General features: G+C 59.7%; 72 protein-coding genes (2 of these 72 running past the window's edge). 59 read left to right on the top strand and 13 right to left on the bottom strand.

The window, feature by feature from the left end; genetic code table 11:
- From HV796_RS11120 to HV796_RS11170, 11 genes are all read left to right on the top strand, one after another.
- Positions 1-155: the end of a hypothetical protein gene (locus tag HV796_RS11120; protein WP_175226530.1), read on the top strand. Its footprint begins 670 nt before the window's first position; the window shows 155 of its 825 coding nt (coding positions 671-825); the start codon falls outside the window, past its left edge; its stop codon occupies positions 153-155.
- Between the two features lie 69 nt (positions 156-224).
- The gene (locus HV796_RS11125; RefSeq protein ID WP_175226531.1) at positions 225-437 is read left to right on the top strand and encodes a hypothetical protein; all 213 of its coding nucleotides are present in this window, start codon (positions 225-227) and stop codon (positions 435-437) included.
- A 338-nt stretch (positions 438-775) separates the two neighbouring features.
- Positions 776-1,123 carry a hypothetical protein gene (locus HV796_RS11130; RefSeq protein WP_175226532.1) on the top strand — a complete coding sequence of 116 codons (348 nt, stop codon included), beginning with the start codon at positions 776-778 and terminating at the stop codon, positions 1,121-1,123.
- Between the two features lie 424 nt (positions 1,124-1,547).
- Complete coding sequence (locus HV796_RS11135) at positions 1,548-2,186, top strand: hypothetical protein (RefSeq protein WP_175226533.1); 639 nt, start codon at positions 1,548-1,550, stop codon at positions 2,184-2,186.
- 275 nt (positions 2,187-2,461) lie between these two features.
- Positions 2,462-3,124, top strand: coding sequence for a hypothetical protein (locus HV796_RS11140; protein ID WP_175226534.1), 663 nt, complete (start codon positions 2,462-2,464; stop codon positions 3,122-3,124).
- Between the two features lie 217 nt (positions 3,125-3,341).
- Positions 3,342-3,860 carry a hypothetical protein gene (locus HV796_RS11145; RefSeq protein ID WP_175226535.1) on the top strand — a complete coding sequence of 173 codons (519 nt, stop codon included), beginning with the start codon at positions 3,342-3,344 and terminating at the stop codon, positions 3,858-3,860.
- A gap of 12 nt (positions 3,861-3,872) precedes the next feature.
- The gene (locus HV796_RS11150) at positions 3,873-4,265 is read left to right on the top strand and encodes a hypothetical protein (RefSeq protein WP_175226536.1); all 393 of its coding nucleotides are present in this window, start codon (positions 3,873-3,875) and stop codon (positions 4,263-4,265) included.
- Entirely contained in the window at positions 4,262-4,750 is a 489-nt protein-coding gene (locus HV796_RS11155; protein WP_175226537.1) for a hypothetical protein, read from the top strand. The genes HV796_RS11150 and HV796_RS11155 overlap by 4 nt, the downstream gene beginning before the upstream one ends.
- A 117-nt stretch (positions 4,751-4,867) precedes the next feature.
- Positions 4,868-6,304, top strand: coding sequence for a hypothetical protein (locus HV796_RS11160; protein ID WP_175226538.1), 1,437 nt, complete (start codon positions 4,868-4,870; stop codon positions 6,302-6,304).
- Between the two features lie 330 nt (positions 6,305-6,634).
- Entirely contained in the window at positions 6,635-6,844 is a 210-nt protein-coding gene (locus tag HV796_RS11165; protein ID WP_175226539.1) for a hypothetical protein, read from the top strand.
- Positions 6,831-7,046 (top strand): hypothetical protein, encoded by a 216-nt coding sequence (locus tag HV796_RS11170; RefSeq protein ID WP_175226540.1) that lies wholly within the window; start codon positions 6,831-6,833, stop codon positions 7,044-7,046. The genes HV796_RS11165 and HV796_RS11170 overlap by 14 nt, the downstream gene beginning before the upstream one ends.
- 491 nt (positions 7,047-7,537) lie before the next feature.
- Here the strand turns inward: HV796_RS11170 and cas12c are convergent, their stop codons facing one another.
- Complete coding sequence (gene cas12c / locus HV796_RS11175) at positions 7,538-11,317, bottom strand: type V CRISPR-associated protein Cas12c (RefSeq protein WP_175226541.1); 3,780 nt, start codon at positions 11,315-11,317, stop codon at positions 7,538-7,540.
- Between the two features lie 63 nt (positions 11,318-11,380).
- Positions 11,381-12,415 (bottom strand): CRISPR-associated endonuclease Cas1, encoded by a 1,035-nt coding sequence (locus HV796_RS11180; protein WP_175226542.1) that lies wholly within the window; start codon positions 12,413-12,415, stop codon positions 11,381-11,383.
- A gap of 818 nt (positions 12,416-13,233) precedes the next feature.
- On the opposite strand from HV796_RS11180, the gene HV796_RS11185 reads away from it, so the two are divergent.
- The 11 genes from HV796_RS11185 to HV796_RS11235 all read left to right on the top strand — a co-directional run bounded on the left by HV796_RS11185 (position 13,234) and on the right by HV796_RS11235 (position 19,617).
- Positions 13,234-13,626: a hypothetical protein gene (locus HV796_RS11185; RefSeq protein ID WP_175226543.1), complete on the top strand. Its 393-nt coding sequence runs from the start codon at positions 13,234-13,236 to the stop codon at positions 13,624-13,626.
- 79 nt (positions 13,627-13,705) lie between these two features.
- Entirely contained in the window at positions 13,706-14,338 is a 633-nt protein-coding gene (locus tag HV796_RS11190; protein ID WP_175226544.1) for a hypothetical protein, read from the top strand.
- On the top strand, positions 14,338-14,976 hold the full coding sequence (locus HV796_RS11195) for an RES family NAD+ phosphorylase (RefSeq protein WP_175226545.1): 639 nt from the start codon (positions 14,338-14,340) through the stop codon (positions 14,974-14,976). Before HV796_RS11190 ends, HV796_RS11195 begins: the two co-directional genes overlap by 1 nt.
- Before the next feature lie 187 nt (positions 14,977-15,163).
- Entirely contained in the window at positions 15,164-15,493 is a 330-nt protein-coding gene (locus HV796_RS11200; protein ID WP_175226546.1) for a hypothetical protein, read from the top strand.
- An 85-nt stretch (positions 15,494-15,578) separates the two neighbouring features.
- Positions 15,579-15,770, top strand: a complete 192-nt coding sequence (locus HV796_RS11205; RefSeq protein ID WP_175226547.1) for a hypothetical protein — start codon at positions 15,579-15,581, stop codon at positions 15,768-15,770.
- A gap of 316 nt (positions 15,771-16,086) precedes the next feature.
- On the top strand, positions 16,087-17,193 hold the full coding sequence (locus HV796_RS11210; protein WP_175226548.1) for a hypothetical protein: 1,107 nt from the start codon (positions 16,087-16,089) through the stop codon (positions 17,191-17,193).
- A gap of 36 nt (positions 17,194-17,229) precedes the next feature.
- Positions 17,230-17,511: a hypothetical protein gene (locus HV796_RS11215; protein WP_175226549.1), complete on the top strand. Its 282-nt coding sequence runs from the start codon at positions 17,230-17,232 to the stop codon at positions 17,509-17,511.
- A 65-nt stretch (positions 17,512-17,576) separates the two neighbouring features.
- A complete protein-coding gene (locus HV796_RS11220) occupies positions 17,577-18,071 on the top strand; it encodes a hypothetical protein (RefSeq protein WP_175226550.1) in 495 nt (164 codons plus the stop codon).
- Positions 18,072-18,125: 54 nt separating this feature from the next.
- Positions 18,126-18,632, top strand: a complete 507-nt coding sequence (locus HV796_RS11225) for a hypothetical protein (protein WP_175226551.1) — start codon at positions 18,126-18,128, stop codon at positions 18,630-18,632.
- A gap of 117 nt (positions 18,633-18,749) precedes the next feature.
- A complete protein-coding gene (locus HV796_RS11230) occupies positions 18,750-19,286 on the top strand; it encodes a rhomboid family intramembrane serine protease (protein ID WP_246355805.1) in 537 nt (178 codons plus the stop codon).
- A 40-nt stretch (positions 19,287-19,326) separates the two neighbouring features.
- The gene (locus HV796_RS11235; protein ID WP_175226553.1) at positions 19,327-19,617 is read left to right on the top strand and encodes a DUF6166 domain-containing protein; all 291 of its coding nucleotides are present in this window, start codon (positions 19,327-19,329) and stop codon (positions 19,615-19,617) included.
- A 63-nt stretch (positions 19,618-19,680) separates the two neighbouring features.
- Here HV796_RS11235 and HV796_RS11240 read toward each other — a convergent pair whose 3' ends face one another.
- On the bottom strand, positions 19,681-20,127 hold the full coding sequence (locus tag HV796_RS11240; protein ID WP_175226554.1) for a hypothetical protein: 447 nt from the start codon (positions 20,125-20,127) through the stop codon (positions 19,681-19,683).
- A gap of 237 nt (positions 20,128-20,364) precedes the next feature.
- On the opposite strand from HV796_RS11240, the gene HV796_RS11245 reads away from it, so the two are divergent.
- The 14 genes from HV796_RS11245 (at position 20,365) to HV796_RS11310 (ending at position 26,872) form a co-directional block, all read left to right on the top strand.
- Entirely contained in the window at positions 20,365-20,646 is a 282-nt protein-coding gene (locus HV796_RS11245; RefSeq protein WP_175226555.1) for a hypothetical protein, read from the top strand.
- Between the two features lie 7 nt (positions 20,647-20,653).
- Positions 20,654-20,944, top strand: a complete 291-nt coding sequence (locus HV796_RS11250) for a hypothetical protein (protein WP_175226556.1) — start codon at positions 20,654-20,656, stop codon at positions 20,942-20,944.
- Positions 20,945-20,946: 2 nt separating this feature from the next.
- Positions 20,947-21,138 carry a hypothetical protein gene (locus HV796_RS11255; RefSeq protein ID WP_175226557.1) on the top strand — a complete coding sequence of 64 codons (192 nt, stop codon included), beginning with the start codon at positions 20,947-20,949 and terminating at the stop codon, positions 21,136-21,138.
- The gene (locus tag HV796_RS11260) at positions 21,135-21,443 is read left to right on the top strand and encodes a hypothetical protein (RefSeq protein WP_175226558.1); all 309 of its coding nucleotides are present in this window, start codon (positions 21,135-21,137) and stop codon (positions 21,441-21,443) included. The genes HV796_RS11255 and HV796_RS11260 overlap by 4 nt, the downstream gene beginning before the upstream one ends.
- Complete coding sequence (locus HV796_RS11265; RefSeq protein ID WP_175226559.1) at positions 21,440-21,631, top strand: hypothetical protein; 192 nt, start codon at positions 21,440-21,442, stop codon at positions 21,629-21,631. Before HV796_RS11260 ends, HV796_RS11265 begins: the two co-directional genes overlap by 4 nt.
- Before the next feature lie 46 nt (positions 21,632-21,677).
- Entirely contained in the window at positions 21,678-21,881 is a 204-nt protein-coding gene (locus HV796_RS11270) for a hypothetical protein (RefSeq protein ID WP_175226560.1), read from the top strand.
- Positions 21,882-22,428: 547 nt separating this feature from the next.
- Entirely contained in the window at positions 22,429-22,872 is a 444-nt protein-coding gene (locus HV796_RS11275) for a hypothetical protein (protein ID WP_175226561.1), read from the top strand.
- A 65-nt stretch (positions 22,873-22,937) separates the two neighbouring features.
- Positions 22,938-23,465 carry a hypothetical protein gene (locus HV796_RS11280; protein WP_175226562.1) on the top strand — a complete coding sequence of 176 codons (528 nt, stop codon included), beginning with the start codon at positions 22,938-22,940 and terminating at the stop codon, positions 23,463-23,465.
- Between the two features lie 142 nt (positions 23,466-23,607).
- A complete protein-coding gene (locus tag HV796_RS11285) occupies positions 23,608-24,048 on the top strand; it encodes a hypothetical protein (protein ID WP_175226563.1) in 441 nt (146 codons plus the stop codon).
- 15 nt (positions 24,049-24,063) lie between these two features.
- Entirely contained in the window at positions 24,064-24,210 is a 147-nt protein-coding gene (locus tag HV796_RS11290; protein WP_175226564.1) for a hypothetical protein, read from the top strand.
- A gap of 11 nt (positions 24,211-24,221) precedes the next feature.
- A complete protein-coding gene (locus HV796_RS11295) occupies positions 24,222-24,497 on the top strand; it encodes a hypothetical protein (protein WP_175226565.1) in 276 nt (91 codons plus the stop codon).
- A 118-nt stretch (positions 24,498-24,615) separates the two neighbouring features.
- Positions 24,616-25,431, top strand: a complete 816-nt coding sequence (locus tag HV796_RS11300; RefSeq protein ID WP_175226566.1) for a class I SAM-dependent methyltransferase — start codon at positions 24,616-24,618, stop codon at positions 25,429-25,431.
- A 54-nt stretch (positions 25,432-25,485) separates the two neighbouring features.
- Positions 25,486-26,463, top strand: a complete 978-nt coding sequence (locus HV796_RS11305; RefSeq protein ID WP_175226567.1) for a hypothetical protein — start codon at positions 25,486-25,488, stop codon at positions 26,461-26,463.
- Between the two features lie 25 nt (positions 26,464-26,488).
- On the top strand, positions 26,489-26,872 hold the full coding sequence (locus HV796_RS11310; protein WP_175226568.1) for a hypothetical protein: 384 nt from the start codon (positions 26,489-26,491) through the stop codon (positions 26,870-26,872).
- 428 nt (positions 26,873-27,300) lie between these two features.
- Here the strand turns inward: HV796_RS11310 and HV796_RS11315 are convergent, their stop codons facing one another.
- Together HV796_RS11315 and HV796_RS11320 are read right to left on the bottom strand one after the other, a co-directional pair.
- Positions 27,301-27,837, bottom strand: coding sequence for a hypothetical protein (locus HV796_RS11315; protein WP_175226569.1), 537 nt, complete (start codon positions 27,835-27,837; stop codon positions 27,301-27,303).
- Between the two features lie 37 nt (positions 27,838-27,874).
- On the bottom strand, positions 27,875-28,390 hold the full coding sequence (locus tag HV796_RS11320) for a hypothetical protein (protein WP_175226570.1): 516 nt from the start codon (positions 28,388-28,390) through the stop codon (positions 27,875-27,877).
- 375 nt (positions 28,391-28,765) lie between these two features.
- Between HV796_RS11320 and HV796_RS11325 the strand changes: the two genes are divergently transcribed.
- The 6 genes from HV796_RS11325 to HV796_RS45655 all read left to right on the top strand — a co-directional run bounded on the left by HV796_RS11325 (position 28,766) and on the right by HV796_RS45655 (position 32,612).
- Positions 28,766-29,023: a hypothetical protein gene (locus HV796_RS11325; protein WP_175226571.1), complete on the top strand. Its 258-nt coding sequence runs from the start codon at positions 28,766-28,768 to the stop codon at positions 29,021-29,023.
- 561 nt (positions 29,024-29,584) lie between these two features.
- The gene (locus HV796_RS11330; protein WP_175226572.1) at positions 29,585-29,857 is read left to right on the top strand and encodes a hypothetical protein; all 273 of its coding nucleotides are present in this window, start codon (positions 29,585-29,587) and stop codon (positions 29,855-29,857) included.
- 174 nt (positions 29,858-30,031) lie between these two features.
- On the top strand, positions 30,032-31,051 hold the full coding sequence (locus tag HV796_RS11335; protein ID WP_175226573.1) for a M55 family metallopeptidase: 1,020 nt from the start codon (positions 30,032-30,034) through the stop codon (positions 31,049-31,051).
- A 168-nt stretch (positions 31,052-31,219) separates the two neighbouring features.
- A complete protein-coding gene (locus HV796_RS11340; RefSeq protein WP_217477884.1) occupies positions 31,220-31,858 on the top strand; it encodes a hypothetical protein in 639 nt (212 codons plus the stop codon).
- Between the two features lie 80 nt (positions 31,859-31,938).
- On the top strand, positions 31,939-32,172 hold the full coding sequence (locus HV796_RS11345; protein WP_175226575.1) for a hypothetical protein: 234 nt from the start codon (positions 31,939-31,941) through the stop codon (positions 32,170-32,172).
- Positions 32,173-32,195: 23 nt separating this feature from the next.
- Positions 32,196-32,612: a DUF1653 domain-containing protein gene (locus tag HV796_RS45655; protein ID WP_175226576.1), complete on the top strand. Its 417-nt coding sequence runs from the start codon at positions 32,196-32,198 to the stop codon at positions 32,610-32,612.
- A 142-nt stretch (positions 32,613-32,754) separates the two neighbouring features.
- Here HV796_RS45655 and HV796_RS11355 read toward each other — a convergent pair whose 3' ends face one another.
- Both HV796_RS11355 and HV796_RS11360 read right to left on the bottom strand, forming a co-directional pair.
- Positions 32,755-33,471 carry a hypothetical protein gene (locus tag HV796_RS11355; protein WP_175226577.1) on the bottom strand — a complete coding sequence of 239 codons (717 nt, stop codon included), beginning with the start codon at positions 33,469-33,471 and terminating at the stop codon, positions 32,755-32,757.
- A gap of 159 nt (positions 33,472-33,630) precedes the next feature.
- On the bottom strand, positions 33,631-34,623 hold the full coding sequence (locus tag HV796_RS11360; RefSeq protein WP_175226578.1) for a hypothetical protein: 993 nt from the start codon (positions 34,621-34,623) through the stop codon (positions 33,631-33,633).
- A 318-nt stretch (positions 34,624-34,941) separates the two neighbouring features.
- Between HV796_RS11360 and HV796_RS11365 the strand changes: the two genes are divergently transcribed.
- The 3 genes from HV796_RS11365 (at position 34,942) to HV796_RS11375 (ending at position 36,766) form a co-directional block, all read left to right on the top strand.
- Positions 34,942-35,514 carry a hypothetical protein gene (locus HV796_RS11365; protein ID WP_175226579.1) on the top strand — a complete coding sequence of 191 codons (573 nt, stop codon included), beginning with the start codon at positions 34,942-34,944 and terminating at the stop codon, positions 35,512-35,514.
- Between the two features lie 56 nt (positions 35,515-35,570).
- Positions 35,571-36,170 (top strand): nucleotide exchange factor GrpE, encoded by a 600-nt coding sequence (locus HV796_RS11370; RefSeq protein ID WP_175226580.1) that lies wholly within the window; start codon positions 35,571-35,573, stop codon positions 36,168-36,170.
- A gap of 182 nt (positions 36,171-36,352) precedes the next feature.
- Positions 36,353-36,766, top strand: coding sequence for a hypothetical protein (locus tag HV796_RS11375; RefSeq protein WP_175226581.1), 414 nt, complete (start codon positions 36,353-36,355; stop codon positions 36,764-36,766).
- A gap of 253 nt (positions 36,767-37,019) precedes the next feature.
- On the opposite strand, the gene HV796_RS11380 is transcribed toward HV796_RS11375, so the two are convergent.
- Complete coding sequence (locus tag HV796_RS11380; protein WP_175226582.1) at positions 37,020-37,910, bottom strand: hypothetical protein; 891 nt, start codon at positions 37,908-37,910, stop codon at positions 37,020-37,022.
- Between the two features lie 373 nt (positions 37,911-38,283).
- Here HV796_RS11380 and HV796_RS11385 point away from each other — a divergent pair, with 373 nt between their 5' ends.
- A complete protein-coding gene (locus HV796_RS11385) occupies positions 38,284-38,985 on the top strand; it encodes a competence protein CoiA (RefSeq protein WP_175226583.1) in 702 nt (233 codons plus the stop codon).
- A 100-nt stretch (positions 38,986-39,085) separates the two neighbouring features.
- Here HV796_RS11385 and HV796_RS11390 read toward each other — a convergent pair whose 3' ends face one another.
- The gene (locus HV796_RS11390) at positions 39,086-39,847 is read right to left on the bottom strand and encodes an NYN domain-containing protein (protein WP_175226584.1); all 762 of its coding nucleotides are present in this window, start codon (positions 39,845-39,847) and stop codon (positions 39,086-39,088) included.
- Positions 39,848-40,177: 330 nt separating this feature from the next.
- Positions 40,178-41,077, bottom strand: a complete 900-nt coding sequence (locus HV796_RS11395) for a Mom family adenine methylcarbamoylation protein (protein WP_175226585.1) — start codon at positions 41,075-41,077, stop codon at positions 40,178-40,180.
- A 782-nt stretch (positions 41,078-41,859) separates the two neighbouring features.
- On the opposite strand from HV796_RS11395, the gene HV796_RS11400 reads away from it, so the two are divergent.
- The 10 genes from HV796_RS11400 (at position 41,860) to HV796_RS11445 (ending at position 48,259) form a co-directional block, all read left to right on the top strand.
- On the top strand, positions 41,860-42,330 hold the full coding sequence (locus tag HV796_RS11400; protein ID WP_175226586.1) for a hypothetical protein: 471 nt from the start codon (positions 41,860-41,862) through the stop codon (positions 42,328-42,330).
- A 735-nt stretch (positions 42,331-43,065) separates the two neighbouring features.
- Positions 43,066-43,227 (top strand): DUF6726 family protein, encoded by a 162-nt coding sequence (locus tag HV796_RS45660; RefSeq protein ID WP_343052882.1) that lies wholly within the window; start codon positions 43,066-43,068, stop codon positions 43,225-43,227.
- Positions 43,228-43,406: 179 nt separating this feature from the next.
- Positions 43,407-43,640 carry a hypothetical protein gene (locus HV796_RS11405; RefSeq protein WP_175226587.1) on the top strand — a complete coding sequence of 78 codons (234 nt, stop codon included), beginning with the start codon at positions 43,407-43,409 and terminating at the stop codon, positions 43,638-43,640.
- A 4-nt stretch (positions 43,641-43,644) separates the two neighbouring features.
- A complete protein-coding gene (locus tag HV796_RS11410; protein ID WP_175226588.1) occupies positions 43,645-44,058 on the top strand; it encodes a hypothetical protein in 414 nt (137 codons plus the stop codon).
- 110 nt (positions 44,059-44,168) lie between these two features.
- Positions 44,169-45,542 (top strand): DNA repair protein RadA, encoded by a 1,374-nt coding sequence (radA, locus tag HV796_RS11415; RefSeq protein ID WP_175226589.1) that lies wholly within the window; start codon positions 44,169-44,171, stop codon positions 45,540-45,542.
- Between the two features lie 147 nt (positions 45,543-45,689).
- Positions 45,690-45,890 carry a hypothetical protein gene (locus HV796_RS11420; RefSeq protein WP_175226590.1) on the top strand — a complete coding sequence of 67 codons (201 nt, stop codon included), beginning with the start codon at positions 45,690-45,692 and terminating at the stop codon, positions 45,888-45,890.
- 586 nt (positions 45,891-46,476) lie between these two features.
- Complete coding sequence (locus HV796_RS11425) at positions 46,477-46,824, top strand: hypothetical protein (RefSeq protein ID WP_175226591.1); 348 nt, start codon at positions 46,477-46,479, stop codon at positions 46,822-46,824.
- Between the two features lie 377 nt (positions 46,825-47,201).
- Complete coding sequence (locus tag HV796_RS11430; protein ID WP_175226592.1) at positions 47,202-47,450, top strand: hypothetical protein; 249 nt, start codon at positions 47,202-47,204, stop codon at positions 47,448-47,450.
- Positions 47,451-47,484: 34 nt separating this feature from the next.
- Positions 47,485-47,715, top strand: coding sequence for a hypothetical protein (locus HV796_RS11435; RefSeq protein ID WP_175226593.1), 231 nt, complete (start codon positions 47,485-47,487; stop codon positions 47,713-47,715).
- A gap of 307 nt (positions 47,716-48,022) precedes the next feature.
- Positions 48,023-48,259 carry a hypothetical protein gene (locus HV796_RS11445; RefSeq protein ID WP_175226595.1) on the top strand — a complete coding sequence of 79 codons (237 nt, stop codon included), beginning with the start codon at positions 48,023-48,025 and terminating at the stop codon, positions 48,257-48,259.
- A 9-nt stretch (positions 48,260-48,268) separates the two neighbouring features.
- Here HV796_RS11445 and HV796_RS45805 read toward each other — a convergent pair whose 3' ends face one another.
- The 3 genes from HV796_RS45805 to HV796_RS11460 form a co-directional block, all read right to left on the bottom strand.
- Positions 48,269-48,352: a ParE family toxin-like protein gene (locus HV796_RS45805; protein WP_425497092.1), complete on the bottom strand. Its 84-nt coding sequence runs from the start codon at positions 48,350-48,352 to the stop codon at positions 48,269-48,271.
- A gap of 544 nt (positions 48,353-48,896) precedes the next feature.
- Positions 48,897-49,562: a GNAT family N-acetyltransferase gene (locus HV796_RS11455; RefSeq protein WP_175226597.1), complete on the bottom strand. Its 666-nt coding sequence runs from the start codon at positions 49,560-49,562 to the stop codon at positions 48,897-48,899.
- Positions 49,563-49,696: 134 nt separating this feature from the next.
- Positions 49,697-50,194 carry a hypothetical protein gene (locus HV796_RS11460; protein ID WP_175226598.1) on the bottom strand — a complete coding sequence of 166 codons (498 nt, stop codon included), beginning with the start codon at positions 50,192-50,194 and terminating at the stop codon, positions 49,697-49,699.
- Positions 50,195-50,998: 804 nt separating this feature from the next.
- Here HV796_RS11460 and HV796_RS11465 point away from each other — a divergent pair.
- The 3 genes from HV796_RS11465 to HV796_RS11475 all read left to right on the top strand — a co-directional run.
- Positions 50,999-51,703, top strand: coding sequence for a hypothetical protein (locus tag HV796_RS11465; RefSeq protein ID WP_175226599.1), 705 nt, complete (start codon positions 50,999-51,001; stop codon positions 51,701-51,703).
- Between the two features lie 233 nt (positions 51,704-51,936).
- Complete coding sequence (locus tag HV796_RS11470) at positions 51,937-52,461, top strand: hypothetical protein (RefSeq protein WP_175226600.1); 525 nt, start codon at positions 51,937-51,939, stop codon at positions 52,459-52,461.
- Positions 52,462-52,663: 202 nt separating this feature from the next.
- Positions 52,664-53,818, top strand: partial view of a site-specific DNA-methyltransferase gene (locus tag HV796_RS11475; protein WP_175226601.1) — the 5' portion only. The gene runs 102 nt beyond the window's last position; the window shows 1,155 of its 1,257 coding nt (coding positions 1-1,155); its start codon is at positions 52,664-52,666; its stop codon lies beyond the right edge, outside the window.

Here is a 53,818-nt window from a genome sequence, read left to right on the forward strand (position 1 = left end):
CGCTCGACATGCTGGGACGCGGGGTTTCGGGTGATGCGCGTTATCGAAACAGCATCGTCCAGTCGATCCTGTCGGTTGCGCGGAGCTACCAGGACGAGGAATTGGCAGCCGCGTGTGAACGCGAGATCGAGCGTAGCTGCCTCGCGGGGAGGTGATGCGATGAAACAGGCAATGACGGGCGCCGGAGTCGGGCTGAACAGAAGTGATGTCAGAGGGCAGAAGACATGGGCATTTTCGAAAGGGCCGCGCTTTTGCCGCTAACCGCAAGCGAGCTGAGCCAGGCAAGACAGATCATCGCTTTAGATGGCGTGTGCATCGCTCACATCCAGCGGCAAATGGCGATCGGCTGGAACAGGGCGGCCGACCTCGCCGAAGCGATCGTTGGAAGGGACGCCTTGCCGGAGGTCGCGAGGAACCGCTACGATCGGCGGCGGTAGTGAAACACTGGAGGTGGTGGACCTGCTCCCGCCGCGAGAGGTTCGGCGTTACTACGGCGACGGCGCTCGGTACACGGATCACAAGATGTCCTGGCGGAATGGGAGGCGCGGCTGAGCCGTCCTCCCGGAGGCGGCGTTGACCTCGCGTGTCGCATCGACGCACTGGGGCCTTGTCGAGACTTCCCGAAACACGCACGATACGCACGTTCGGTCACGAAACTCAGTTCGGTTTGGTCCGGGCTTCCATGTCGCCCGCGGAAAATCGTTTCACCGGATCGCGTGGAATTCTTCCATCTTGAATTATCACGACAACGCTTAGCAAACTTACGGGACAACGTATGCCTCAGGTAGCCGCTCTCAATGCCCTTGTTAATCAGGCGCCCTTCAATCAGCTGATCGGCGGTGTCTACACGACGATCTGGATCCGGAGCGGGGGTGAATCGTATACCGCCTCCGGTCGACGAAAGTCCGATGGCGCTGTCGTTCCGCTGCCCGGGGTGGCAGGCGCAGTCCTCGTGTCCGAGCTCGACGCAATCCTTCGTGGGACCCAAAGCGTCGATGTCGAAGTGAACGGCGCGGCCTACGGCTTCACGCGGATAGGCACCGTCGGCAGCATTGAATACGCCGTCACTGAACATGCGCTCATTCCGCAGAGCGTGCGCGGGACACCGACGGTCGTTATCTGATTGACCCAGGGGCCACGAGCCCCGTTGCATTCATTCGTCGGACGGGCTGGACGCGAGACTGGCGAGCCAGCAACCGAACGGGCCCACTGGTGAGAACAGTTCTCGCAGCCAGCTAGAAACCCTCTTAGTCCGGTATTTCATGACGGAAAGTCCCTCGTCGAGTCGTGACCGCGCACCCCCGCGGAATTCATCCTCCTTGCTGTTCAAGCGGTAAGAGTCCCCGCCGATCCAATGACCTCGGCGGGCGCGCCTATTCCGCAAGACTACTTCCACCTCGTGCGGCACATGGTATTGGCAGCGAAGTGTCGAAATCGGTGGCGTGCGATCGCAGACAACACACGGTTGGAATTCGGGATGCTGCTGACAGTCTCGAGGCGTACGAGCTGATCTTGAACTGAATCGATTCCGCTGTATTGTGATTTCCATGAAGCCCCGGACGGCCCAGCGACAACGAGAAACAGGCGTTGATGTTGAGAGCGGCCGGCGTACCGTGCAGATCATGTCTCGGGCCCGGCGCTGGCAACGGGTCCACAGAGTTACTTCCCAATCCTCCTCTTTGTTGGCCATGGTTCAGGCTGAAGATCAGAAAACGCTGGAGTACATCGAAGAGCATTTCGGAACGGATGAAGCGCTTGGCGTGTTCTTTCGTGGTGAGCGCGGAGAGCGCTACTCGCTTGAAGAAAGTGAGTCCATGTTCGCCCGCTTGGGAGACAAGTGTCCCGATATGTATTCAGTCTTTCCGGACGAGACATCGGCGATCACCTGTACGAATTACGCCGTACAGGTTGCGCGGAAGCTGAAAGGCCGCACGCGCATCTTCGGATTTGCGAACACTGACAATCCGGCGTCGCGTGTCGCGCGTGAGGAGATCCATCCGGGTGGACATGATTTTGCGGTCGTTGACGATCGCTATCTCGTTGACCCATGGATAAGGCTTGTCGCGTGCGCGTCGCAGCAGATGTGCTTCGACCTGCAGGACTCGAAAGACGCGGCGTTGGCGCTCGACATCTACGGTTCCCGAGCGTGCTGGCGACATATGGTCGAAGCCGAAGCCAACGTGTGAGTGCTGGCGGATCGTTTCCAGAAGATAGGACACGCGCCGCCACTCTGAGCGGCTAGCGCGCGTCGTCGATCGCTAATCATTCGGCGTGGCCGGCTTTCAAGCGCCGCTAACTTCCTGACAGGAAATTGCGGTATATTCAAAGTTCTCGTTGACGGCAGCTGGGCCGACATCCAGCCGGCGGGACACACCGCGATTCAATCGCACGATAGTGCACATCTAACCCAGCGGGGCAATTCCCGCCGGGAACCTGCTTCGCGAACTTCAGGAGCAGGTCTATGAACATTTACATCGAACCGGTCCAGCCTCACTCGGGCCGAGCTGCAAGTCGGGTTGAGCGGGTGCAGACGTACCCCCGCAGGTCCCTGCGAGACGCTTTGCTCGCGTCGACCCGGAAAGTCAGTTTCGGGGCGTATGTCGGGGAGTGGCCAGACCCGATTGCTCAGGTGATTCTCCAGTCGCGAGATTTTGGGGCGCTGGCGGATCGCATCCGTGAAATCGGAATCGACACGTTGGCACCTTTGAGCGGCGGCGCGTCGTCGGTCGTCTTGAAGGCCGGTGAAAACAAGGTGCTGCGTTTGGGCACTGGTGAGCTCACCAGTCGGCCAGACATTCCGGAAGTGTTGCAGCCTCTGGAGGCCGGTACGGTTGGATACCTCCGGTATGAGCTGACGGAACTCGCGGATACCGCATCCGTTTCGGATGCGGATGCATTGCGGATGCGCGAGGTGTTACGCACGAAAGGCTTTGAGTGGGGAGATATGGGAGTGGACAACATCGGCCGTATTCACGGTCGGGTCGTTGTGTTCGATCCGGGCGGAATCACCGCCATTGCGAACCGTCCCTGCGACAGTGATCCGAACGGAGCTAGGGAGTCGAATACGGAAATTCTCGCCCGGCTCAGATCTCAAACGGGCAGGAACTGCCTGGTCATGGATTGATCCCGGATGTTCCGTTTCACCTTCACTTTCCAACCTGCGACTCTGATTGCCGTTCCCTTCAAGGGAGCGGCATTTTTTTTGCCTGAATCGTGCCGCAGGATAGAATCACATCACGACTTCCTGTCAGGAAGTATATCGATGCGGATCAACCCAGGTAGATCTGCCCGCGCGCGATGGCTGCTACTGCCATCTTGATTTGACCGGGCCGGCGGGTATCGTGGACTTCAGCTCCGGGCACCGCAAGTGCCGCAAGGCCGCCAAACTCATTGAGAAGAGGACGATGGATACGAGCGTAAAGAACGCGCCGCAGCGCATATACCTGAATCTCGGTGACATGCCGCCCGGGGAGCTCGAATTCGCGAGCCTCCATGAAGTCTCGTGGTGCGTAGATAAGCAGAATGACAACGACATCGAATACGTGCACGCCGCGCTTGCCCGTTCCATCGTAGGGGAGTCTGGGGAGTGCGCGGTGGTCGTCGCTCGCCAGGGCTTTGACCGGCCCCGGGTCGAAGGCGCGGGCCAGAAAGCGCGGAAGGCACTGTCGCCGGCTGGTCCGCTGGAGCGTCCGCTCGACGTTGTCATGGCTGAGATCTCGATTGTGCGGCCGATGGTCGACCAGTTCATTGAGGCTCGCCGCGGCGGCATAAGCGCTATCAGCTATGCGGATCTGCTGGCATTCGCTTCAACGGTCCATCGCGAGACGCTGTCCGGGGTTCGCCGGCAGCCCGAATCCTGAGGAGAGCGCCGTATGGTGACCATCGTTTTCGATCAGGCGGGCGACTTCGAAGCGTGTCGTGCCGCCGAGAAGTGGTGCGGCGAGCGCGGAATTTCCGTTGGAGAAATGCAGGGCCCCGCACCGCGCGGTCTGCTCGTGGGCGACTACTGCATCTCCAAGTGGCGCAACCTGACCGACACCGAGAAGAGTGCCCTCAGCGGGCGCATGACGGGCGATATGCGCAACGGCCCGGTGACGATCACGCTCGACGGTGATACAGCGGAGGATCCGAAGCCGACCGGGAGCAAGAGGAGGCGGCATTCCCGCAGCACGAAGGGCAATCGCGCTCGAGAAGGGAACCAGTCGAGCATTGCGCGAGCGGCGATGACGGCTGCCAGCGCGCTGGCCTCAGGAGGCGAATCGTGAACCTTCGCATCCTGAAAAAGCTATCGAAGCGCGCGGCGCCGCTCCTGCCTCTACTCGGGGATAACCGCGAGCAGTTCCAGGCGGATGACTCGTGCAACTCCTACACCAGCGTCGGCGGCCACGACTTCAAGCATTGGGACCGGATGAGCGTCGGTCACGGCAAACGGGATCGCGCTTCATTCAAATACAAGCCCAGGCACGGGCGCAACTGGATCGTGATGAGTGAGCCCTGGCAGCCATGGCCGGGAACGGTGATGGTCGGCGAGACCGTCGGCTACTACGAGCCCGAGTGGGAAGAACAAACGGCGTGGGAAGCGCTTCAGCGCGCGGTGGTCGAGCATTTTACGGACTGGAACGAGGATGGGCCGATCGCGCTCCGCACGTTCGATACCCCGGGTGACTACTTCCGCGTCGCGCACGAAATCATCGCCGCGGCTGCGGGGCACGGGAACATCGGGCGACGGCTAAACGACAGCAAGCGGTAGCCGCCCCGGTCGGCGCCGGCACATCTGCGGCGCGTGAGCTGGCCTTGATTTAAGGGGCCTCCCCGGTATGGTGGTCCATGAAACCCCGGACTGTCCGGGTCAACACGAATCGAAGACATGAACGCGATCGACATTTCCAATGTTGCACAGGTACTGAAGCATCTCGACTGGACGGGCGTCCCGGCCGGAAACCAGGTAGCAATCCAGCAGGCGATAACGGCGCTGGAGCATGCGTCGTTGCAATTCCCGGGCGAGGCTATCGGCTATGTGACACCGGAAGTGGCGGCTGGATCGAAAGACTGGGAGACGGCGACGCTTTCCGATGCGCCCGAGCAGATGAACACGGAGCCCGTGTATGCAGCACCCGTCACCGCAGCTGCAGCGATCGCAATCGCACGGTCCTGCGCATACGCAAAGGGCCTCAACGCAGGTCTGCACGCATGCCTGAAGAAGGCCAGCGAGTACGAATCGAGGGACTGGGCGGGCGATGCAAGCGGTGCCCGCGCCTGTATGCACGAGATCGAGCTCCTGATGCGGGCGATGCCGACCGAGCAGGATGCGACCGTGTCGCTCACCGAACTCGCGCAACGCGTCATTGAATACGGCGATGCGCGTAAGGACGGCGACACGGCTGCCGTCGGAGCGACATTCGGCGCTCTCCTTTCCGTACTTCCAGGCTCTGGCGTCATGCGGGACGCTGGCGGGCGGGTGGTGAGCGCAGAAGTCGATGCTTTGCGCGATCTCGTCGGTCGCATCCTGCGCTCCGCATCCCGTCAGGAACCTCTGACGATTAACGTCGACGACGCGAGCGCGCTCGAGCGTTGCGTGAGGCTGCTCGCAGAACCTGTCACCGAACCGGAGTTCACCGACTGGGGGCGGGCGGCACTGCTCTGGGTGCTTTACCATAATCTCGACAGCCGCAACCCGATCGGCCGTGCCATCCGGTTCGCGCTTGGCATGGGTGCCTCGCAGTCGCTCAATGCAACCCAGGTCGGCGAAGCACTCCGCTGGGCGCGATCGACGGGTACACCGGCGGCCCGCGCGGCGCACACTGGTGAGCAGGCATTGCCCGCGCAGACTGGCGTGCCGCCGGCTTCGTCGGAACGCAAGGTGACCTTGTGGGATGCATTCGAGATGGGCTTCGCGTTCCGCAGCGCATTGCTCGGCCACGTTCTGGACGGACGTGATGTGGGACGGTTGACGACGTGCGATTTCTGGCCTGAACCGATGCTCGATATGCATGAAGGTGCCGATCTACATCTCGGGCTGAGCGTAGGTGAGGCCGTGGCGAAGCTGAAGGCCGAAGTACGTCGCCGCCTAAATGCGCTTGACGCGGATGCGGGCAGGATTGTCACGCCGCACCGATACACAGTGCTGCAAGGCTGGACCATTCATCCGTTCTCCGCTGGCTGGATGATTGCCGAGCCGGGTGGTCGCACGCACGTTGCCCATGACTTGCCGACAAGCGACGAGACAGAGCGGGTACTCGCGCGCATGTGCGCGTTCCTTGCTAGACCGTCGACCGCGAAAGCCGCCGCATCTCGGACCGATTGAGCATTGAATCGCCAAGCACACGAGGGTACGGGCTGGATTGCGCCTATTCCACACTGGAGACTGAAGATGGCCGTTAGGAAAAGCGTAACGGCTCGACACACCGGCCCGCTGAAAGATATCGGAGAGGATGGTCCGGGCAAGGTAGCCGTGTTCTACGCGAGCGCGAGCGACAGCTTGAGGTCGTATCTCGGGATCTTGAAATTACATCGGCATGCCGACTGTCATGCGTTGTTGGGGCGTAACCCTCACAAGTTCGTCATGAGGGACTGGCGGGACGAAGTGCCGGACTCTGGTCGTTGCAAGGTGTGCTGGAAATAGAGGAGAAGGATCGTGGACTCGAAAGCGCTCGTGGAAGCCTTGCTGGACGAAGCCTTCCGGATTCTTCAGCACGACACCGGTGAGCATGACCCGGAATATGTCCGGCAGCGTAACGAACTGCGTCGACGTTTCCAGCAGGTTCTCGAATCCAGGAGCTCGGTCCAGTCACCTGCTTGCACGCCGTCGATCAATAGCCCGAGGAAAAATCGTGCAAGCGAATGAGTTACCGATCTGGGTGATCTACGACAAACCAAGCGATATTCCGGATTGGTTCGTTGCGCGGAAGTGGTTCCTCGATCGGCCGACGTCAGAACTTCGGCTGGGAAGAACGCTGGACGAGGTGCGCGCGAAGCTACCGGCCGGTCTGTATCGGCTGCCGCGAGATCCGAGCGATGACGCGAAGATCGTCGAATCGTGGATTTGAAGAGGAACAGCGAAGCGTGATCAACTGCGCTCCCTATGCGATCCACGTCGTTACGGGTGCTCCCTACGACCTAGCTCTGGATGCTGCCATTCGTCACGGCTGGCGAGACGGTGTGGGCATGGACTCCATCGCAGAATGGAACGCGCTGAAGGAGTTCCATCCCGATCTCTCGCGGAAGCCGAAGCCGACCGGCAGTCGCAGGTGCAGTGCGGGCAGTGCGTGCTTGGCCTGGACGTTGACGTGGTAGTCGTTCCCGGTTGATTCGCTCCCTGCGTCGCACTATGGCGTGGACATCAACGCTGGCGTGGCTGGTCGAGGAAGACCAGATTTAGCTCAAATCAACAGCGAAATACAGATAGCCAAAACAAAAAACCGCCTTGCGGCGGTTCCTTGTCTGGCAATTGTTGGTCTGGTGCCAGGCCAGCCATCCGGGACGAGGTAAGGAGTGCCTTCGCAGTCCAGAACCCCGGATGGGGTACCTGCGTATTCAATCACACGGGCGATGTTTCCGCAAGCCGGGACTTTCGCATCCGTCGACCGATATTGATCCCAGCGTTTATTTCCGCGTGTTCGGTGTGTGCGCAGTCTTCGTACACGCAATGGTACTGCGACACTGTCGTATCCCTGCTTTGGCGGGATGCCGGTGCCCGTCGCAGATTGCGAGCGATTAACCGAATCAGATCGTCCGCAGAGATGCTGCCAGCCGTGTGAGGTTTGACGCGTGGCGCACGTTCGTTGCGATTGCGCGCCTGTTGTTGTGCGGCCTCTCCTTCGGAGACCAATAGCACGATCGATCCCGATTCAAGCCTCACGATGCCGCCTTCCTCGATTGTCATGGAAAGCCCCTTCTTGTTGCCCGCCGCTTTCTGCATGTTGCGAACGTCCTCGACGGCATTGCGGCCACAGCAGCTGCATTCCTGGCTGGTACCGTAGGCCGATACCCCGACTGCCGGAAACATTCTCAGCGGCTCCGCGGCGTTGCTCTTCTTCCCGCTGTCGCGATCGAACTTGAACTGCTGCAGGAAAGGGTGCTTCCAGTACGAAGCGCCGGTCCAATAAGCCTTGCGCACTGCGTCCACGGTAGGAGTTGTCGAATACAGATAATGCTCGGCCACAGCTTTGTAAATCCGGTTGATGCCACTAGACGCTCCCCCCGCAGTCGATTCCAGAACTGGGAACGCGTCGTAATACCACATGAGCCGGTTGATCGCGTGACAGAAGTCACCGACCACGTTTTCCCGTCGGCGTTCTTCCGCCGGATCGTAGGCAGCACGGAATTTCGTGATACCCCGTTTGCGTTTGTTCATCTTGTCATCCAGGACGAAACGGCGCATGGATTTGACCTTGACAACACCCTTGTCGATCAGCGTATGCGTGGCTGCATCGAATACTGCGTAACCAATGCCTCGCTCGCCCAGATCGATGCCCATATAACGCGAAAACGTGGGCTCAGCTTTCTGAGGCTTGCTGATGGTCATCGGGATAGCCAGAGTCACCACCGAACGCCCGGGCTGCAACTGCACGTGAACGCGCCCTGTGTCGTCTCGCCGGGTTGCTTGTGTGAAGTACTGATCTACGAGAATGCCGATGTCGCCCATGGTGACTGTGTCAGGCGCAACCAGCATCTGGTCAAGAACGCCTTTGTACGCAGGAGCGCCAACCAGTCGCGCTGATGGCATGCGCCGTAACCGCGCCCCGATGCCGGACTGTTTGTCGAAGGACAAGCAAAAGGGCTGCACTTCATCAGTCTGGGCCTGCTCATTGCCGATGGCGTAACGCCAGTCGTGAGGCGCCTGGCGCAGGAAGGCCATCATCTCCGGCGCATTCATTGCTTCTGTCGTGTCGCACAAATAGGCAAGCGTTTCAGGGAATGGGAGCTGCGAGCGGCCCTCGTTAGCACGCTCGAGTCGACGCATGACTTCCCCAATGGGCTTGCTGCTGCCGTACAGGCGATCAGGGGCATTCCACGCACCGTCAACGCTAGCGTAAAGCAGGGCGTTGTCACCACTGCGCTGAAACTTGGCGCGGCAGAAGAATGTTTCCCGAAGAAGGACAGCCGCCAGCGATTCAAGTTGCGAATAGTACTGGTTGAAAATCTGCCGCATAACGGCCGAAGACACCATATCTCCGGTCAGGCGCAGGCGCACCGGTAACGGCAAACTGAAAACGTCCTTGACCTGATCGACCAGCGCAACCGATGAGGGGATGGTCTCCGGGAAACCAGTCAGGAGCATTGCAAACCAGGCCCGCTCTACACGAAAGAGGTCGGTAACGTGAGCGAGTCTCATCGGCGTTTCGGCGAAGACGTCTTCGCGCCACTGGAGAAGGTACTCTCCGAGGGCGTCGAGTATCGCTTGCGAATTTGTCACGGCTTCGCGCGTGATCGGGAAGGGCTGTCGTGGCGTGCGGGCGAACGGGCTCTTATAGAGAATGCCGCGCCGGTTGAAGAAATATTGATTGCAGTGCGAAGGTTCGGCGAAAATGTTTCTGGCGTTAAACCACTGGGCTACTCGCCTCAACCCTTCTTCCGAGCATCTGCGTGCGCTTCGCCCGATCATATCCAGACAGGCGCGCAGAGCGTACTCGTCTGCGTTGCGGGGCTTTGTCCGATGCCGCGCAGCGTTTTGTTCACGTACAGCGAGGCGCGAGAGGGGGGATAGCGTTTGTCCCGTCTGCTCCGCCCAATGCCGAATCTGGGCGTAGTGCGCATGCATGGCATTGTGCAAGTGCGCAAAGTCCTGGGATGCGCGGTCGAGGGCATTCGCAGGGTCGATGGGAGACAGATCCAGACGGTTGATCTTCCCCATGCGCCCTACCCACGTCGGAGTTTCGAAGTCGTAGGTCTTCAGCCTGGCTAGAACCTCGCCATCGTCGTTGTCCATCGCGATCTCGAGTTCCTTTTTTATGCGCTCAGCCAACGACGACAACAGGCCCGCCAGTGTGTCCAGCAGGACGTTGTATTCCTCTATGGCCGTGATGTCCGCGCCTGATGCTGCAGTAGTGTCGACACCGTTGAGTCGAGACAGCGAGGCGCGCGTGCTCTCACGCCGCTCGAGTGCCAGGGCGGACATGTTCGCGATTTCATCCGGAGACGTGCCAATATCTTCAAACAGTTTTTCGTCGGCCAGAAGGGGCGAGGGCAGCACAAGAGCCGAGATTTGCTCTCCCAGCGTTTCCTCGAGCTCACAAAGGCGATTGACGTAGTTGGCGATCCAACTGGCGAGGGTGCCACCAATGCCGGATCGGTAGGACGCATAGTTCTTGCCGCCAAGAAAGCTCGCCTCGGCCGCGGGCAGTCGCCGGGCATCTTCGAGCACCGGCCGCAGGAAGGTCTGCGACGCAACAGGAACATCGAAGTCGGCAAACACGCGCTCGATCTCAGTAACCTGGAGATAGTCGGTCAGGCCCTTGCCGAACAACCAGGCTAGTCCGGCGTGGTTGCCGTCACCAGTGAAGAACTCCTGTGCGAAGCGGGTCAGCTCTTTTTTGTCGGATAGGCCACATTTGCGTCCGATGGCTAGCGCCCGGGCAACGATCAGGTTAGGCGCGATCCCTTCCGTCGCTCCGGTCGGTGGAACCGAATCGGCATCGAACGCGATGGTGCCAGCAGGCTCGTAGGTCTTGATGCTCGCGAGGCGAGCTTGCAGGCTGGTTTGCGGCCGCGGGTAGCCGAGATCATGCAGGACGACATCGATGACGCCAGCGGCAGCGCCAACGTTCCCGGCTACGGCTTTCCAGCTTGGGAAATGGCTGGCCAGCGCGGTGGCTATCGACGTCAGAAGCCGCTTTTCGGGCTCGGCCAGCATTTCGGGTTTCTTGCCCGGGAAGAAGGTCTTGCCGTACTCGATTGCAATGGTTTCAGGCTTGAAACCCGCGTCCTTGCCGCCTACGGCGCGGGGTTGAGTCAGCAGGCGCTTGTAGATAACCGAGGGAATGAAATGGTCCTTGCCAACGGTCAAGGCGGAGCCATCGAGCACCTGTGCGCGCCAGCTCTCGTCATCAAGCGACGAATCATTGCGGAAGGCCTCGGTGGCGGCGAATTTTGGGAATACACGGAAGCCACCGAGAAGTAGCCCGTACAGCAGGCCGATCAGACTGCCACGTCCATCGCCCGCAACGATCGTATGGAGCTCGAGTGCGTCGTGCCATTCGACGTTAGCGCCATCCAACGGAAATTTCAGCGTGCGAATCGAGTCATCACAACGCTCGGCCTTGGCAGCCAGCGAGCGGCGCCACTGGCGAGCGGCAACCCCCGAAACCGATTTTAGCATGTGTTTTCCTTTTGTCTGAATTATACAGAAAGAGGAAAAATGCTCAAATTGGTTTTGGATGCGTTAATTCGGGCTTTGAGGGTACCCCGGAATCTTGAAGCCGACCTGCACAGGGCGCCCCCCCTTTTTCTCACCCTCTACGGGCAGGACAAAGCGTGTCTGCTTGTCCAGTAGCCAGGCGCGCAGCGCGAGAACCGCGCCATGCAATAGGCTTTTGCGTCGCACCGTCTGTCGTGTCAAAGGTACATAGACCGGTACGTCCATAAGGCGTTTCAGATGAGCGATTGCGGCGGCCGTAAGCTCCTTTTCGGAATGGGTGCCTACGGAGGACGCGGCGCCGGCCACGGCATCGTCCATCCAGACCCGGTATGGCTCAATCAGGTCGTACACCAGAGACGGATAGCCGGCATTTCGGTGTAGATAGCCATGAAAAGGGGATAATTTGTGGAACAGTACCCATCGCAACAGGATTCCGTGAAGGAAAAATGAGCAGGCGTCCAACGCTGCGTTGACGGGATGATCGGCGCCACGGCGAGAGATGGTATCGGCAAGGCCAAGTCTCTCGAAATAGATGCTCCAGTAGCGGCTGGCATGGTGTGCCTCGAGGATCCGGATCTCGTCGACGCTGCGCAAAGATGCAAGGCGTTTGTATTCAGAGGCGGGTATGGGAACGACCGTCTCCTGCGTTCGAAGCTTCTCGCGGACAATCGTCCGGGCGATGTAGGTTGACGATTTAAGGTTGTCGCGGCAAAGCAGCTGAGCGGAGAGGATGTCGTCCTGATCCGGCCCAGAAGCGGGCAGGAACAGATACGGCCTCACCATGTTGCGACGGTGGATCGACAGGACGATGCGGTACTGGTTAAGGCTGTCGAGAAAAGCGATAGGCAAGTCGACGGTCCCCCCATAAACCATGATGAAGTCGACCTTCGACAAGTCTATATCGAGCTCTCCACCGTTCCACCTTACGGCCCATAGGCGGGAGCGAGGCTTGGCGGATATCGATTGCAAGTAGGGAAACCAAAGACTCTGCCGTGCCCCACGCGCCGTTTCTCTCCATGTCCAGATGAAATCTGGATGCTGAAAATCGTCCTTTTCCATGGTCAACGCGTTGGCCCGCCTTAATGAAAAATGTATATAATACAAGAGTATAGATGGGGCGAGGATAGGTTTGTTGGTGGTAGTGAGGTCGTTGCCGCCCTGCTGCGATAGGTTTGTTGGTGGTAGTGAGGATGATCGCTTTACGACTAGATAGGTTTGTTGGTGGTAGTGAGGCTGCAACCGCCGCAAAGGGATAGTTTTGTTGGTGGTAGTGAGGAACGAGTTTCCAGCCCGGGATAGGTTTGTTGGTGGTAGTGAGGTTACTGGCAAGCCGAATTGGATAGTTTTGTTGGTGGTATTGAGGATCAGCCTGTCAGTGCTTGGATAGGTTGGCGGTGGTGAGGTCGCACGCGCTCGCAAGATAGTGTTGTTGGTGGTAATGAGGTCAATTCGCGCGGTCAGGGATAGTTTTGTTGGTGGTAGGGGAGGCCTCAACGGGCAACCCAAGATAGTTTTGTTGGTGGCAATGAGGTCTGACTGACACGGAAGAGATAGTTTTGTCTGGTGGTACTGAGTACCTGTATCGGGAGTCCGGATAATTTTGTTGGTGGTAGTGATGTTGGCAACAACCGTCGCGGATAGTTTTGTTGGTGGTAGGAGGAGTGGGCGACGTACCGCTTGATAGGTTTGTTTGCGGTGGTGACCTTGACGGCATTTCGGGCCATAACTTCATCGGCAGCGCGTATTTGAAAGATTACCCGGATAGACGCTCATTCCCGGTTCCTGCGAGGAAGTCACATCAATAGAATTTCGTTTGGGTACGTCTGTCGCTGCCTCAGTCAGCGACAGACCCATACGAAAAATTGACAGGAGCTCGAATGCAACCGGATCACCTTTGGAATATCCTCGTAGGCACTACGATCATGGATTCCGCGACGTCGGGATACGCGACCAGGGTCGGCCGGCGCCCGATGACGGCAAGGCTTAAACAACTCCTGGACCTGCGCAATCTCCCACCGGACGCGGGGACTGAATACGACCGCGAACTTGTGAAAAGCGTGCGCGATCTGGCAAAGGTGCTGACGAAGGGGCCGCTCCTTCTGGAGGAGGCGGCCTCTATCGGTATTGGCCTCGGCGTTTCGAAGGAATTGATGGTGTGTCTCGCCGCCTTTACCGAACCCGAGGCCGAGGCGGAAGGGGGCGGCGTCGCAACTGATCAATCCGCACCGAATGCGCGCGACGTCATGCTCTCGAGTCTCCGGGTGCTCTGAAGCCGTCTTGTGGGTGGGGTTGCGATTTTGCCGACAAGTTCTATAATGTTGGCAGATTCGCAAATTCCCCGGAGGGCGCATGATCCAGCTCCATGATGATTCAAACGATGTAGTGTTGAACCTGCCGCTGCCGCGCGGCACCGATCCTGCCGTCGCTTCCTCGTTGAAAAAGGGGTTCGAAGAGTTGCTGGTTGTCGTTTTGGCGACGCCTCAATGGGAGACCGGGCTTTTCCTGCACGCGGATGAACTCGCCCGGGCATTCTCGGGCCTGTCGGCGCCGGCGGCACCATTGATCGAGGAGCGTATCCGGCGCCAGCAGACCATGCGTGAGGTTTTCGCGCGGGGTGACTGGCTTGCCGCGGAACAGATCAATGCGCTTCAGGCAACGCCTCCCGCCAACAAGGCTCAACCAGCGAGCGACTGGAAACGTCGAGGGCGCGTCTTTAGCGTGACGTTCAATGGCAAGGAATACTTCGCAGGCTACCAGTTCGATGCGATGTGCCAGCCGCTACCGGTCATCAAGGACATCCTCGAGGCGCTAGGACCAGTGGAGGATGCCTGGAAGATCGCGGCGTGGTTCCATTTCCCGAACGGATGGATCGCCGGGCGCGGCGCACATGAGGCCGAGCCGGTTGCCCCGCGGGATGCGCTCGACCGTCGCGATGACGTCGTTGAAGCCGCTCATCATCTGAACGGGGAGTATGTCGCCTGATGACCGGTCTGCGCGTACCCGGTGCGGCGGAGCCGTTTACCGTCCTGCCCGTCAGCCGACAAGATGCCCCACACTGGTATCACGCGTATTGCACCCACCCTCACGGCACGGCGGCGACCACGTTCTCCGAAGGCTGGGGCAATACGCGATTTGCACCAATCAATCTTCCGGATGGCTCGCCAGTCCACACGTGGTACGGGGCGAGCTCCTTCGAGTGCGCCATCATGGAGTCGCTTTTCCACGACGTGACGCTCAATCCGCCAGGGGTCTTCGACCTCGATCGCTTAAGCCATTTCCGGATCGCGAAGGTGCGCCTGCCAGACCCGGTCCACTGCGTCAGCTTCCACACACCGTATCTGCCAGCCCTGGAGCTGACGCGGGCCGATCTGATCGATAGCATCCCGGCGACGTATCCGCGCACCCGCCAGTGGTCGCAGGCCGCGCACGACCAGTGCCCGGCGGCGGAGGGGATCGCCTACGGCTCCCGCAGGAATGACGCCGGCCGGTGCGTCATGCTTTTCGGGCAGAGGCTGTCGTCGCCCGCTCTCCACGTTCTCGGTGATGACTCGCTGGCGGTTGATCCACTCCGGAGCAAGGTGTTGCAGCTGGCGGTCAGTCTGAAGATCGCCGTCATCTGAGCGCGAAGGCCGTCGCATGGGATCTCTTTCGTACTCTGGCCAGAGCAAGGAAGTGTGCTCCGCGCGATTCGTTGTGCACGGCGCAAGAGCTTGATCCAGTCGTGCTGCCGCTGCACGTTCCGGCAGAGCGTGCGGGCGACATTCGCTCCACTGGTCGAATTCGTGAACTTGCCGCAGGATGTGCGGCGTGTCGAGTGTGAACGAAAGGCAAAATCCGCAGATGGCGCCGCCGCTGCATTGTGAGAAAAACATGGTGAGAAAAATTGGAAGCTGGCTGATCGGACTGCTCCTGCTGGTGTTCTCCGCCGGTATCTGGGCATGGATGCTGGGATGGCTCGCGAGACCGTTTCCGCCCGGTAGTCTCGATGGCGCACCGATGGTGAAAGCATGGATGGCACCGGGCGTGTTGGGTTTCCCGGCACTGGTGTCAATCGTCGCCGGCCTGATAGGCCTCCTTTACGTAACGAGCGTCCTCCCGTTTTCTGTGTCGCAGAACGATGATTCGTCCGAGCGTTGAATCGGAAAAGTCCACTGCCCTCGCACAACGAGAATTCGAGAAGGAAAGGCGGCGGCTCCGGCCGCGTACAGAGGAAAACACAGCGATGACAAACGAAGAGCGTAGCGCCCTCGTGGCGGAAAAAGTCGGCAAGCTCCGAAAGGAACTCGAAGAGCTAGGCGTGGCGTCGTCGTTTTTCTATCGCACGCCCTGGGCCGCCAAGGCTCCCGTAGCCTACCTGCTAATAGGCGAGACAACCGGCGACATAGACGAAGCGCGTACCGATACACGCCTTTGAGATTGGATCAATAAGGTGAGTGCCGCACTCAGTAGGGAAGCGCCGGCACTATACATCTTCGTTTTCGCCACTCGTTCCGGATCACGTTCTGCCGTTTCTATCTTGCTCGAGCCCTTTGGCTGAGTAGGCCGGACAACCGTGGAAACTCTCCCATCTGATCGGAAAGCTGCCCGTATGGGCGCTCTTTCGAGATTCCGGATAAGAAGTGCCCTCCCTACAATCACTTTTGCCTCGCCGCAAGCGATTGATTCAGACGTGCGGTTCGGTACAGTGTTCGAAAGGACGCCAAGCACATCTTGCTCGCGAGAAACGCACCATGTCGAACGATTCCCTGCGCAACACCGAGAAGCCTGAAGGCCACCACGACGCCGTGACAAGGCCGCGTGGTTGGCGCGAAACGATGGCCGAACTCCTGGAGGTGGCGGAGGCACGCAATTCGCAGGGCGGCGGGTTGAGGGCTAACCCCGAAGGGCAACGACGCATTGACGCTGCTCGATCGCTTCTCGCCAGCGCGCCGCAGTACGACGGATCTCAGCCGGTCAAGCGGCCTGTTTCGCTCGTAGGGATGCGGGAAGCCATCCTGACACCGCTGCGTGACGAGCGCGACGAGGACGGCATGATGGGCCACCCCGCCTTGCCGGACCTGGACGAGGATGTCGGCATCGTCGAGTTCCTCATGGCATTCGGTATCCAGGCTGCGTTCGTCATGATGGAGCGCGATGCGCCCGAAACATACCAGCGCTGGACCGCCTGCAATTCGGCTAACTGCAGCGACTGGGAGCCCGGCAGACCGGAAGGCGAGGACTGGCTGCTGATTGCCATCTACGATTCCAACGATGGCCCCTGTGCCCTCTACGTGCGCGATCTCAAACGCGAGCACTCGCCCCGCCGGCGGCGCGTACCGATGGTGCAGCCCGAAGGGGATGCCGTGCGTAAAGCCTGGGACGCTGTCAAAGTCCAGATCGGCACGGACGGCTGGACAACGGGAGACGAGATCAACTATCGCGGTTTCTTCAATTGGGGATGGCAGCTTTACGCGCAGTCTCTTCCCGCCGCGATGCGTGATGTGCTCGGCGGGGCAACAAAGCAGACCTACGAATTCGACGTAGGCGAGCTGGCGGCCGCTGGCGCCGCCTACGCCCTTCATGCATCGGACAAACTGCGCCCGTTCTCGCAAGGCGATGGCGGATACGACAAGGAAGCGCCACCCATGTGGCCGTGGGCCGAGCACGACTGGCAACCCGGCAAGGTCCGGGACGATCTGGTGAAGTCCGCCCGGATGATTGTCGCCGAAATCGTGAGGCACGATATCGCATCTGGCTCTACCCCGCACACGCAGCCGCATCCGTTGAAGCAGCACGCGGAAGATCGAGGCGGCCGACCGATATGCGTGGCGACTCGCGGCGGCGAAGCGCCTGACTGAAGTATCAATCGACCACTCAGCAACCAAGGAACCCTCATGCTACCCATCCAGCACACACCTTTTGCGCAGGCCGCACGCAAGGCGGCGAACACGTCAGAGGTCACGGAAACGCGTCCGCGCGGGATGGTTCCAACCTATTGGGATGAAAGCGATGTGGCGATTGCGCGATCGTTCATGGACATCATCGCAACGGGGCATCCGATCCACATTTCCGTCCCTGGCGGCGGGCTGTGGTTCGAAGCGAGACACAAGTGCGTCATTGGGAAAACGGCCGATGCCGGCAGGTTGCCGTGGCCGAGCGGACTCACCGCGTCTTGACACGAAAGACCGGACACCTGTTACGGTCGAAACGCCAAGGAACACGCACGATGGTAATAAGCGGAATGAACGTTCAAAGCTTCATATCTGGTGACCGGGTTTTTCTGGTGATTGCCGGGTCAGCGACAGGCAGCGCAGCTGTCTGGACCGGCGCGTCGCACGAAGATGTGACGAGCGCAATGGAAGCGGTCGGCAAAACGGCGTTGCGCATCATCAGCCTGACTGAACTCGAGAGCTGGATGGAGAAGGCAGTCGCGAGCATTCTCAATCACAAGGCTCAAGCATTGCCGGCAGGCACAGCGAGCAGCATGCATGATCTTATCCGTGACGGCATGGATGGCTACTTCGTTGCGTTCGGTGAGCACGTCAAGGGTGTTGCTGATGCCGCACTAGGCAAGGCCGCGAGTGAAGCGGACCGTGGCCGGGTAGTCGGGAAGATGTTGGCCGCAGGCCGTACGGTGACGCTGGCTGTGCCGTTCGATCTATTGAACGTCACGATGCAAAGAATGCTGGCGGTACGATCGGCTCAGGCAGACCCGGATCATGTCGTTTCCCACTAGAAGTGACGCTCCGACTCAATAAAATGAAGGCATCGAAATAAAGGGAGAGTTTTGATGCGAAACGCCACGGTACTGGCCACGAGGAAGGACTTCAATCCGTTCACGCTCGCGCTTAAGGCACGTTGCGAGGCTGAAGGTGAAGTGCTCGTGCGCATGCGCAATGGCGATTACTGCAAGGTCGCCTATCGGCCAGCCAACCCGGAGGACTACACGGACAATGCCTTCCATAAGGAAGATCACTCCGCCTGCTGGAGTCCCAACGGCGAATCCTTCACGAGTTCCGATTTCGATATCGTGGAGCTCGACGCCGGACCCGCGACGGCGCAGACGAAGACGGTTACAGCCGACGAATTTCGCGATGGCGCCCGAGATGCGGTTCTTAAGGCCCTCGACAAGTACATGCGCGAGCTGACCGGCTGCGATAATGCCCGTGGCGCCCGCGATGCCGATCTCCCGCAGTTGTTCGCGGGCATCGACGGCCATATGGCCCGTGTGGCAGAGCGCCTCAACCGGCCCGATAGCGACGAGGTCGGCTCCGCTTACCTTTCCATCTCTGCCTGAACAAGCATCCGCCGGGGCCATCCTGGTCGATAGCGGGAGCATCACGGACGAACGATGTTGAACACCTATTCCATGACCAGTGCCGTTCGTTCTACCGCCGAGCAGATCAGGGCGCGAATGGTTCTACTCGCCGTGTTCGTCGGCTCGATGTGGCTGACATTCTTCCTGTCCGTGGCCATACCGGGGTTGCATCTCAACCGGCATGGTGTGGTGCCGCGCACGCTGGGGGGGCTGCAGGGCATTCTGTTCGCTCCGTGGCTGCATGCCAATCTCGGACACATCATGGCGAACACGGGCGGGCTGCTGATCCTCGGCTGGCTGGCCACGTGGCCACGCATGTCGAACTTCTACGAAGCGCTGATCGGGTCGATGCTGGGCGCCGGACTTTGCGCCTGGCTTTTCGGCTCGGCATGGTCTGACCATATTGGCGCGAGTGGCGTCGTGTTTGGATTCGCAGGGTACCTCGTCGGCCGCGGGATCTATATGCGCAACTTCCTTGCGATCGTGGTGGCGCTGTTCGTCGCCGGCACGTATGGCTTGAGCATGCTGCTCGGGGTGCTTCCGATCTATCCCGGAATCTCGTGGGAGAGCCATCTGGGTGGCGCGATCGGCGGGTTCCTGGCCGCGCGTAGCGCCCGTCGCGAAGGCAAGTAGACGGAGCTGATCAGGAAGTTAAACGGAACCAGGGAGTGCCATGAATTTCGCTGCATTGCTGGACACGACCGATTCACTGTGCAGGCACGGCCTGATCGTCGAGCGGGTTACGAACGATTCGATCCGCGCGAATGTCCCGCACGTCCGGCTCCATTCGCCGACAGGGTACGAGTGCGGCTATCCAGGATCAGGGCCGGCAGACCTCGCGCTGTCCGTCCTGCATGCCTTATTGCCACCGCCGTCGCCCGAGGAGGAAGAAAAGCAGTACGAACTCGCCGGCACGGCGTTCGACGAGCCATCGACGATCCGGCGCGGTGGGCCGAGCGCGTAGGGCAGGACCGCGTGCGCGCTCGAATGGATTGAAAAAGCACCGGCAACAGCAGAACCAGATGAATCACCCGTAAAAGGCGCTTTCCTGCTCATTTCTACGGGTGCTTATTGCAGGTGCGTTGGCGGGCTGTATCAGCGCATAGTCCTTGTAGTCGCATGGGCCGAGAGAGGATCGGAAAACAGTCCTCTTGCCGTCCTGGACTGATGAGGCCAATTCCTTCTCAGCCGAGTAGGCGTCGACCCAGTCCACGTAGATGCTCCCGTTGTTGCCCACGGTGCGGATGACGCCACGGACCTTCGGATCGTGGACGTAGAAGATCTCGCGGCCCCGCATCGTTTCGACATACCAGGGGATCTGATCGAGATGGATGTTCCCGGCCTCCCGGGATGTCTCAATGCTCTCGGCCCGGGCAGCGTCGAACGCGGCGATGCTTGAGGGAGCGTTGGGAGCGGCCAGTCGCGTGCTCGCGCTCGAATCGGGAGGGACAGGTTCATGTGCGACGTCGGTCATGGGCTGGCGCTCTGTTGAGGAAAGGCCAGAGTGCCATGCCAGCGCGCCATTTCAAGGAGGCGTGATCAGGTTTCTGGAACTGATTTCCAGCGCTTGTGGCCGCGATATCGCGGCGCGAGACGCCGCGTTCGTTAATCTCGGGACGGTGATCGAGCATCCGCAAGGGCTAGAACGGCGGGGGCAGCATCGCTAGAATCGGGGTTAGATAGAGAGGGGCAGGTAACCATGACTACAAGATTGACGAAGATTGCCGGTAGCAAGAAGTCAGCGCATCAACAGGTTCACTTGGGCGAGCAAGTCATCGGTGAGATCTGGCGCGAGAAGGTCAATGTCGTCGTAAGCAAGGTCACGGCGCCGCGGGTGATGGCAGAGCGCTGGCGCTGGTTCGGAAAGCAAGCCGGTGTCGCGACCGTGTTGGGCCGTGGCACTCGCGCAGCGATGCTGGTGGGACCGGGCTTCAAAACGAGGGACGCGGTGATCACCGTTCTGACCGACGAAGCGTCGCGCGGCACCGCGTGAGGATTAGATGAGCAAATACGAAACGCTGGATCAACTCATTCTGGACCGGATTGGGGAAACGCCGGCGCCAGGGCTGCTGACGCCGGCCACGCCTGTGCCGTTCCTCCTGCTCAGCGCGAATTCCGCGATCAGCGCCGAAAGCGAACGCCTTGCGCAGATCGAAAAGACCGAAGCCAGACATGGTAAAAGCACAGCACCGGGCTGGCGCATCATCAATCGCCGTCTGCAGGCGCTTCGCAAGACCGAGAGGATCCGTTCGACGTCGAGAGGCTGGGTGCTCGTCGACGAGGCTGCCTGACCATGACCCAGAAGCTCTATCGGGTCGTCGAAACCGTCTGGAAGAAGGAGGGGCGGGTGGCGATCGATATTGGCAGCACCTGGAAGCCAGAAAAGGCGGCGCGGGAAGAGATGCAACGCTTGACCGCAAAAGCAGCAACGAAGCTGTATTCGCTCGAGCGTCAAGGAATAGCGTCCAGGAAAGAACGATCATGAACATCCACGTACTCACGGCATCCGGGTTTGCGCCCGTGGAATACCACGGTCAGCAGGGCACCTTCTACACGAAGAAGCTCTGCGTAGCCGCTATGCCATATATGCGCACGCACGCGATCGATCAGGATACGATTTTCGAAACGACCGAAATGGTCGTCGAGGTCACGCCGGATGGTCGTGTGCAGATGACTGCGATCGACACTGACTACGTCGAGGAACCGGTCGGCATAGACACCGAAGATGGCGCCGGCCTGCTGCGCGATGCTGGCGTCGACGTCGAACTCTTTCTTGGCAAGGGAACATGATGCGCCTGCAAGACTACTCACCGGAGACGCTTGTCCAGATCGGCGATCGTGTCTTCCGAAAGACGACTACGGGCTCGTTCTGGCGGGAAGAGCACGAGCTTCCCGGCAACTGCGTGAGTCGCCCTTCCGTCAGCCTGGAGAACATCGAGCAGACCGCCGGCATGAAGCATGTCGTGCTCCATCGCTAGTATTGGACATGCAGGCAGCGCTGCTGCAAACAGAAGGAAAACAGCGATGATCCAGGAGGTCTGCTACTGGCATGAGGAAATGAGCGAGGAGATCGCTCGCCGTGTGCTCGGCGCGCATTTCGATTACGCGGTCTCCCAGGGCGTCGCTTTCTGCGAGAGCGGCGCGGCCGGCGCCTGGCGGGCCAACCTGCAGGAATCCTTCGGCGCATTCAAGAAGGCCGCCCTTGTAGCCGCGGCCAACAGTATTTGAGTCCGCGCCCGGCACGATCTCACCGATTACCTCATCGCCCGCCACGGGATTCGCGAGGACGTTCGCCACCGCCTCAGTGGACGCACAACGACCTCGACCAATCGATCGCCCGCGCCATCGTGCTTCGCATGCAATCTTGCCGATCGCGAGCAAATGTCCCGCGCCACGGGATGGGGTATCCGTGTATCCAGGGCATTCCGCACGATATCGCTACCCCTGTGGCCCGCGTTCGCTAGTCCGCTCGAGCGCAGGACCGCCGGCGCAACGAGCATGCTCTGGACGCCCGTCTAGAGATCACTGTCTGACGCCCAGACCGCTTCTTCGTATCCGGTCGGAAGTTCTCAGGGTCGTCAACCTGATTGATGCGTATCAGGAAAGCTTCGCGCAATCCCCATGGAAAGACTGCCCTGATAGGTTCTGATTTGGAGTTCCAGGTAAGAAGCACGCTCCATAGAATGCGTAGGTATAAGGCAGGGAAGGCCGATCGCCCGCCCGCCGCATCGTCTGCCGCATTCGTGCGCAGGCGTGTCCAGCCGCGGAGAGCATTATGCCGGGCATTTCCCGTCAGGAATTGAAAGAAGTGTTGGGCAGGATCATCCAGCCGATGGAGTCTGCCTACATCTACAAACAGGCCCGTCAACTGGTGCTGGACGCATTCGAAGATGCGATCGTCGACTTACGTGCCGCACTCAAGGAACTCCCGGCCGGACGCTGTGCGCAATTCGGCTTGGCCCAGGCGGAAGGCGAGGTGTGGAGCTTTTGGCTGACCCGCGAGGGCGAGCAAAGGATGCTTTGGGCGTCGGGCACGTGCGAAGCGGTTTTCGAGGACGCGATCGATCCCACCCACTACGACGGGATCAGCGTGCATGACGCGCAGATCGCCACGCGGCTGATCCGCGCGTGGCTCGTGTCGGCTGACCGCAAGACCGCCTCCTATCCGGTCGCGACGCTGCGGGAAGCCCGCGAGCGTCTGGCGGCCGAACAGCTGTGATGCTGTGATGGAGGCGCCAACGAGTCCATGGGCTGGGGTACTGATTTGGTTTTTTGGAGAAACTGATGACCCGGAATGAACGTATCAAGGAACTGAGTCTCGAACGCCGCAACCTCGCCGCGGGACTCACATGGCCGGAGCGCACCCCATTTCTGCTTAACCCAGATCCGGCTGAGCGCAAACGTCTCAAGCTTGTTGGTTGGATGATCGCGTTGCTGGCGTTCGGCGCTTTGGCTCCGTTTCAGGGGCCCATCGACTCGTGGTCGAAGTCGTACGAAGCCAGGCAGATGCGTCCCGCGATGGAAACCGCTATGAAGACCGGCAATCACGCCGCCGGCACGTGGCTCGCTCTGCACTTCCGGAAGGACTATCCGGGCCTGCTCGAGCAGGAGGCCGACGCGGGCGAGCCGACGGCGATGTTTCGGGTCGGGCGCCTGATGAGCCGCGTCGATCATCCCGAGCGGGCAATCAAGATCGATCCGTCGATGCCGGCTTCCCAGGTGAAGGCGAAGGGCTTGGAGCTGATGCGTCGCGCGGCGGCGGCCGGCGACCAGGACGCGCTGCAGTACCTGATCCAGAACGGCGGCCTGTAAGCGGGCCGATGGATGAAGCCTGGCTGTCCAGGCTCAAGCCATCAGCGAACCTTGACACTCCCGCCGGCCAAGCTAACAAATCAACATTCGAGAACGGATTTTGTAATCGGCGGCATGCTGGTCCGCTAACGGAGCAACGATCATGAACCACGTCCTGCACAACATCAGTCCACGCGGTGTCGCGCGTCGCGTCGCACTCGGTCGTTGGGACTACTCGACCAGACACATCCTCGGCTTGCGGTTCACGATCAATTTCCTTGGGCAAGGCTTTGCGCTCAAACAAGCACCCGCGGGCTTTCTGAGCGGGCGACGCTGGGTGCTGACGCGCGACACGTCGCAGAAACGCTTCAGCCAGATCGTCGAGATATCGGTCGGTGCGAGCGGGCTCCATGCGTCTGGCTACGCCGTGTATCCCGGCGGTTGGGTAGGCGAGGTGTACGCAAAGGATATTCATGTCCCGGACGATGACATCGCAACCACGAGGTTGGGCGGCGACAGCAACGCCCGAGTCGTGCTCGACAAGATGAAGGCTCACATGGAAACCTTGGTTGCGAGCCACATACCCGCCGGTACTCGGCGCTAACGTAGGATCGTTCAAATGAATCAGAAAAATATCACCACGGCTGAACTGGGTAAGCAGAAAAAGACTTCGGGCGGCGTTGTCACGCTGGTCAACTATGCCCAGGTCTTCGTGATCGCCGGAATCCTCCTCCTCAGCGGCTATGCCGCCTTGATGGCTCACTGAGAGAGAGGCAAATGCCGATCAACATGACCTCTCTTCGCTGCGTACTTGCGATCTCGGCGCTCAGCGTCAGCATCGCAGCCCATGCCCAGCAGGCACCAGACGCTGGATTGCATGATGGCGAGCCCGGTACCGGCTTCCACCACCACCATCACCATCACTGCGGCGGCCCGACGCCGGGCGGCGGCGCGGCCGGCGGGTCATTGCATCGGTGTGGGAACCACCAGTGGCATGGGCGCGGTGACGGTCAGCAAGAATCGCAGCAGCGCACGGCTGGCGGCACGATCTGATGGAGCGCGCGATGGCGATTAACTGTTTCGCGCCCGTACAAATGGAGCCGCAGGAGCACGAGCCACGCTGGGTCGCACGTTTCGATGCGATCTGCACCGAGAACCAGCGAGGCCGCCGATGAGCGCGCGGCGAGCGGAGCTGGGCCAGTTTTTTACTCCGGAGTGGGTAGCGCAAGCACTGGTTGATCGCTTCTATCCAGGGCTGGGTATGTGGGATCGCGTGGCCGAGCCGTCGTGCGGGGAGGGCGCATTCCTGCGCGCTCTGCCCGACTATGTGCCGGCAATCGGTGTGGAAATCGACCCGGACCTGGCGGCGCGGGCGCGCGAGAGCAGTGGCCGCGAGGTACTGGTGGGCGATTTCCGCTCGGTCGATTTGCCGTTCCGGCCGACGCTCCTGTTAGGCAATCCGCCATTCAAGAGCGCCGTGGTTATGCAGTTCCTCGACCGTGCGTGGGATCTTCTGCCGCGCGACGGTGAGGTCGGCTTCATCCTGCCGGCGTTTGTTTTCCAGACGGCGAGCGCCGTTGAGGCGTTGTCGGCGCGTTGGAGCATGGACCAGCAAATGCTGCCGCGCAACGTGTTTCCGCGGCTGTCGCACCCGCTGTGCTTCGCGCGCCTCACAAAGGGCCGGCACGGTCTGATCGGATTCGCGCTCTATCACGAGGCCGCCGCGGTCGCTCGCCTTGAGACACGCTACCGTGCGTTGCTCGCACAGGGCGAGCGCTCGGTGTGGACGGCCATAACGCGTGCGGCGCTCGAGGCCCTGGGTGGCGAAGCTACCTTGCGGGAAATCTATCGCGAGATCGAAGGCGCCCGGCCGACCGCGAATCGGTACTGGCAGGAAAAGGTGCGCCAGCAGTTGCAACGCATCGGTCGCCGGGTTGGTCCTTCACGATGGGCGCTTGCGTCCGGATATCAGCAGGTGGCGGCGTGAAGGTGCCCGTCACATCTTCACTGTCGTAATAGCCAACCCTCTCTGGAGAATTCCATGCAGGAAACCGATACGCGGACCAACGATCCCGAAGAATTTCACGGCCACCCCGAACTCGTGCTGCGCGAACTGCCGGATGGCCGGGTGACGGGCGTCGCCGTGCGCGAGATGCGCTCCTCGTTCCACGTCAGTTTTGCGGGCAAGTTCGTAGAACCGGAAGAGGCCGCGAGCGGTATCGATAGTCTGCGCAGGCTCGACCGCAACGATACGTACGGATCATGGAAGAAGGAATCGGACATCGACGCAGGCTCGCTTGACGAAGCGATCGCATTGAGCCCGGAAAGTTCGGTCGGCCAGAAGTTCGTGTTCGTGTATCGCGTCAACGAATGGATGTGGGGCATCTGGAACAATCCGGATCATCCGAAGCGCAGCGAGGCCCTCAAGCATCTTGCAGGGCTGGAACTCCGCAGCGTCGCAGATTTCCACGGCACGCGCGTCTCGGCTGCCAAGCGCGCCCAGCGGCCTGGTCTGGATAACGTACGGGCGAACAAGACCCTTACCGGTTCCTATCAGGCGCTCGAGATCTCCATCGATCTGCTCGAACAAAGCCATCTGCGAGCACGCGACAAGCAGGACTACGAGGCTCATCCGGCTGTCCGCCATCTATGCGACTGGTGGAATCGGCACGCGCCGGAAGGAAGTCGGGAAGCCAGCGTTGTTCGTCTGTACGTCTGGAACGAAACGGACCGGATCTTCAACGCGTGCGATCCGGAGGAGCCGGCCGCACAGGCTGACCAAATGGACGCGTGGCCCAGTTGCGCGCTGTTCGAACACCCGGGCATGCCGACGGTCCTTGCTTGCTTCTATCGCGGGCGCCGCTTCAACAAGGACGATGGCACAGGCTACACGACCGTCTTTGCGGCCGATGGCAGCAAGGTCACATCCGTCGGGCTCGACGTGGCGGAGGTTGACGAGGCCTATTACTCACTGATCGGACTTGAAAGGCTGGCCGAGCACGATGTATTCGCCGTCTGAATCTGTTTTCCGTCAGGAGTTGGGTATGTTTGGATTTGGCATGGCTAGATTCATTGGGTTGTGGTGGCTGGTGGATGCGATCGTCACGTTCAGCTTCGCGACACACTTTGGGCATTCAGCGAGATCCGCACTGGAAATTGCCGCTGCCGTCTTCGTCGGCCCGCTCGTGCTCCTGCTCGTGATCCGAATTCTGGCGAGGCCTGTTGTCACCTTCTTGGTGATTCGCGCCGAGCGGCGCCGGGTTTCTATAGAGGCGCGATATCCGCGCACGCGCGTCACATCCCTGTCCAGCGGCAATTGGCTGGTCACGGACCTCGATACCGGAAAGACCCGCTGCGAGCTCGAGCGGGACGGTGTGACGGTCGCCGACCGAAAGCCCGCCAGGTTATGGCGGCGCAGTCGAACGTAGACAGGTGCCATGCGAAGGTCAAAGCAACGACGAAGTATGACGCGGCGTTAATGTCGGCGACCATGATTTGCAGGGTCGAAGACGCCAGCCCCGATCCCGAGTTTGATTGCGCGCGAGCTGACGCTCGTGCGTCGTCAGATGATTTTGCCGAAATGTTAACCGAAAGGAGTCAAGGCCATGATTGATTCGAAGACGTGTATCCCGAAAGCCAACGGTACCGATCAGAAGGATGTCTATCGGGAACTTGCGCTGACGCAAGAGGAAGTTTACCAGGTCTCCGGAACCGGTTCTTTGGGGGACGATGCCTCGTCGTCAAGGCAACTGAGAGATCGGGATGAAAGCCGACACCGGAATGGATCAGCCGCTTGACGTAGTTGTTCTGGACAAAGAAGACAGGGGAAGGCCGGCCGTCGTCATGCGGAGTATGGTCACTCCGGCGCCTGCGCGTTAGTGATTACAAGTCGCGCGACCTCAATGCCGAGGCGTGTCAGCCTGACCTCGAAACGCTTGCGCGGACACGGCTCGTCCTCGAGCGTAAGCAGGCCCTTGTCCTGGCAGGCGCGAGCGGTGCGCAGCTCGTCTGGCTCACAGCACCAGCTCCTGCCCGTGTTGAGATCGTCCGCCGGCTCGAACGTGCGCATGAGCTTGGCCTGCGGCGGCGTGAGCTTGACGCGCTTCGCGCCAATCTCGGCGATTTTCTGCTCAAGCTGGTCGACCGGCACCGCTGCTTTTGCCCATGCCGCGAACGACTGGCGCGTCGAGTTGGCGAGCGGCTTGCCGGCAGCCGACCGGCCGCGCTCGACGATCGATCCTGCCACCGCGCTCGCAACGATCTCGTACTGGAGGCAGTCTGTCTCTTCCTGGCCGTCGTACAGCTTATATTCCGGCCCGGCAGCCGTTACGCGGCGCAAACCCGCCTTACCGTCGGTATAGACGTAGCCGATCTTGATGTCCTGTTGCTTCATCGTATTCCTGGAGGGATTGAGGTAGGGGTATCTTCGATCAGAGCGGGACGATCGGGATGTTCCAGCCGAGGAACGCTGCTCGGCCGGGCGCCTCATCAACGCCATGCGGAAGACGATCGTCGAAGATGAACCAGTCTCCCGCTTTCGGCTTGTGGCGAACCCTTCCTTGCCGGAAGGTCAAGCCGTCGTTGTGCAGCACCACCATCAGGACCAGGCCCTCGTCGTCCGTGTGCATGTCTGCGGAGGCGGTTGCCACCAGCTGTTCCTCGCGGCCCCGGTAGCCGCTGTCGGCGCGACGGTAGCCGAACGTAACGAGATCAGGAAGCCACGCGGCGCTGTCGCGGCTGGCCCAGCGCGGTGTAGCGTAGGTCTCAACCTGGTCACCGCAGAACTCGTTCTCCTCGGCGACCGTGTAGAACTTGTCAGCCAGGTCGTCCGAGAGGCGAATGACGTGTCCCGGAATTTCGACCGAGCCGAGAATCGAGCCAAGCGGTAGGGCACCAGCAGCGGGTCGTGCCGGCGCGCGCCGCGGATGGGTGTGAGCGAGTTGCATATCGACTTCGGTTCCTCGTGGTCGGGTATGGGCGGAGTATTGCAGAGTGGGCGCGCCATTCAAGGGTACGGCTCGTACATCCGGATCTTGCTATCAGGAACGGTCGAAAGCCACAACGCGATCAGGCCGCCCATGAAATTTTCCGAAGCCATTTTCCCGGAAAAGCTCACCCGATTCCAGCTGAGAAGCGATCTCCGAAGATTGTCGATAGGCCCATTTCAAGCGAGCCTCATCGGGGCCTTGTTTGACGGGCATGCGTCGCTATAGTGACCACATGGCGAACCAGCCAATAACCAAAGGATACTCATGACCGTACCGAACAACGCCTTGATGGCTTCCTCGGCATCGCTCGCTCCCGCGCACGAGTCCGCTACCATGACTACGGACCACGCGGGCAACCCTCTCGAAGCCGGTGCGATGTACTGCTGCACCTTCGTGGAGCTCGACGCACAAGGCGACGAGTACGAGATTCACGGCAATCTGGTGCGCTACATCGGCACCGGTCACGGTCGGCTGATTTTCGCCGACGCTGACGACTGGAGAGAGATCGACTGCGAGTTCGACAAGCTCATCCGGCAAGCCTGTCCGATCGTCGATCCCGCCGCGCACGGCTGGGGCGAGAAGCTGCACTAAAATGTCATCTCGCGTAGCCGGGCTTCGGATGACGTGGAAGAACTGGCGTGATGTCCTGGCGGGACTCGAAAGACAAACGCTCGGTTAGCCACGACGGTGGCGTTGCGACAAGGGGCTCAACCCATCCAGGACCCGGTCGCACCACTAATGTAGCCGGCTGCGCGACGCGCTATTAGCAACCACGTCCTGGCTGAATTTGGATCGGGCCGGACGGCGGGTTTGTCGCAATGCGAGCAGCATTTTTTCAATCGCCGGTCCGGTTGGTGTGCCGAAATCTTTTTAACTTCCTGATGGGAAGTTTATCGACGCTTGTGATAGGATCGACTCGACGGCACTTCTTCATTACCGTCCCTCGGATCGACGTTGCTACGTCGACTGCCTTGGCCCCACGCTGGGATCCCCGTACCCAGTCTGGGGCCATTTTTTTGTCAGGGCTTGAACTGGAAGCCTCGCGCGGCAGAATGAGCCGATACATCATTTGAACGCAAGGCTCGTATGCCGGTTTCTACCCGACACTCCACAATCCGTGGTCGCACGAGTTCCAGCAAGCACGCCAGTCGCGTGTGTTACGAACACGACGCTGCGGGGAACTACGACATTCTGATCGACGGCAACCTGCGGTTCCGGCTCGAACGCGAGAGTCAGTTTCCGGACTTCTGGTACCTCTATCCGGTCGTCAATGGCATGCGAAGTGATATCAGCGTTGCGACGGAGATCCAGCATTGGGACATTATTTCCCAACTGGAACGGGGGAAGTACTGGCTTCCCCGCGACGAGGTCGAACGAACCGAGCGCGTAGCGGTTCATGCGGAAAAGCGTGTCCGTTGGGCCTGACGGCGAGCAGGATGCAGGAGCTTAATTTTACCGTGAGACTGCCGTTAACTGCTGGGTTGATGCCGACCGTTAAGATACTGGCGGGCGCAACGACACGTGCTTCTTGATAGGAAAGCTTGTGGCTTGACCGCGCGGTTTCACATTAGGCTGAAATCATTCGCAGGATGAATCTTCATGACAGTTCAAATCGGAAGTCTCGTGCGCGATCGCATGTCAGGAACGCCGGCTATCGTGGTCCCGTCAATAGACCGGTGGTCGTACTCGACGGTCTCGGTAATGCATCTCAATGAGAACCGGTGGCCGACGACGCTGATGACCTCAGCGGAAAAGACCTTCTTCGAGGAGTACGATTTTCTCGAAATCCCGAAGGGAATCGGCCGCGTGGTGATCATGGCCGATATGGAAGGAGTGACGGGAGTCCCGAACAAGTGGGCAGCTGTGACGCCGGCGGAGATGACAGGCGGGCAGCGCACGGAAGCGTACGACGCGGCCTGCCGCGCCATGACATTGGACGTACTGATGGCGGTGGCTGGCGCCCGCGCGGCCGGGGCGCGGGAAGTCGTTGTCGCGGACAGCCATTGGAACGACACCAATCTGGCTGAAGCGGACTTCGACTGTCAGGTGTTGCGCGGTTCGAACGCGGCGATACGGGCGATGCTGGGCGCGGACGCAACCATGCTGATCGGGTGGCATGCTCGTGCCGGCGCGGGGGCGGCGTGCTTGCCCCACACCTATACCGAGCGAATCAGGCGACTGTCGATCGACGGACAAGAGGTCGGAGAGCCTGGCATGCTCGCCCGGCTGGCGGCCGGGCGGGGCGTTCCGGTGGTCATGGTTGCCGGAGATCAGGCTGCCTGTGACGAAATCAGCGGTGATATCGGATGCCTGACGACGTCGACAAAATCTGTCGATGCCGCCGGCGTCGTGCGACATCGGACGCGCATCGAAGTCATGCGTGAAATCGTCGGCAACGCCTATACAGCGATTCATGGTTTGGCTCTGGGCACGAGACCGGAACTTCCGCGGCATCAGCCTGGACAATTCGAAGTCGAGATCCATGCAGGGTACGAAGTCGATGGCGACACCGAGGTCGAGCGCGTAGCGCAAAGCAAGTATCGGATTCGGACCGGATCGATTCTGGATACCTACGGAGCATTCCAGCGGTTCGTTGAACGACTTCCTGCACTGACCTGACCGGTGGGAATCGACCAAACGGCTCTGCACCGTCGACAAAGCACGGGTGCCAAGGGATAAAAAGCGGGGCTATTGTGTCGCCGGCCGATTGTGAGCTCTCGCGGCCGATGTGCAGCACGAAAACTCCGAACCGAAGTCGCACCATCACCATCTTATTGAACCAAGAAAATGACACGCAACTTGACCAGACGAAAACTTGCTTTCCATGCGGGAATCTGGGTGGCGGCCGCAGTAGTCACTCAGGCGCATCGCGGCCTCGCGCAATCGTTCGAGCCGGTTACCCGGCTGCGGCACGCTGAACGGGGCCTGGGACCGAATATGCCTGCGCAGTTGGAGCACATCGCCTCCGGAATGCTTTACTTCTGGCTCGGCCTTCTGTTGGTACAGGGCCTCGCGATGCTCGAGGGGAGCGTCCGGAAGCATTACCAGAACCGGTCGTTTCCCGCGGATCAGATCCTGGCATGGTTGCTGGTCTGCGCTGCTTTCCCGGTCGTTTTGCATCACTGGGCTAACTGGTCGCCATTGTGGATGCTTTCTGCCGCGCTGACCGACCTGGCTGTCATCGCATTCATGTCAGCGCCGGCACGTGTGATGGACGCGATGCGCCGGCACCCCTTAGCTACGGCGTTGTTCATCTCGCTGGTCGTCTGGAACACCTTTGGGCTGTCGTGGGGGCTTGGCCAGCACATTTACCACACGCAAACGACCGAAATCATCACCATGCAGCTGCTTGCCAGTCTGTCCGGACTGCTGTTTGCCTGGCTTCTGACGATCGTGCTCTGTCGGATGAAGACGTCAAAAAGCTGATTGTGCTGCTGGGTAGAAGAACACCAGGCGTTGACGCGCCCCGAACCGGCCGGTAGCCGGCAAGACAGGGGAGTGAAGATATGAAGAAGCTTGCGCTCGTGATGCTGTTTATGGTCGTGGGCATCCATGCTGCGTCGGCCGACGAAAAGAAAGCCGTCGAACTGCTCTACCGTGACGCGCAGCCGATCTGGATGGTGGGCGCCGTGCTCGACAGCAAAGGGTGCCTGTGGGGGCTTACGGAGGACCACGGCACGCCCGTAGCGATCCGCATTGTCGACGGTCGCAAGAAGCAGTTCTGCCGTAACCCGAAATAGTGCGACTGCGAGGAACGTGCTGAATGAGCAAGCCTGAGGGCATTGAGGCCCAACTGGATCGAATCAACGACAACATCGGTATCGGATGCGTGATTGTCGCGATTGCGATCTTGCTGGCCGGCGGGGCGATCGGCAATGGCATCGCTGCTGGTCTTTGTTTCGTATTGGCAGTCCTTCTTTTTTTGTTCCTGGCGAAGTCGGAGAGCGAGGGAAAGAAGAAGTCTGTCGAATCAAAGGATCCGATCCGGTACCGGCACTACGAGGGCGGTATTTGCGAGCTCGTATGCGAGGCCGCAACGGAGAGAGACCATACGGCAATGGTCATCTATCGGGCAGAGGATGGATCGATCCGGTGCAGTCCCAAAGACTTGTTTTTCGAGCGGATCGAGGTGGACGGCAGACCAGTCCAGCGTTACGTAGAAATCTCAGAGCGAGATTGACGCAGGGCGGATTGAGCCAGGTTCTGACTGTTGGACTCACGACGTTCACCTGATGCGCCGGGATACGACTCCTCCGACATCGCACCCACCGTTGAGCTGGCTGTCGGGTCGCGAGGATCCCGATTACCACAAAACCTCGGGCCTATCCAATGGAAGGGACGATCGCCTCCAGTATCGTCCCGGATTGATCCTCCGCGAGCGTCCAATACGGTCGCACGACACTCTCGTCGTCTCGCCAGCAGATCCTGCAAAACGGCCTGCTACGGTCTTGTAGCGGGGCGCTGGCCGCCTGCGTAGGGAATCCGGTATCGGATAGCCATAGCTCGTGTACACCCCCGAGGACGGCATCGATCGCGGCCTGTCGGTCGACGAACGCGAGATCGGCTTTGTCCGTACTAGCTCGCTCCGCTTCGTCCAGACTCCCATGTTCGCCCAGGAGCAATGCGATCTGTGCAGCCTCCTGCGGATGGTCCACATTGCACAAGATTTCGGTGGCGAGTTGGAGCGCGTTGATGACGCTGGTCGACGGCCAGGGTGAGCGTGCAGAGAGCAACTGGATGGCATCCCGCATATCCTCGCGGTTCACGCGAGCCACTGTTGAGGTAGGCGAGTGACTGACGTCTGGTGGCTCCTTCAGTGCATTTCGAAGGGATTCCACCAGTCGGACGCGCCGGGACGATATCTCCGGTTCTTCCGAAGCGGCCAGAACAAGCATGGCTGCGTTCCAGCCGGATTCGGCGTCACGCGCGCTGCCAATAGCAGCGCGCTCATCTTCAGGCAAGGAACCGAACCACTCGGTGAAATTCATGGCGACGCGTTTTTTCGAATCCAATTTTTTTGAAAGCCATGCGGCCAGCATCGATCCAGACGACCGACAGGCCACGCCCTACGTGTTTCGACAGGATCGCGCAAAACACAGCCGATGTGGCAACCGAAAGCGTTAAAAAGTGCAACGTCTAACGCTCCGTTATCAACGGTGCGGGCTCGCCGGGCGATTTTCCGAACCGCCCGGCTCGACTCACTTTTTAGCCTTACCGGTTGCTTCCGGATTTGCCGCGGATGTCGCGCCTGGGTTGTCTTCGGTAAGCGGGGGATCCTTCTTCTCCGCGTCGCTGAGTCGGTCCATCAGGTCCTTGATCTTCAGGCGCGTTTCTTCCTTGAGTTGATCGTAGGCCGGGTCAGCCTCGAGCTCGCGAACCGCCGTGACAAGACGGGGCGCGATCTTCTTCGTCACGCGCTTGACGAGAGCTCCGGGAAGGTCCCGGGGCCGCACATGCTCCTTGCCGTCAGTCGCGCGCTGCAGGAACGACAGGGCATTGGCCTTGTGCTTCCGGATCTGCTTGATCGCCTCCGTCCCCGAGATCTTGTCTTCAGCGACGATTTCGTGAATACCCCGCTCGGCGCCCGCCAGCAGAAGCAAGCCTTCGATGTAGTAGGGCGTGAGTTCGCCTTCGCTGTCCTGCATCTCCACCGCGATCTCTTCCGGGGACATGCCGTCAACGGTGTTCAGGCGGCGGGCGAGGATGGCCTTCTCGAGAACGGTCAGCGGCTCTTTGTCATTTCGCCGGACCACGCCGATGTTGAGGGACTTGCTGTCGTTCTTTTCCGTGATCGTGACCGGCACACGCTCGATGCGCGGCTTGCCCTCGGCGGCGAGGTACTGGTTAGCGAGAAACACGGCCTCGAGGCGCCGGTGGCCGTCGTGCAGGCAGATGATGTGATGTTCGTTCTCGTAGATGAGGAAAACCGTGAGCGTCTGGGTTTCGTCGAAACCGCTGCGGACCATGTCGCGAGCCAGCTTTTCGATGCCGAGGCGGTACTTCCGGGTCTTGATGCGCGGGTTGAAGCCGTCGATCACCCGGATCTTCTCGATGAGCGGGCGATACAGGTCGGCCGACTTCGTGCCCTCGAATGCCTTCTTCTTGACGCCAGTCTGGAATGTGAGATCGACGTCGATGGGGATGACGAGTTGCTCGCCTGCGACCGGGGAATTGCCCTTTCGCTTGATCATGTTCAGCTCCTGTAGGTTAGGCCAACTCGGAGCGCACACGCGCTGCGAGCCAGACAGATCCCATGCTAAACATCGCAAACTCAGTTTCTAGGGGGTACGCGCGCCGATCTTGCGCGGATATTCGCTGGGGCTGGTTTCGGATGTATTGCGTGATAGGCTTTCACTCGTGCACCTGAGTTCCCAGCAAGAAAAAAGATGATGCTGAGACTCAAGACAGGATGCCGGACTGCCGTAAATTACTGGGCATGAATCGAACTGGTCATCAAGCCGAGCGGGCTGGCGCGCCAAACCGCTTGAGCGCGGGGGGAATGGAACAAGATGGGAAGGTATCAAGCTGAACATGCCTGGGAAGAGATCAAGCGCTTTGATCTGGTGCTTGCCGCGGAGGCCATGCTCGAAGCCGACGTCGCGACATCTTCCCGTCCTGTCGAAAACGGCAAACGGGGCCTGGTGAACATCCGTTTTACCAAGGATCCGGAATTCCTCAAGGTCCCCGGAGAGCACTTCGCGCGGCTGGAGTCGCTGCGGATTCTGCTTAAGGATGTCGCGCCGGAAGGCCGATTCAATATCCAGGATTACGCCGCGTCAGAAGCTCAGTACAACGTCAACGTCATGTACAAGCTGCCGCTTCTCAGCGCAAAGTTTGTGAAGGAAAGTGAGCGGATATTCCTGAAGCGCATGGCGCTGTTCGACCTTGCTTTCGTGCTCGCTCAGGCGCTCGATAGCGGCTACTACCTGGGCCGACTACTGAAGAAGTTTCCGGACCCGCGTCATAATTGGGATCGCGCCATCCGTAATCGCATTCCGTTCATGGACAACGCCGCGCGCATCTACGTGCCGCCGCGTCGCAGAAACGAGCCGCTTCAAAACGGACGGTACTTCGATCGGTAAGGGCCAGCATGCTTCATCATCTTTTTCACGCAATTATCATAAGCGCGATTACGGCGGTGACCGCATACGTTGCGGGGGCCATCATGTTCGGCAAGCGGGCCAGGCGTTTCCCGATCGGATTCGTCCTATCGGTACTCTTTGTCGGCCCGTGGTGGGTAGCGGTATCTGGCGGAATGATGGCGCACCTGGTTGCCGTCATCATTGAGAGCCTGTGTCGGCGCGAGAAGCCTCCAGAAGGCCTGATCTTCGCGGCCGGCGCGGCATGCCTTGTGTTGACCTTCGGTTTCGATCTCACGATGAAACACGCGGCTGACGATTTAATTACAGCGATCGATCAGAGCGACGATGCGGCCTGGGCCAGGATATCGGGTAGCGGCAAGGCGGGGCAGATGGTGGCCGCTCACTACAAACCGTGCGTCGACGAGAAGACTGTCGTGACGCAGCGTTACGGGCGACTCGCGACGACGACGCTTGAGCCGAAAAACGAGCCGAATCGATGCGAGACGGACGTGATCGCACTCGCCAAAGTCGAAGGTGGTGACGGCTTCGCGCGGGACGTCGCCGCAGTAATCGACAATCTGCCGAACAGCCTTCAACTGTCACCGGACGCACAGGCGAAACTGGACAGTCTCACTAACGACACAGCGGGCAGCTAACCCGCCGTTTTTCTGAACAGATTTCCGCCGGGCGATGTCGGGCGACGCGTTCAAACGAACCACTACCGAACCCGTCACATACGTCATCTTCGCGTCATGCCGTTTCAAACGGCTGGTTTGACGACAAGCACACTTTATGAGTTCCGTCCCTGACCCCCGCGGCCGTGAGTAAACGAAAGGCATTGAACATGAACATGTTGAGACAGAACGCGCCGCGCGAGAATCGCAGGAAGGTGTTTCGCATTGCGCGCATCTTCGTCGTTGTCACGACCGCGAGCAGCCTCTCCTGCGGTCTGATTGGCACGCAAGCCGTGGACAACATGGGAGTACACCTGGCGCTTTTATTCCTCGGTGCCGGGGCCGTATTCGGGCTCGTCGGTTCGTTGTTTGGTGCGTTACTTGTTCTGTGGCCGTCACCGAAAACGGTCGATGCGACGTTCTCAATCATGCTGCCGGTCATGGTTTTCCTCGCTTTGGGCTTCGCGGCATTCTTGTGCGGTGACGCGCACATGTTGCTCGAGCGGAAATGGCTTACCGCACTCGGCGGGTCGTTGATACTCGGGGCGCTGATATACGTTAAAGCTCGTCTTGACTAGAACACACCACAACGCATATTGGAAACGCGGTGCACGCGAGCACCGTTAGTCAGCTAGACAGAAGAAGCATCCGTCCGCAAGCACGCGGTTGCCGGACCAGACAGCGGTCATCGTGCCGCTGACCTTCAGGAGCTGAAGACTGCCCCCGGACAATTCGGGCCGCCATTGGTAGAGAAGCTGAGCCGATGGAATGGCCGCTGGAACAGTTGAGCTGCCGACGTACAGGGCCGATGGCACTGCCCGCCCGTCCGTTTCAGGCGTCGAGATAGGGAATCTCGAAGCCTTCCCACTCGGCAGACTTGCGCATGACCCACACGCGCCGCGTGAAGTTCAGCAGGTCGTACTGCGCAGGATGCCCAGGGTAGACGTCGCTTTCATCGAGCGCGAGCATTCGTTCAACGCCGGTCATACTCGAGTCCGCACGCAGTGCTGCCGCCTTGCGCGCCTTTGCCGCTGCGATACGGTCTTCGCCGCGCTCGACAACGATCGGGTTGATGGGGGCACCCCAGCCCCCGAAAAGCACGTCCTGGCGCTTGGCCGGCACCGGACGGTCGACGGCGTAGCGAAGCCCTGTGCCATTGGGGGACAAGCCGGTGGTCAGCTCCCAGGCTGGCCATTCCCCATGCTTGAGCGTCCAGATTGGCGACTGATCGGCCAGCTCGAGGAACTTGCGACCGTTGAAACGTTCGGCATCGAGCAACATCGTCATGATCCCTTCTGCTACCGAATTCATGCCGACGAGCGCATAGAGACACTGGTTTACGGCCATGCCGGTGGTGCCGGAAGCGCCGCCAGTACCGTTCAGCATACTGCCTAGGGATGTCGGGCCGCCCAACCCGACGTTCCGGACCTCCGGTTCTTCGACGAGCTCGTAGTGCGGGTAGGAGTGGGAGGTAGGCGGCCGGAAGCACAGAGGCCGCTTGCCGCTCAGGATCCGCAGCAGCAGGGCAGATTTGCTCGGGGCAGACGGGTTGACGTGGCCACTGCCGGGCAGGCCGGACCGGACCAGATGATCGTGAAGGTCGAGCGCCTTTGCGATCGCGTCGCGCGAAAGCTTGATGCCGGGAATTGATGCTTCCAGATCCTCGCGGCGGGCGAGGAGGTTTTCGACGATAAGGTCGACGTCTTTCGGGCTATACGGCACGGTGAGAACCTGTTTCTAAGGGGCAAGCCAGATTGGGAATTGCAGCTCTCAACGATACCGATGTCATAGCGCCGAGCAAGCGCAATTCGGGGCCTAAAACAGCACGTTCCGGGAGATTTGAGGTGCTCAAGTGTGACCTTGACCAACTTTCTTCACGGCGGGACGGAGTGCGTAGGTAGCTGTGCGATCGGGCGAACATGCGTGCCGTGGCGCGAGGACGGCCGTACACCATCTCTGGAGCGCGGGGATTTGCTATCTTGTGGCCGGGTCAGGACGAACGGTATAGGTGGCGAGTGATTCATAATCTAGTATCCGGACCGGATGGCGACCGGGCAACGAGAGCTGGAATACGGTCGGTCGATTGGAGGATGCAGTGTCAGACGAAGCGATCATCGCGGCAACGGCGCAGCTCGTGTACGCAAGTGAACTAAGCGAAAGTGACTGGTCGGCCTTGAAGCAAGGTCACGTGTTGGGGCAATTCAGAGGGGCATGTTGCAACGCGCCTATGGTCCCCAAGACGAGCATGGGTGGGCTCCGGTTCTTCGCGCATGCGTCCGGCGAGTGTGGAAACGCACCGGAGTCGGTGTGGCATGAAGAAACAAAGGCCAGCGTCTTTGATGCGTTCGCGTCAGTGGTCTCATTGGCTTCAGTTGAATCACCGGGACGCGGAACCGTCGGTCGATGGATCGCGGACGTGCACGTTCGTGTCGGAAATAGGCAGATAGCAATCGAGATTCAACAATCGCAACAGACTTTGGCCGAGTATGTTCGCAGGCAACGCCGCTACCAGGACGGCGGCTGGGAGTGCTACTGGCTGCTGTATAGGCCGAGGTTTTTTACGCTATCCAAGGCAGTTGCAACGCGAGTCATCAAGGAGCGACACGGTGGGCGCTGGCCTGATCCAGCGCCCAGGGGTTTTGGATTGCCCGAACTCCCGTTCTCGATGATCGAAAATGAAGGTGGCCAGAGGATCCTGGGCCCGGACCTGAGCATCGATCTTCTTTCCTGGGTGCAGGCGATTAAAGACCAGAGGTTCCGTTACGACGAAGGGCGGTGGATCATCGCCGATGTCTAGCAAGAGGTCAGGAGTTCGATCGCGCTTGATTGCTTCGAGGTTAGCGAAAAAGCGTCGTGCTCACAAGCGACGCAATCCCGACCCCGTCGGCGCCATCGGACTAGGCGACGGCCAGTTCTTCGATTTCCACGATGGTTTGATTCTTGGCGGGAAGAAGCCGGACTTCATGATGGGTATTCTGGCTTCCCGGTGCGTCTGGAACACGACGGCACTCTATGTGCTTCTGGCTGCTCGCCAGCACGCTTAGCGACGAGGCGCCATAGATTCGCGAATCGAAACTGGGCTGAGCCTTGCGGAGTTCGGCACCGACGTGCGACAGGTTCACCCAGCCACCGTCCTTCGCCGCGGCACGCACGGCGCTTGCGAAGAGCCCCTGGATATCAGCCTTGATCAGCGGGGTCACCTTGGGCGGCTCCGCCGGTGTCCTCAGATCCTCGACCCACGTGAATGTGTCGCACGCGGCTACGAAGGCCTCGCAAGCCTTGCGCTCACCGAAGCCGTGCACAACCTTGCCGGATTCGCGCAGGCGGGTCGCCAGGCGCGTGAAATCACTGTCGCTAGACACAATGGCATAGGCATCGACGTTCTCGGTGTAGAGGATGTCCATCGCGTCAATGATCAGCGCTGAGTCGGTGGCGTTTTTCCCCGAGCAGAAGGCGAATTGCTGAACTGGCTGGATCGCGTTGCGGTGGAGCTGGGATTTCCAGCTACCGAGGTTTGAAGTGGTCCAGTCGCCGAATGCACGGCGTATGATCACCTTGCCGAACTTCGAGGCGATCTGGAGCACTTCGGAAATGACCGTTGCGGAAGCATTGTCGGCGTCGATCAGCAGGGCAAGGCGCGGTTGGTTGGTGTCGTTCATGTTGGTTCCGTTCGTCATTGAATCCACGATACCAGGGGCACCTCCCGTTTCAAGGTCGTGCAGGGCAGGAGTCGGCGAGCGGTATCATCCGCATGTCAACACATCCGGACAGGAAGAATGAAGAACGAAAGCGACGGTCGGCGGCAGCGGGAAGAGTCTCCGGGACCGTTTGGGTTGCATCACACCTCAAGACGGTTTGTCGGGTACTCGATCTTCGGGGCGATCGCTTGCGCCGCGCTCCTGTTCTGTCTATGGTTCAAGCACCGATTCTGGAATGAGGCTCTCGGCGTCGACGGGATCATCCTGTGGTTCGCAATCGTGCTGATCGTTCTAGGCCCAATCCGGATTGGACTTCGGCGGTTGATGGAAAGCGGGTTTGACCGCAAGCGATAGAGCCTGCTGCTGCGGATCGAGCAATTTCGGATAGGGCCTTGCCACCGCGAATGTCCGCTCAAGCAACCGCTTCTCCTGGGGCCGGCCGAGACTGAAGACGTAGCAGTGGTTCCCGGGATGCCTGAGGCGGACGAACGCCCCGCTGGACAACACTTCATCGAGCCATTCCGCCGGATCCTGTCCGAATCGTCGCTGCGGAGCGCCAAGGCGCACCAGATTCTTTTCTGCTCCTTGGGCACCCTGCTCCTGGCGGCGGATCTTGGAGATCGCTCGGGGGCTGAGCGCATGCCCGCTCGCGGAAAGGTGCAGGATGCGCGAGGCTGATCGACCAACATAACGGGCGTTGCCCGCCTGATATATCGTCCCGACGTGCCCGGGCATAACAATGCGCCCGTCAGCGGTATGCCGCGGCACCGGGTCGGAGTATGCGACTACGCCTTTGACCTGCGGCCGGGCCTTCCGAAGCGCGGCGAATGCTTTTTTAATGAAGAAGCTTTCCCCATTCCGGACAACGCTGTCAAGCAAGAGAAAGCGGCCCAGCTCCACGCCGGCGGACGGAGCCAAGCCAGTGTACTTCGGGATTGCGGCGTTGTTCATGGGCACACTGAACACACAGACTCCCACAAGCTCCGTCCCGTGAAACAGGCCCACACGCACGACCGCTGCCGGGTAACTGGCGGAGTAGTGATTTTCGACGACAAATCGCTTTGCGATTGAATCGCTGATCAGATCGACGGCGTAGTCCTGCTTTCGAAAGCCTTCGTCCCGGTCAACGCGCCAGTAGTCTCGACCGAGGCGCCAGCGTTGAGCGGGACATGTGTCCGTTCTGATCTGCATCGACATCTCCCCTGTGATCAAGCCGCGGTGCGAGCGAACAGCCGCTCGTGCCCATAGTTGGCGCGAACGCTTCCGGCGGAGTTGTCGATCAACTCGTGACCGAGGTCCAGAGGGTAGGTACTGGCGTCGCGCTTCATGTGTTGGTGGTTCCTTGTTCTCGGACTCGATGACCTTGAAAACACGATAACAAAAGCGTCTTCCATAACAAGGGGGGATGCGCTGGTCTTTCACCGCTGCTAACTTCACGTCAGGAAGCTTCGGACAGTCACCAACCTTCCTTTGAGCCTTTCCCCCCTCGAATAGCGATTGTTTGACGATTGATGGAGGTTGGAGGGGGCAGTAGGCTGGCATCTTCGGGAAAAGGGGATGCCACGAAGATAATGTTTACGACTGCGCGGAATGGCACAGTTTTGTCGCCAGGGCAACTGGGTTTGACGGCAACGCCGTCGGAACTCGTCACGACAAGAAAAACGGGGTGGCGTGGAAGCGCCTTCGTCGGAGTCATGCCTGTCAGGAAGTACTCGACGTATCGGCGAAGCATGGGTTTGAGTTTCCGCATGATCACGCGTCGCGCGGCATGGTGCGTGACGCTTGCCCACCACGACGTAACGTTGGCTCGCGAGCGGCACGGGACGTGCATGGCAAGCCTCGAGCTTCCGGACGGGAATTGGCCAAGTCACGACAGCTGTCGCCGCTCCGGGCGATCGGCCGTCGCGAATTTCCCCGTTTTCATCCATCCAGAATGCTCGACTCTCGAGCATGGCCATCCGCGAGGAGATTTCGTGAAAACGTCAGTCCTGACTGCCGCTGCTGCAATCCTGCTGTCGTTCGCTGCCGTATCTGCCAGCGCCGATCCGCTGGGCGTGATCGATGCGCCGACCCCGATCTTGCCGGCGGTGGCTGCGTCAACCAACGGATACGATGTCGTGGTGACGCGCCGAGACGCTCGCGGTGCCATCAGGCGCTTCGGAGAGAGCGTGACGCACGGCGAGCCGGTGAATTTCGTGGAATATCTTTTCGCCACGACCGGTCCGCGTGACGGGTTGGACGGCTATCGGACGATGGAAGTCAGCAATATCCAGCCGATGCCGTACGGACTCGCGACGTTCCGCTTGCGCCTGGAGGAGAAGGACTCCGGTAGCGAGCTGACGGTGAGTCGGCAAGTGTGGTTGAACGCCGGCGAAGACACCACGGTGGTGCACGGGCTGGACGGCCGAGACTATCTGGTGAAGCTGGACCGCGTCGACGGCTGAGTTCGCATGAGAGGTCGTGATGCCCAATGCTCCAAAAAACGCACTCAAAGGCTGGACAACCGATCAGGCCCGTCATCGGCAGCTCGCGAGGATCGAATCGACGATCCGCCTTTCCCGTCAGTTGGCCCGCCATCCTATCAGGCCAGGGCCGGCAGCTCAGGCGGGCATTTTTTCGGGTGGCATGTGCTACGTGCTCGTGAACGCCTTGGAGGCTAGTCTGGATCACACGCGGTGGCACATTGGAGGCCATCTGGGTGTGGTGATTAGCACAGCTACCGCGCTTCTGGCCGGAGTAGTCGTATATCGACGGTGGCCCTACAAAACGTATTCCAAGAAGGTGTCCGGAATGCTCGCAGCTTATGAGCCGCTCGACGTCGATGCCTTCCGTGCAATTCAGGCTGTGGCGGAAAGCGGATCCCTCGGTTCGGAGGAAATCCTGGAGTGGATCACGCGAGAACGCGAAGAGATCCGCCGACGATCCGCTCAGACCGAAGCGCTTAGCCGGGACCCAGCTACTCGGCTGCCTTTCCTCCGGAAGCGTCCGTAGCCCATGTAGGGGCTTTAACTTGAAGCCGTTTCTGACAAGCTCTGTTCGGCGACATAGGCACCTGGTTGCGGCGCGAAACTTCATAGCTCCAGTCCGGGCGGTAAATACCTGCGACGGGCCTAACGGGGGAAGCCCACTGGCGCCCGACGATGCGGACTGCGCAACCTTTCAATCTAGAGAAATCGCCGATGAATCGAGTGCTGCTGCTTGTTCCGATAATTACCGCGCTATCCGGCTGTGGTGTCGCCGCCGCACCGTGCCGAATCACATCGGCAGGCCTGGACATGATTCCGCTGGTCGGGCACGCCTTGGCGGCCCCGAGTAACGCTTGTGCGGCTGCGATCGATTGAGGTGGGACATGCTCCGACGTATCTTTCGAGCGCTCGACCTGAGCTTCTGTTTTACCCGGCGTGCACGGGATGCGCAACTCGCGAGCATCAGTACTGGCATTTCTGTGTCACTAATGTACGACGGCGGGCTGGAGGTACAGGCCTAGGATCTTATTCCCGCATTCAAGAGAGGGCGACCGATGGTCGATACCCACTATGTCGTCGGTCGAATCCTTGAGGGAACCGGCGGCGCGTTTAGCGTCTTCCACGCGATGTATGACCCAACGACCGACTCGTGGATGACCAGGGCGACCGGCGTGAGCCGCAAACGTGGGAGCGACGATCTGTGGCTCCTGATTGAGGAGTACGAGGATGCGTACCGTGCGGCGGCGGGGCGCATGCGAAACCGCACCAAATACCGGCCTAACAGGTGATGACATGGGTTTTCTTGTTGTGTGTGGCACGCTGATTGTGACGGCACTTTTGAGGGCTTCCCGAGGCATACAGCCGATCGGTAACACCGCCGTCGCGGTGCTTGTCGCTATGTGTCTTCTGTCCACGGTACAAGGGTTCGAGGTTATCGGATTCGTGCTTCTCAGCACGGCGCTGCTGTTCGACTACCTGATGACGCTGGTCGCGCGGAAGTGGGACTATGAGAAGACAGGAACGCCGTTCCGGGCATGCAGAGAGGTTGCCAGTGGAATGTGCTACCTCCTGCTAATGATGCCGATGGGCGCCGCTCTCATGTTCGGCTCGGTGTCCGTGTCCATGATGGGTATTGCTGCGGCGGTGGTGCTGGGATGCTTCGTCGACAGATACCGGAAACTGTGGAGGCTACCGCCGCGTCCATAAGACATTGCAAATATCCCCTTGAAATCACGTCTCCGTCTGCCAGCATGGTTTCGCCTGATCGAGGGGCGGTCGTTCAGACCGTCCCAGATCCATCCTGACAGGAATCATTCGTGGCAAAAGCAAAGACCGTCTACAGCTGTACGGAATGCGGGGCAACCGCTCCCAAGTGGCAGGGCCAGTGCCCCGCGTGTAGCGCCTGGAACTCACTGGTCGAAACTCTCGCTGAAGCCGGATCGCACCGCTTCCAATCCCTCGCGAAGAGTGCCCCGGTCCAGAAGCTGGCGGACATCGATGCCGCTGATGTGCCCAGATTTTCGACCGGGGTCGGGGAGTTTGACCGCGTGCTCGGTGGCGGCCTGGTGGCTGGCGGCGTAGTGCTGATCGGGGGCGATCCCGGTATCGGCAAATCGACCCTCCTGCTGCAGTCGATGGGCGCGATTGCCGGCGAGCGCAAGACGCTTTACGTGAGCGGTGAAGAGTCCGCGGCCCAGATTGCCCTACGAGCTCAGCGATTGTCGCTTCTCGATGATGACTCGAAGGCTTGCGACCTTCAATTACTCGCCGAGATCCAGCTGGAGCGCATCCAGGCGACTATCGAGGCTGAAAAGCCCGACGTGGCTGTGATCGACTCGATCCAGACAGTCTATTCTGAGGCGTTGACCTCTGCGCCGGGTTCGGTCGCCCAGGTGCGCGAGTGCGCCGCGCAACTTACACGGATCGCGAAGCAGTCCGGGACCGCCATCATCATGGTCGGCCACGTGACGAAAGAGGGCAATCTGGCGGGGCCGCGCGTGCTTGAGCATATCGTCGACACCGTGTTGTACTTCGAGGGCGACACACACTCTTCCTTCCGGCTCGTACGCGCGTTCAAAAACCGCTTCGGCGCGGTCAACGAGCTCGGCGTATTCGCTATGACAGAAAAGGGTCTGCGCGGCGTGGCAAACCCGTCGGCGCTGTTCCTGTCCCGGCATGATCAGACGGTGCCGGGATCGTGCGTGATGGTCACGCAGGAGGGAACCAGGCCGCTTCTGGTAGAAATCCAGGCGCTGGTGGATGGCACGCACTCCCCGAATCCGCGGCGCCTCGCAGTCGGTCTTGAGCAGAACAGGCTAGCGATGCTGTTGGCTGTGCTTCACCGGCACGCCGGCGTCGCGTGCTTCGATCAGGACGTTTTCCTGAACGCCGTGGGTGGGGTGAAGATCACCGAGCCAGCCGCAGACCTTGCCGTGCTGCTCTCGATTCACTCGTCCATGCGAAACAAGGCACTGCCGAAGGGACTCATCGCCTTCGGCGAAGTCGGGCTGGCCGGTGAGATCCGTCCGTCGCCGCGAGGTCAGGAGCGCCTGAAGGAAGCCGGGAAACTCGGTTTCTCGGTGGCACTGATACCGAAGGCGAACGCTCCGAAGCAACCCATCGACGGGCTGACGGTGGTCGCAGTCGACCGGATTGAAGAAGCCATCGATAAGGTCAGGGAACTCGAATAAGCGGACCGCTGGCTATGATGTAGCTGGCGGCAAGTACGAACCGAAATTCAAGTCCGACTGCTAAAAGCCGATAAACGTATCGATGTGGGGGGATGCGCATGAAGAGAATCGTAGCGAAGATCCGCGACACCCCGGGAAAAATAGACCATGGCAATCACATTTCAGGTGGGCGAGCTGACGAACTTCGATCCCGCCGATCCGGAGATTGCGGAGGAGCAAGGTGCGATCGCGTTAGCATTACGTGAATCCAGGCAATACGAGTCACGAATTTTCGCGGTTTGGACGGGGCAGGATCATGGCTCCGAACTCATCGCTATCGCGTACCAGGGTGAAATCTTTAAGAAATAGGGAGAGTCGATGGCGCACCGGCAGGTGGAAAAAAGCATCGCTGAGGCGATAGACTTTCCGTAACAAGTGGTGGATAACATGAAGGACCAAACTATCCATCATTCGGATTAACTGATTAACTGGTGGAAGGGGTAATGTAATGAATGGTGCGCATAGAAGTAAAAGCCCGCTGGCACGGCATGTAAAGCACTTTCAAGACCTCGCTTTCACTGTTGTTGCTGAGGTGTATCGCGGCTATGTGAACTTCACGCTCTACAACATTCAAGGCTGGGCTGAGGGAGACACAACGGGAATATTTGACGTCCCAAAATGGTGCCCGGCAGACACTGGAACATCCTGTGTCGAGCCGACACAACTTCAGGACGCTGAGATATACCTGCATGGGTCAGTGAAATGGGATGGGTGTAGCAACTGGCATTTCGACGAGCAAGACCGAGTGATGCTAACATCCCGCCATCACAGAATGGAACCCCTGATACGCTCGCAGCAGTTTCCACACGGAGTCGCTTATGTACGTGGAGGCTTCTTCAACACGTAATCCGGATATCTGCATAGCGGGGGAAGTCTTTAAAAATAGGGATAATCGATGACACACCGGCAGGTGGAAAAAAGCATCGCTGAGAAGGCAGGCCTGTTCACACCGAAGGTAGAGATCACAGGGCGCGTGAAGCGCGTTGTGACTGTAACGGCTAGTGAAGACCGGACATACTTTGCGCTCTTCGTTGATGATCGGGTCGAACCGTACCGGGTCTACGCGAACGGGATAGAAAAACAGGAGGCTGTTGCCATTATGGAAGCCGGGGCCACGGTCAAGCTGACGGTTAAGGCCGATCTGGCAGAGTTCGAGAGCCGGAAAAGCTATTTTCAGGTTGTGTCTGGCCCAGAAATCATCTCGAGTGCGAGCTTAAAGGGAAAAGATGAGCGATTTCTCTAGCATAGAGATATCCCCAGACTGTGAACTGTTCCCGGCACGTGTTCGCGCAGGCGGGTGGTTCCAGTCGAAAGATCTGCCGGAAGACGGCGAATATGTCGCGTGTGTCGATGGAGAGATCGATGGGACGGGACTCTTCGTTCGAGTTGACAACCGCGGACGGTTTTGGAATCCAAAGCTGAACGGCTGGATCCATCTTCTCGGCAGCCTCTCTCGTCAGGAGGTGGTTTGCCGATTTGCTGATGGTCGTGTCGTTGAAGTTCGGGACGGAAACGGAGTAACCATCGAAGACGGGTCGGAACTGCCGGGGGCGTATTGGTCGCCCAGCTGTTGGGTTCGACTTGAATCAGAAAATAGGTAGAAGAAGGAAAGTGTCGGATATGAGCGAACCTATCGATCCTCGGGCTGACATGCGTTTAGAGGAACTGGCTCTAGCTGCCTTCCAGCAAAGCGGCATCGCATCCCTAACGGAGCAGGAACTGGCGAGTTTCCTGCTCAAGCTCGCGTTGCACACGAACGCGAGGATGGTATCCCTTCGTGGGCACGAGTGGACTTGCGGCGTGCTCGACGTTATGAAGGCGAAAGTCCTCGCAGGCGTTCGCGCCGACGCGCCGCAAAACCGGCAGTAGTCGATTGATGATGATTTGCTTAATGAGGAAAGGCATGGAGAGCAAGGGAAGCGACGGCCATATGCCTGGCTGGACGTTGTTGGTGGGTTTGCTGGGCTGGGTTGTCGCGCCAATAATTTTGGAAGCGTGCCGAGATTTTGCCCTCTCGTGGAAAGTCGGGATTCCCGCTGCTATCGTCACGATCATTGTTGGGGCGGTTCTGGAGCGTTGGCTCGACCGCAAGTACCAGCGGACGTGTTTGAGCATTGACGAGTCGTTACATTGAGGCATGGTTCTGATCGTCCGCACGCTCTGGTCGTGTGAGGGACATGCCCTTTCGGCCGTTCCACCCGTATGTTGTGTTCGAAGCGCCTGACGCGATCGCGCTGCAGATCCACCAGATAATCGGCAATCGGCACGCCGGCGGCGTGCTGAACTACTGGTGGGAATTGACGGGCAAACTTCCGCGATAACGGGAGGCTGCAGTGGCTTATTCAAGCGCCCACGATTCCGCGCTGGCATTATCTGTCGATCGCAAGGCGAAAGATTGACGACGAACTGCTGACCTTCGCCTCGTTGCTCAACGATTGCCGGTGGAAGTGATCGAAATTGGAAACCAGGTTGCGAGCACCATGCTGAAGTCGCTTACCGTGCAGAGCCGACAACGTCGTATTTCTCTCGGACTGGCGGCAGTCATCGCCGTCAGTATCCCCATCGTGATGAGGCTCGAGCCGAAGTGCTCGCCTCAACTTCCGATCGCCGGCGCGATCGCGTTCGTCCTGTGCATCCGGGCGGCGCGGGGATACACACTTCGAACAAGGAAAAAGTAGCAGGTCTGCCTACGTCACCAGGTTGTAGTCCTCGTGAGAGAGGAATTCCAGAGGTTTAAGCGACGCCGCGTCGACGAGCAGACGGTACCGCAAACCGAGTGGGATGGAATAGTCACCGTGGCAGGACTAAGCGTCTGCCCACCGAGCGCGAGAGGATGGACTCCGTTGTTGAGCCGGCCGAGAACGTCCAGTGCGCGCTCGAGCACCGCCGGCAGATGCCTTGCCGCACTCAGATCGATGGGGGCCTTTGACGCTGCGGCGACGAGTTGCGCGCGGTGTGCGGCGACTTCTTCGGTGATGCGCCGGGCTCTTTCAGCAATCTCAGCGCGCCGTGCAAGGTCTTCGGCTGCCGCCTTGGCGGTGGCCTCGGCGCGACGGGCTCGGCGCACTGCCGCGGCTTTCGCCGCCATCAGTGCCGGCCGCGCCTCGTTGGCACATCGATGACAGAACTTCCCAAAGCCGGCGTGCCGCATTCGAATCTTTTTTTCATGGCTGAATGTGGGTGGGTGAGCTGCTGATCTGATCAAGATCTTGCTCGACGACTTCCTGGATGAACTGCCAAGCTCCGTTGCGTGGACGTCGGGTATCGGCATCGGGGTTCATGAGAGGCTCGATCGCGGCAACCAATGCTGCGCGCTTAAAGATATGCATGCCGCCGATGCGCCTGCTGTCGATGCCACCTGTCCAGGTTGACCACGTAATGGTAGACGGGCAGTTCGACGGCGCTTTTCACCGCGGCACGCTCTTCGGGTTGTTGGCCATCCACAAGCCGCTCGATCACAGTACGACTTCCCTCGTTGCCATGCGTCCATGAGAGGGTGACGAGGCGCAGATCAGTCCGCGTCGATGTCCAGTCGAGCACGACTGAGGCCATCTCGTGAGCGTAGCCTTTGCCCCATTGCGATTCCGTCAGCCAGAAATTGAGTTCGAACCAGGCACCACGCACCGGTTCAAGCAGACGCTCCAGCGAAACGAAGCCGACGAAGGGGGCCGCGCCTTTCGAATCGCGAAAGCGGCTATGCGCGAGCCAGCCGGCGTAGTGCCCTTGTTCGATTCGCGCCAGCGCGTCAACAACGCTCGCCTCGGTATCGGCCAAGGATTTCGGCGTGTCCCAGCCAATCCACAGTCGCGTCACGTTGTCGGTGACATGCGGATGCAGTAGGTTAGCGTCCTCGCGACGCAGCGGCCGAAGCGCAAGCCGGTTGGTTTCCATCGCGTTGCCGGCGCGAGCCGAGGACTGGACACCGAAGGCGACTACCTCGTCACGCTCGCGTTCGCGTGACTTTGACGAAGACGAGAGCATATAGCTTTCCTTCAAATTACACGACTCTGGTTCGCGGCTCGTTTGCGGGCCGCTGGCTCACAAAGGCAGGTTCTCAGTAGATGCAGCGGGACTGGATACGCCTGCCTGACCGGGCAATTTCTCGGGAGTAGCCATCAGTCGTTACATTCTTCGCTTTCCACACAGGCGAGCCACGGCATCTCATGCGCCTTTCCGACGGCAGCGTCCTTCTTCGGGGCGGTGTCTCGAGCGATCCACCGCCGTACGTTCTCGTGCCAGGTTTCGATCGAGTACCACTTGGCCTTATATGCGCTCTGCTCGACGACCCTGACGGGATGCGCGCGGACCTCACTCTGAGGCAGAAACAGTGTGAGTTTCGAGGTTGCCGGCACTATCAGGTCTTCCTCGTGGAACAGGTACGCGAAGGCCGGTATTGCCGGCTCGTCTGGCACCGGTTCTGCTTTTGGCGAACCATGCGCTCGCGACGTTGCACGATCCAGCTCCGGGGACGGAGTAGCCGTGAAAGTTCGAGGATAGCTTCCCGCTGGGAATCCGATGCGGACCAATATACGGGCCACTGCGGCGAGCGGGGCGAGCGTCACCTGGGTTGGCCCAGGCAGTTGAATGTTTCCGGAAAGTAGTTGGTTTAGCATGCGTTCTCCAATGAGGCCGTTGAACATAAGCACTCGGGTTCTGCCCGACATTACGGCAGCGGATGCTGCTTCTTTAGGGCAACGCGCGTAGTCCCATTTTCAGAATAACGCGGTTGTTCCTCAGAAGATGGGTGCTCATTCTCCGACAAGAGTCGGTTACTTCCTGGTGAGAAGTCTTTTATATTACACCCTGATTGACCCGGCAGCTGGGCCTAACCAGCCTGTACGACCTTTGACCCGCTCTTTCGGGTCTTCGGCGCATCACCCACATTGGCACGCTCCTCTGGAGAAGTCGGATCGCTGTCAGGCGTCTCATGCCGGGCGACGCCCGGTGGCGATGCCATCCTTGCCGGCCGTTATGGCCCGTGAAACCGTGCGCATGCCTTCAACTTACTAAATTATGGATTTTTCTGGCCATGCTGATGCCCGCCCGCGCAGGCATCTTCGTGAGAAGAATCCACTTCGGATTGTTTAGTCAAAAAATCCGTAACTCCGAAACGTTAGTCAAAAAAATCCATAACTTTAGGAATTTGGGTCCCTCTTTCGGGGCGTCCATATACCTGGAGCGTTGCTAGTCGAATCCGGGCGGGACGAGCACTGTGCTCGGGAAGAGGCGGCGCCGGAGCATTCGCTTGCGACCGACGTTCAGACGTTGGCGCTCGCCGGCGACATGCTCTCGCGTTGCTGCTCGGAGAGGACTGGTGCGGTGCAGTTGAAACTGACTTTTCAGTCACTTGTTTTGCAACCCTGCGGGGCGGTCTCCTGCGTGGAGCCTGCTTCGCAAATTCCATAAGGAGCAGGTACATGTCAAACAATTCCTATGATGCAACGGGCGTGCTGGTATTCGACGGCAGTCCGATCGTGACGTCGGTGATACGGGCATTGTTCGATGCTTTCTCATTGAACGAGCAGTATCCCGGTGGTGACCAGTGCTACATCGCCAGAGATACGGATTCGACGGACACAACGTGGTCAGCGGTTCGCGAGTCCATTCAGGAGTGGGCAGCAATGCTCGGCGTCGGTCTAACTGACGAGCGCGAGGACCAGGAGCCGGGGCAGATCCTCTGCGCGCTCGGAAAGAAACTCGGCATCAGCAGTCCGGAGTTCGATGGCCTGGTGCGTGAGGTGGTAGAGCCGGATGAGTGTCAGGAAGCCGACCTCAACGTGCTCTTTCGTCTCGCGAGCATCCTGAACGACGGACACAACCTCCTTGCGATTCAGTACGAAGGCAGCTGGAGCTCGAGCAAATCGCGTCTGGGTGAGTTTGGCGGCGAGGGCGAGTATCTCAGCCGACACCTGCGCCTCTACAGCAGCTCGACCCGGGCGGTTCAACTAGGCGAGGACATCGACAGACATCTGCGCGGCGACGACGTAGCGAGCGCAGCGCAGGCGATGCTTAAGAGCGTCCGCAGGTTCCTCGACAGTGTCCTCCATGATGACCAGCGGGCGGAGATCACCAGTTCAATCGCTGCTGCACTGGCGAGCGGCCAGGACCTTCAATCTGCGTAAGTAATACAGGTCGGAGAAGCTGGCCGGCTTTGGTAGCCTCGCTCGCTTGACGGCAAGCCATCCCCCCGGGCAGCGATAAAGCTGTGTGGGGGGTGTCCGTTAACTGGGACGAGTTCTTCGTTGCCGCCCATTGAAAACAGGGGCGCGGTCAGGATAATGACTCAATCTCGGTTTCGAATGGCAGGGGAGGATATGTGATTGAAATAAGACGCCGGCGCAAAAGGATCTTCGACGTGGTATTCGGTCTCGAGGAACTGGAAGAGCTGCTGCGCAAGCACGGTTGCGCCGAGGTCGTCGATATCGATTCGGGCACGAAGCTGGAGGTCCACGACGTCCGCGGCAGGATGACAGTATTCTCGCCCAGCGCGATATCAAGCCTCTCGGCTACCGCGGACACGATCATCGCTATGGCCAGCAGCGGAAAATTCTTGAAGCGCGCCGCAGGACCCGTACCGCTTCGATCCAGCATCGAAATTGAGCGGGTCGACCAGGTCGTGGTCGTGATCGATCGGGACGATGGAGGGTGCAGCGTCACGAACGACATTCTGGCGGTTGTGGATCATTTGTTGCGCCAAGGGCACGTCCGGGCGGACGATGCATTCGTGTATCGGGATAGCACGAAGGTCTACGACGGTGTGCAGGTGATTAACGGTCACTTCGGTCGTTTCGTCGCTCTACAGGAACTTGATGTGACGCGGGCCATAAGCCGTCTCCGCGAAAAGATCGGCCCGCTTGGGAGGAATCAACGACGCGCATGAGTGGAAAGCGGTGCCTCCGATATATCGCCAAGGTGGTGTATAGTCGAGTCGCTTTTCATCGGTAGCTGGACCGTAACCAGCCTTTGGCCCTTCTGCGGCCCGTAATGTCTGGCATCACAAGCTGGTGCCAAATCTCGAACCACCCTAGCGGGGCATACGGCCCCCCGAAGGGCTGTCTGCTTCGCGCTTTTCGGAGCAGACCATGAATCAACCTCGACCGCGGCCGCGCCGCAAGGTCTCGCAAGACCAGATTGTCCTGCCGTTACTCGATTGCATTGAAAACGAAGGTGGCAAGGCGCATACCCATGCCCTCTACGATGCGATCGCGTTGAAGTGCGACGTGCCTGAAGCCGAGCAGCAAGAAACGACGCTACTCGCCGGAAGAAACGTCAACGTGTACCGGCGGTCTGTCAGGTGGGCGCAGCAGCGCGCCCGTTTGATGGGACTGATCAATTCGTCTGGTCGTGGAGAGTGGGAGCTGACTGGCAAGGGGCGAGACGCGTTGCGTCAGGCCGCACCTGGCATCGTCATCACTGTCTTCACGACGGAAAAAGGCGTGGCGCTATTCGGCGAAGCGAGCGAGGCCGTCGCGCATATCGACGACGGTTCCTTGAGACTTATTCTGACATCGCCCCCGTATCCACTTCTTCGTGAGAAGCAGTACGGGAATAAGCCAGTCGAAGAGTATCTCGACTGGTTGATCCGGATTGCTGAGCTGTGGCCGAAGAAGCTGGCGGGTGACGGTTCCGTCGTGCTCAACCTGGGAGACGTATTCAGGAGCGGCGAGCCGATGTTGTCGACGTATCAGGAACGGCTGATCATCCGGCTCGAAGACGATCTCGGATGGAAGTTATGTTCGCGATACGCCTGGCACAATCCATCGAAGATGCCGGCGCCTGCAGAGTGGGTTACGGTGAGACGCGTCCGAGTTAGACCTGCTCTGGAGCAGATCTACTGGCTTGCGCCAAACGGCGAGCCATATGCCGACAACACACAGGTTCTCGTTCCGTACAGTGAGTCCATGCGATCGCGTATCGCAGCTGGCGGTGAGAAGGGTGCGCTGCGACCCAGTGGGCACGAACTGTCGGCCGGCGCATTCAGTGTGGACAATGGCGGAGCAGTGCCGACCAACCTTCTGGTCGCGCCAAATTCCGAGTCCAACAGCCATTACATCAAGGCATGCCGCGGACAGGATCTGCCGGTTCATCCAGCCCGGTTTCCGACTGCTGTCCCTGAACACTTTATCAAGCTGTGCACTATGGTGGGAGACACGATCTACGATCCGTTCTCGGGTTCATTCAAGACCGGGGCCGTGGCGGAGCCGCTTGGCCGGAACTGGATCGGAAGCGAGTTGATG

It is taken from the genome of Paraburkholderia humisilvae, from assembly GCF_902859855.1.
GTDB classification, from domain to species: domain Bacteria; phylum Pseudomonadota; class Gammaproteobacteria; order Burkholderiales; family Burkholderiaceae; genus Paraburkholderia; species Paraburkholderia humisilvae.

What these genes read in the sequence shown, in the direction of transcription:
- HV796_RS11125 (WP_175226531.1), top strand. Translation starts at nt 225, where the DNA reads ATGGGCATTTTCGAAAGGGCCGCGCTTTTGCCGCTAACCGCAAGCGAG.
- HV796_RS11130 (WP_175226532.1), top strand. Translation starts at nt 776, where the DNA reads ATGCCTCAGGTAGCCGCTCTCAATGCCCTTGTTAATCAGGCGCCCTTC.
- HV796_RS11135 (WP_175226533.1), top strand. Translation starts at nt 1,548, where the DNA reads ATGAAGCCCCGGACGGCCCAGCGACAACGAGAAACAGGCGTTGATGTT.
- HV796_RS11140 (WP_175226534.1), top strand. Translation starts at nt 2,462, where the DNA reads ATGAACATTTACATCGAACCGGTCCAGCCTCACTCGGGCCGAGCTGCA.
- HV796_RS11150 (WP_175226536.1), top strand. Translation starts at nt 3,873, where the DNA reads ATGGTGACCATCGTTTTCGATCAGGCGGGCGACTTCGAAGCGTGTCGT.
- HV796_RS11160 (WP_175226538.1), top strand. Translation starts at nt 4,868, where the DNA reads ATGAACGCGATCGACATTTCCAATGTTGCACAGGTACTGAAGCATCTC.
- cas12c (WP_175226541.1), bottom strand. Translation starts at nt 11,317, where the DNA reads ATGCTAAAATCGGTTTCGGGGGTTGCCGCTCGCCAGTGGCGCCGCTCG.
- HV796_RS11180 (WP_175226542.1), bottom strand. Translation starts at nt 12,415, where the DNA reads ATGGAAAAGGACGATTTTCAGCATCCAGATTTCATCTGGACATGGAGA.
- HV796_RS11185 (WP_175226543.1), top strand. Translation starts at nt 13,234, where the DNA reads ATGCAACCGGATCACCTTTGGAATATCCTCGTAGGCACTACGATCATG.
- HV796_RS11190 (WP_175226544.1), top strand. Translation starts at nt 13,706, where the DNA reads ATGATCCAGCTCCATGATGATTCAAACGATGTAGTGTTGAACCTGCCG.
- HV796_RS11195 (WP_175226545.1), top strand. Translation starts at nt 14,338, where the DNA reads ATGACCGGTCTGCGCGTACCCGGTGCGGCGGAGCCGTTTACCGTCCTG.
- HV796_RS11205 (WP_175226547.1), top strand. Translation starts at nt 15,579, where the DNA reads ATGACAAACGAAGAGCGTAGCGCCCTCGTGGCGGAAAAAGTCGGCAAG.
- HV796_RS11210 (WP_175226548.1), top strand. Translation starts at nt 16,087, where the DNA reads ATGTCGAACGATTCCCTGCGCAACACCGAGAAGCCTGAAGGCCACCAC.
- HV796_RS11215 (WP_175226549.1), top strand. Translation starts at nt 17,230, where the DNA reads ATGCTACCCATCCAGCACACACCTTTTGCGCAGGCCGCACGCAAGGCG.
- HV796_RS11220 (WP_175226550.1), top strand. Translation starts at nt 17,577, where the DNA reads ATGAACGTTCAAAGCTTCATATCTGGTGACCGGGTTTTTCTGGTGATT.
- HV796_RS11225 (WP_175226551.1), top strand. Translation starts at nt 18,126, where the DNA reads ATGCGAAACGCCACGGTACTGGCCACGAGGAAGGACTTCAATCCGTTC.
- HV796_RS11230 (WP_246355805.1), top strand. Translation starts at nt 18,750, where the DNA reads ATGGTTCTACTCGCCGTGTTCGTCGGCTCGATGTGGCTGACATTCTTC.
- HV796_RS11235 (WP_175226553.1), top strand. Translation starts at nt 19,327, where the DNA reads ATGAATTTCGCTGCATTGCTGGACACGACCGATTCACTGTGCAGGCAC.
- HV796_RS11240 (WP_175226554.1), bottom strand. Translation starts at nt 20,127, where the DNA reads ATGACCGACGTCGCACATGAACCTGTCCCTCCCGATTCGAGCGCGAGC.
- HV796_RS11250 (WP_175226556.1), top strand. Translation starts at nt 20,654, where the DNA reads ATGAGCAAATACGAAACGCTGGATCAACTCATTCTGGACCGGATTGGG.
- HV796_RS11255 (WP_175226557.1), top strand. Translation starts at nt 20,947, where the DNA reads ATGACCCAGAAGCTCTATCGGGTCGTCGAAACCGTCTGGAAGAAGGAG.
- HV796_RS11260 (WP_175226558.1), top strand. Translation starts at nt 21,135, where the DNA reads ATGAACATCCACGTACTCACGGCATCCGGGTTTGCGCCCGTGGAATAC.
- HV796_RS11265 (WP_175226559.1), top strand. Translation starts at nt 21,440, where the DNA reads ATGATGCGCCTGCAAGACTACTCACCGGAGACGCTTGTCCAGATCGGC.
- HV796_RS11270 (WP_175226560.1), top strand. Translation starts at nt 21,678, where the DNA reads ATGATCCAGGAGGTCTGCTACTGGCATGAGGAAATGAGCGAGGAGATC.
- HV796_RS11275 (WP_175226561.1), top strand. Translation starts at nt 22,429, where the DNA reads ATGCCGGGCATTTCCCGTCAGGAATTGAAAGAAGTGTTGGGCAGGATC.
- HV796_RS11280 (WP_175226562.1), top strand. Translation starts at nt 22,938, where the DNA reads ATGACCCGGAATGAACGTATCAAGGAACTGAGTCTCGAACGCCGCAAC.
- HV796_RS11285 (WP_175226563.1), top strand. Translation starts at nt 23,608, where the DNA reads ATGAACCACGTCCTGCACAACATCAGTCCACGCGGTGTCGCGCGTCGC.
- HV796_RS11290 (WP_175226564.1), top strand. Translation starts at nt 24,064, where the DNA reads ATGAATCAGAAAAATATCACCACGGCTGAACTGGGTAAGCAGAAAAAG.
- HV796_RS11295 (WP_175226565.1), top strand. Translation starts at nt 24,222, where the DNA reads ATGCCGATCAACATGACCTCTCTTCGCTGCGTACTTGCGATCTCGGCG.
- HV796_RS11300 (WP_175226566.1), top strand. Translation starts at nt 24,616, where the DNA reads ATGAGCGCGCGGCGAGCGGAGCTGGGCCAGTTTTTTACTCCGGAGTGG.
- HV796_RS11305 (WP_175226567.1), top strand. Translation starts at nt 25,486, where the DNA reads ATGCAGGAAACCGATACGCGGACCAACGATCCCGAAGAATTTCACGGC.
- HV796_RS11310 (WP_175226568.1), top strand. Translation starts at nt 26,489, where the DNA reads ATGTTTGGATTTGGCATGGCTAGATTCATTGGGTTGTGGTGGCTGGTG.
- HV796_RS11315 (WP_175226569.1), bottom strand. Translation starts at nt 27,837, where the DNA reads ATGAAGCAACAGGACATCAAGATCGGCTACGTCTATACCGACGGTAAG.
- HV796_RS11320 (WP_175226570.1), bottom strand. Translation starts at nt 28,390, where the DNA reads ATGCAACTCGCTCACACCCATCCGCGGCGCGCGCCGGCACGACCCGCT.
- HV796_RS11325 (WP_175226571.1), top strand. Translation starts at nt 28,766, where the DNA reads ATGACTACGGACCACGCGGGCAACCCTCTCGAAGCCGGTGCGATGTAC.
- HV796_RS11335 (WP_175226573.1), top strand. Translation starts at nt 30,032, where the DNA reads ATGACAGTTCAAATCGGAAGTCTCGTGCGCGATCGCATGTCAGGAACG.
- HV796_RS11340 (WP_217477884.1), top strand. Translation starts at nt 31,220, where the DNA reads ATGACACGCAACTTGACCAGACGAAAACTTGCTTTCCATGCGGGAATC.
- HV796_RS11345 (WP_175226575.1), top strand. Translation starts at nt 31,939, where the DNA reads ATGAAGAAGCTTGCGCTCGTGATGCTGTTTATGGTCGTGGGCATCCAT.
- HV796_RS45655 (WP_175226576.1), top strand. Translation starts at nt 32,196, where the DNA reads ATGAGCAAGCCTGAGGGCATTGAGGCCCAACTGGATCGAATCAACGAC.
- HV796_RS11355 (WP_175226577.1), bottom strand. Translation starts at nt 33,471, where the DNA reads ATGCTGGCCGCATGGCTTTCAAAAAAATTGGATTCGAAAAAACGCGTC.
- HV796_RS11360 (WP_175226578.1), bottom strand. Translation starts at nt 34,623, where the DNA reads ATGATCAAGCGAAAGGGCAATTCCCCGGTCGCAGGCGAGCAACTCGTC.
- HV796_RS11365 (WP_175226579.1), top strand. Translation starts at nt 34,942, where the DNA reads ATGGGAAGGTATCAAGCTGAACATGCCTGGGAAGAGATCAAGCGCTTT.
- HV796_RS11390 (WP_175226584.1), bottom strand. Translation starts at nt 39,847, where the DNA reads ATGAACGACACCAACCAACCGCGCCTTGCCCTGCTGATCGACGCCGAC.
- HV796_RS11395 (WP_175226585.1), bottom strand. Translation starts at nt 41,077, where the DNA reads ATGCAGATCAGAACGGACACATGTCCCGCTCAACGCTGGCGCCTCGGT.
- HV796_RS45660 (WP_343052882.1), top strand. Translation starts at nt 43,066, where the DNA reads ATGAATCGAGTGCTGCTGCTTGTTCCGATAATTACCGCGCTATCCGGC.
- HV796_RS11405 (WP_175226587.1), top strand. Translation starts at nt 43,407, where the DNA reads ATGGTCGATACCCACTATGTCGTCGGTCGAATCCTTGAGGGAACCGGC.
- HV796_RS11410 (WP_175226588.1), top strand. Translation starts at nt 43,645, where the DNA reads ATGGGTTTTCTTGTTGTGTGTGGCACGCTGATTGTGACGGCACTTTTG.
- HV796_RS11420 (WP_175226590.1), top strand. Translation starts at nt 45,690, where the DNA reads ATGGCAATCACATTTCAGGTGGGCGAGCTGACGAACTTCGATCCCGCC.
- HV796_RS11425 (WP_175226591.1), top strand. Translation starts at nt 46,477, where the DNA reads ATGACACACCGGCAGGTGGAAAAAAGCATCGCTGAGAAGGCAGGCCTG.
- HV796_RS11430 (WP_175226592.1), top strand. Translation starts at nt 47,202, where the DNA reads ATGAGCGAACCTATCGATCCTCGGGCTGACATGCGTTTAGAGGAACTG.
- HV796_RS11435 (WP_175226593.1), top strand. Translation starts at nt 47,485, where the DNA reads ATGGAGAGCAAGGGAAGCGACGGCCATATGCCTGGCTGGACGTTGTTG.
- HV796_RS11455 (WP_175226597.1), bottom strand. Translation starts at nt 49,562, where the DNA reads ATGCTCTCGTCTTCGTCAAAGTCACGCGAACGCGAGCGTGACGAGGTA.
- HV796_RS11460 (WP_175226598.1), bottom strand. Translation starts at nt 50,194, where the DNA reads ATGCTAAACCAACTACTTTCCGGAAACATTCAACTGCCTGGGCCAACC.
- HV796_RS11465 (WP_175226599.1), top strand. Translation starts at nt 50,999, where the DNA reads ATGTCAAACAATTCCTATGATGCAACGGGCGTGCTGGTATTCGACGGC.